Origin of the sequence: Paenibacillus sp. Root444D2, from assembly GCF_001426375.1 — a bacterium.
Classification (GTDB): domain Bacteria; phylum Bacillota; class Bacilli; order Paenibacillales; family NBRC-103111; genus Paenibacillus_E.
Genome location: NZ_LMEO01000018.1, coordinates 1 through 57,671 on the forward strand (window position 1 = coordinate 1; position 57,671 = coordinate 57,671).

Sequence of the window (57,671 nt, forward strand, 5' to 3'; positions counted from 1 at the left end):
ACGCAAGCATCCTAGCTACAAGGGTGGCTTGGTCCCTCCCGTGGTTGGACTTGCACCAACTAGATAATGCGTGCCTCTGGGCACGCTAAACAAAAAAAGCCGCCCACAAATGTGGGAGGCGCCAAATCCAACCATTCACTTCATCCTTATGCAGTTCTACTCTCCGTGGACACTTGCCTAGCCGCTGACTTGCGCTTCATCCGCAACGCCTCAGGCATAGCCAGCAAAGCCGGCAGCAGCATCGGCAGCAAAATAAAGCAAAGCACGATGAGCCCAACGATCACAGCTACGGCTAGCTCAATTAGCAGAACTAGACCTGATGGAACCAACGTCGCGAAGGTACCACCGAGGATAACCATAGCCGAGATTACCACGCCGCCTATGTGCTTAGCGGCCTGAACAATCGCTTTTGACGGCGATAATTCGCCCAGCTCTTTATATCGCATCATCAAGAAGATGCTGTAGTCGACACCGACTGCGATGATAATGATGAAGGAGAAGAACGGTACAAAAGAGGAAACACCGTCTGCCCCGATGATTTTATCTGTAACGATATTGGTAGCGGTCATGGCTACATAGTAGGAAATCACTAAGGACACGATGATATAGACCGCTGGCCAGAAGGAGCGTATCACGAACAACAGGACAATAAATACGCCAATGATCACGATGATCGCCGTGCTGTTGAACGATTTCAGCTGTGCTTTGTTCGTGTCATAGGTCGTCGAGCTTGGTCCCGCGGCACCGACTTTCGCTTTCTCCAGCACTGTACCTTTCAAGCTAGACACTAACTCGGCGTTAATCCCCTCAATGGTGTCCATAGCCGCTGACGAGTACGGATCATCCTTCAGAATGACGATGAGTTTCGTACTCTTGCGATCTTTGGACATGAAGCTGTCCAGCGATTTACCGAAATCCGCGCTCACAAGCGCTTCTTTCGGAATGAAAAACGTCTTCGAGCTGTTCAGCTGCGTCAGGAACTGGCTCGTTTTGCCGAGCCCTTCGGACACATCGCCCAGTCCGTTGCCGCTTTGGCCGAGGCCGTCCTTCAGCTGGCTCATCCCACCAGCCAAGCCCGACAAGCCCTCGTTCAGCTTCTGCTGCCCGTCCTTGACGCTGCCCAGCGCATCATTCAGCTTCGCCATGTTCGCGACGATCTCTTGGCTGCCCGCGCTGCCTTGCTTCAGCCCTTTGGCAAGCGCCTCTGAGCCGCTCTGCAGGGAAGCCAATCCCGCAGCAAGCTGCGACTGCGCACCGTTAATCTGCGTAAGTCCCGCAGCAGCCTCAGCAAAAGAGCCATTCAACTTGGCTGCATTCGCGCCAAGCTCCTTCAGCCCGCCGTTCAGCTGGGCGAGACCGGATTCCAAGCCCTCACCCGTTTGCTTCAGCTTCGTGTAATCGGCATCTGCCTTCAACTGGCTGTACTTTTCACCCAGCCCGCCAATTAGCCCATTCATCCCAGTTAGCCCCTGCTGAATGCCAGGAAGCTTCCCTTCAATCTGACGATAGCCGTCAGATAAAGCACTATAACCCTGCTGCAGCTGCGTAAGTCCGCTGCTAATTTTCGACGTGTTAGCCTCGACTTGCGTCATGCCATCCTTTAAGCTCGCAATGCCCGCAGTTAGCTCACCGGCTCCGTCGGCCCCTTGCGTGATGCCCTTCGATACTTGTCCCAGCGCAACAGTAATCTGGCTGTAGCCATCTTGAACCTTGCCGGTTCCGTCAACTAACTGGTCGGTGCCGGACAAATCTGGACTAACCAGTTTGCTCTGCATCAAATTCAAACCATCTTTTATTTGATTAACGCCCTTCTGAGAAGCTGTAATTCCTTCTGCAACGGTCGACGTTTGGGTCGAAATATAGAAGTTATCAATCGGCTTCGACTGTGGCTGCGTCACACTGGACACCTTATCCACGCCCGGAACACCCTTCAATTTGTCCGTTAGCTTATCAATTGCGGCTAATCCGTCATTATTATCAAGTGCTTTATCATTCTCAATCACGACCATGGTCGGCAGCGCTTGACCTCGGCTAAAATGATCCGCTACGAGGCTGAATCCTTTGGTGGATTCATGGCTATTTCCTAACTCTTTCAACTGGTCAAAAGACAATTTCTGATGGTTAGAAAGGGCAATCGGAATCATCACAATCAGAATAAGCAGCGTTGTGATCACCGGTCTTTTTACCGCAACTGCCGTCAAGCTCGCCCAAAATTTACTTTCCTTATGCCCGGTTGCGCCCTTGGAAGGCCAATACAGCTTATTGCCTAGTACTTTCATGAGGAAAGGTGTCACGGTCATAATTTCAAGCAAGAGCACCGCGGTGCCAATAGCCACCACATTACCTGATTTATAAATACCAAAGTCCGAGAACGTCAAACTCGCGAAAGCGATAAATACCGTCAGAATACTATAAAAAATCGTTTTCCCAGCCGTTTTATACGTCACAATAATCGCTTCATCCACAGAAAGACCATGGGATAATTCTTCTTTAAACCGATTGAATAACAGGATGTTATAGTCAGTTCCAATGCCGAAAAGAATCAAAATCAACAGCATCTCCGTGACACTTGTCACTGGAAACTCAAACTTATCAATAAGCTGCGCGGCAATCCCCATGGAGCACAAATAGGAAATACCCACAGCAAGCAGCGAGACAATCGGAATAACAACGGAACGGAACATAATGACTAGCACCGCTAGGATGAAGATAACCGTTAACGCCGCACTTTTGGCCACACCCGATTCGGATGCTTTGATATAATCGTTCTGAATGAAGTCTTCACCTGAGAGGTAGTAGTCCACGTTCACGTCTTTCAAAACAGCCTCAAACTCCTGTTGAATCTCATCGACATGACGTCCTCTTTTATCCAAACTAAAGCTAGCCATTAATGTCGTCTGATCCTCCGAAATAAGTGAGGACTTCGCGTCAGGCAGTGAGAACGGATCAAGCAATTGATTGAACCCAAGCTCCGCTTGATGGTTCTTCATACTCGTAATACCTGACTCGATCTGCTTCATATCCGTATCAGACAGTTTATTCGGGTTGTGGAACACGATGATATCGCTAGTCCCCTCAACCCCATTCATTTTATTCAAAATCGATGTAGCAACTTTCGACGGACTATCCTTTGGCAGCGGATCTTGGCCTCTGAGCCCTAAAATGGCATTCACATCAGGTTGAAAAACCGTGAGAACCACGGTAGCTACCAGCCACAGGGCGACAATCGTCCAGCGCCATTTAATAATTTGTTTCATCTCTCTAATTCCTCCTCAGATTTACGTAATCGTTAGTAAACAAGCGTTCATTTTTGACTCAAAAAAATTTTATCACTGCCCTTGAAGCTTTATTTTTTCTGAAATACCCGCAGAATACAGGTACAACAGTTCATCAACCAGCACCTTAATGGTATCGCCATCTTCATAATCGCGCAGAATAAGGCTCATCCCCTCAATAAGCGTAACAGCTAGCATCCGTGCAGATTGCTGCTCATTCACTTCGAGCGGGCCGGGCGTTTGCTTCGTGGTGGCGAACACGTTCTCCAAAATTTGATATACCAAAGTAATGAGTTCCTGTTTCACGGTTTCGTAGCGTGAGCCTTCACTCAGATTTAATAGGATGGTCAGCTCAACACTCGATTGCTTGAAAAGTTGCAGAATCGTCGCATCAATTTTACGTAAAATAACGAGATGATCGGCAGTCTCCTTGCACAATTTGAAATCAACCTCATTCTTGATCTCTAGGGTGTAAGAAGCAAGCTGCTCATAGACGGGTTGAATCAGCTCATAGAATAGGTCTTCTTTGTTTTTAAAATACCGATAAATGTTGCCTGGTGTAATACCCGCAGCGTCTGCAATATGCCGTATGGAGGCTTTCATATACCCATGTTTCTTGAACTCGGACAATGCCGCTTGGCGGATACTCTTTTTTACGTCATCTTTTAAAACCTGCATATAATAAACACCCGTTCACTTTTTGTCGTAATGGAATGATTATAACGTGTGTACTTCCTTTTTTGCAAGCATGGAATCAAAGAAAAAAAGCCAACAACCTAAGCAGCGCTCTGCTTAAGGCCGTCGACTCTTCTTTAAGACTTACTCTGCCTTAGTTTTGAGTGTCTCGATCATTCTTTTCGACTTGAAAGGCTTGAGATCTTTGAACTGTATGAACTTCTTCGTTTCCTCGTTCCAAATACGGAACTTAAGGGATTCCAAGCTTGTCTTCAATGTAATTGTCTGCACTTTGCGAAGCTCAGCGTTCTTGTTATGAACCTTTTCCAAATAGTAATTAGGAACTCGCGGGCTCAGATGATGAATATGGTGAAAGCCAATATTACCTGTGATCCAGTGCAGAATTCTAGGCAATTTGTAGAAAGAGCTTCCATGCATAGCCGCTTTCATATAATCCCATTCTCCGTCATGCTCATAGTACGAGTCTTCATAGTTGTGCTGAACGTAGAAAAGCCAAATCCCAGCCATACCTGAAATTAAAAACATCGGACCCTGGACTAGGAGGAATGATTGCCAACCCATACCTGAGCAAAGCAGTGCAATGCTCCCAAAGATACCCAAGTTCGTGATGTACGTATTCATACGTTCTTTCATTCCTGCGCGTTTGCGGTTAAAACGGTAATCAATCAAAAAGATGAAAATGGGTCCGACAATAAACATCACAATCGGATTTCTGTAAACCCGATAATATAGTCTTCTAGCCGGAGAAGATGCCATATATTCGTCAACCGTTAGTGTCCATATATCGCCGACACCTCTACGATCCAAATTACCGCTGGATGCGTGATGGACGGAGTGGGTATGACGCCACTGATGATAAGGGACAAACGTCAAAATACCTGTTAATGTACCAACAATTTCATTCGCGATTTTATTTTTGAAAAAAGATTTGTGGCAGCAATCATGGAAAATAATAAAGATTCGAATTAGGAATCCTGCTGCAATAATATCTAACACGAACGTGAGCCAGATAGAAACCGATAGACTTAGGAAGGCGAAATACCAAAGTACAAAAAAGGGTCCTAATGTATTAATGATTTGCCACACACTGATCTTCATATGTGGTCTTTCGTAAGGCGCGATGTCAGACCGCCACCCACCTTTGTCTTGTTGAGTCATTCTAATTAAAGCTCCTTCTCTCCGTTTCGTACCGGACTGATTTGTGCCACCTGATGTAGTACGTTGGGAATTTAATTAAGTTCCCTTTATAAGAGAAGAAATGTTACATTGCCCTCTCATCATAAGTTCCATAAAGCTTTTTGTAAAATGCAATATAAGTCAAAGCTGCATTAGACCCTATTTTTTACTATTCTGCACAACCCAAAAATCATCCTGCGAATGGCAACCTAACCCTTATTTTCCCATAAAAAGAGGTTTCTCATACGGAATAAAATACAAACCGCCTTCCACACTTATGAGATCTTCGATTCATTCATCCATCTTTCTCTACATTGGGGTGGCTCAGATCGGGATCAATTATCATCATGCTCGCTTGAGGTTGCTAAATGAATGAATCCCTATTCGCGGTAGAATAATGTTGTAAAAAGCGCAACAATTGCTGCCTAGATCCAGCCTCTCACCCTTCGATGTTGCATCATGTACAACATTGGTAATCACTATAGCCCATCTGCCTCACGAAAGCTGAATGACTCTAAAATCGCATTATGGAGTTATGATGAATACCAGTTGTGAAATAATCGACAGTCTCCTTATTACAACATTAGGCGAACAAATCGTCGTTATACCCTTCAAATGTTGCAAAAAATAAAAAAATACAATTATCTCTCCCAAAATTAGCTCCACACCCTTTTCATATGCCTTTTACTCCTAGCTTGACCCATTTAAGCGTGCCTTACTTAATACTGGTATAGTAGTGTATATAAAAAAAATGGAGGTCTATTCAATGATACCTATATCTGTTTTGGACTTGGCTCCCGTTATTGCTGGCGGTACGCCAAGAGATTCATTTCTCCGTTCCGTTGATTTAGCCAAACACGTTGAAAAGTGGGGCTACCATAGATATTGGCTCGCCGAACATCATAATATGCCGGGTATTGCCAGCTCCGCCACATCACTCGTCATCGGGTATGTCGCTATGGCTACGGAAAAGATTCGCGTAGGCTCCGGCGGCATTATGCTGCCTAACCACGCACCGCTCGTCATCGCCGAGCAGTTTGGGACGCTGGAATCGATGTTTCCGGGACGCATCGATCTTGGTTTAGGGCGTGCGCCTGGCTCCGATCAGCCTGCGGCAAGAGCGCTTCGCCGCGGCTTAGGCAGCGACGGCCATAACTTCCCGGAGCAGCTGAGCGAGCTCCGCGGCTATCTCAACCCGGCGCTGGGTACGGGTGTACCGGGCGTGCGCGCCGTGCCGGGCGAAGGACTGGACATCCCGATCTGGCTGCTCGGATCGAGTGATTTCAGCGCCCAGCTGGCTGGTCAACTGGGGCTTCCTTTCGCTTTCGCCAGCCACTTTGCTCCGGATTATTTGCTGGCAGCTCTTGATCTGTACCGCCGTCAGTTCCACCCGTCGGGTGCGCTTGAGAAGCCGTACGCGATGGTCGGCGTTAACATTATTGCTGCCGAAACCGATGAGGAAGCTCAGCATTTGGCGACTTCGCAGCACCAGCAGTTTCTGAACATCGTGCGCGGCCGTCCTGGCATGTTGAGCCCTCCCGTGGACAGCATGGAGTCCCTATGGAGTCCTCAAGAGAAAGCTTACGTTCACAAAGCCCTAAGCTTCTCCATCGTAGGCAGTAAAAACACCGTTCGAGAGAAGCTTGCTAAGCTGCAGCAGCAAACTGCAGCCGATGAGTGGATCATCGCCGGCCAAATTTATGATCACAACGCTCGCTTGAGGTCCTATGAAATTGTGGCGGAGGTTGTCAAAGAGATCTAGAGAGGTTGGAGTTCATTATAATGAGTCAGCATCAAGCAACGATTGGGAGCCACGCCACAAGAGGGCGGTTCCCGATTTCTCCAAACCTTGGCAATGCTAGCGGTGCTTTTATTGGCGGGTGGGTCATCACCCATATAGCGCTTACCTTTTTGCCTTGGGCGGGAGCCCTGCTGCCGGTTCTTGGATTGATCCTTGGTTTAGTCAGCATAGACAGGACCTGCGATAGAAACTGGGTTCGGCTTAAAAAGTGAACATAGCAAAAAGAGGGCACCCCTGCATGGGAGTGTTCTCTTGATTATGACTGACTCACCTTATTTGACATGGTTTATTAATGAATGATTTCTATCTTCTACGTCTATATCATCATAGATTTTTATACTTAGAACAAAGCCAATAGATATCATGTTGATCAAAAGCGAGGTCCCTCCATAGCTGATAAACGGAAGGGTGATCCCTGTAATCGGCATGATACCGATCAGCATCCCAATGTTTTCGAAAACTTGAAACAGAAACATAGCTGTAATACCGCCAATAATGTATATGCCTGTTTGGCTGCGGATGTTCAGCGCGATAGTGATCATTCGATAAATGAGAAGAAAGTAAAGTATGAGTAAAACGGATGCTCCTATAAATCCAAATTCTTCTCCCACGACAACGAATATGGAATCTGAATATGTATATGGGACTTGACCGCTTTGGACTGAGGTTCCATGAAGGTAGCCATCTCCTTCTAAGGATCCTGATCCGATTGCTTTAACCGATTGTTTCATGTGATAGGTTGCTTTCTCAGAAGCTTGGTCTGGCAAAAGGACAGCATCAACTCTATCCAACCAATACGCTTTATGTTTAGATGCCATGAATTGCTTTACTTCCTCATGGTATTTTATATAGCTGTACAGGGAGCTTCCGCTTACGATTATGATAATGACTAGGCCGATCAGAGCATGCTTGTAGTTAATATGGCCGAACCAACAGACTACAATGAAAATGACCAGATATCCGATAGAATTACCGAGATCCGGCTGCATTAGAACCAAGAGAAAAGGAACTAACGTAATAACACCCATCGGCAGTATTTCCTTGAACAGACTAAGGGTCTCGACTTCTCTTCTGGACAGAAAATACGACAAAAACAAGATCAAAATGAGCTTACAAAGCTCTGCCGGCTGAAAGCTGATCCCGCCAGGAAGAGTGAACCAACCCTGAGCATTGTTGAGAGTATTCCCTTTAAAAAACAATAAGACCAACAGTCCCAGCCCAATGAAATAGTACAGCGGCGAGAACCGCAATAAGAGTTTATAGTTGACAAACAGCATCGAAAATAAGACTACAAACCCCAACCCGTAAAAATACATCATTTTAATATACGATTGTGAAAAGTCTGGAACTGTCCGCGTCGCACTGTAGATGCAGAATATACTAATGATCATAAAGATGAGCAGCAGCAACAAAATAATGGCATCCAACCCTTTTATTATCCGCTTCAACATGAAGGCTATTTGCGTTCCCCTGAAAATACTTACAATAACAAATCACCTATTTCTATATAAGGTTACGAAAGATACATAGAGTAGACGATTCGGTTTTACAAATAGTTACATTTTTGTAGATAAAAAATGGGAAAAAGCCCCCGTAGTCCATTTTTCTTTCGAAAGAAAGATAGTGGGCCACGAGGGCTTACCTATTTATTTCAAACGGGACGATCCATAGCAAATTGTTCTCCCAATTTCGCATACCAGTTACCGGCTAATCGACTGACTGGTTTAAGTCCATTCGGGTCAATATGACCATTCTCATATAAGGACTCAGCAATATGAAACTGTACGACTCTACCGATTAATAAATCGGCTGCAGGTGCTTCGTCTGTTCCGCCAAGCGTTATAACTTGCTCCAGAACACATTCCATGCGAATGCTCGCTTCGGCGATGCCCGGTACTGCAATCTTATCACTCGCGACGGGTGTAAGTCCGGCTAAAGCAACTTCGCTTTCACTTGGCGCTAGCACAGCAGCGGTTTGGTTAATCTGGTCGATGTACGATTCGTCTGAGATGTGAACAACGAATGCTCCAGTATCGATGGCATTTCGCGAAGTATCTTTGCGAACACCCTGTTTCCTCTGCACGGAGATAGCGACCATTGGAGGATTCGCCGTCACAATTGTAAAGTAACTATACGGTGCTGCGTTGAGTACACCCTCTGGAGATAGGGATGTAACAAATGCGATCGGCCTAGGAATTATGCTGCCTATCATTAGCTTATAGTTTTCCCGCTCACTTTGATTTGAGGGATCAATGGATCTCACAACGCATCTCCCACCTTTACCAGACTCGGTCTCATGCTAAATTCGTCTTGAACCAAGTCGCTGCCGCTTCTACCTCCGAACGAGTCAGTTGATGCCCTGCCTGTTCCCAGTGAACAGCGACAGTTGATCCCGCTTCACTTAACAGCTTCTGTAATTCCTCTGTCTCCTTCGGAGAACAGATCGGATCGTTCTGACCTGCTCCAATAAAGACTGGAATCCCAGATAGATCCGGCAGTTGAATACCTCGCAGCGGCACCATTGGATGATGGAGAATGGCTCCTCTCAGTGCATCTGGATAGTGGAATAACAGACTTCCGGCGATGTTTGCACCGTTGGAATAACCAATGGCTACGAGATTGTTACGATCAAAGCCGTGTTCCACGGCAGCTTGATCGAGGAAATCGTACAATTCCTTGGTACGGAAGATGAGATCCTCCTCATCAAAGATTCCCTCAGCCAGCCTGCGAAAAAACCGCGGCATCCCATTCTCAAGCACATTACCTCTAACGCTTAGCACCGACGATGTCGGTGAAATCGCCTGAGCTAGCGGCAGTAGATCACGTTCGGTGCCACCTGTGCCATGAAAGAGCACGAGTACCGGAGCCGTTATATCCGTTCCTTTTTGAAAGATATGCTTCATTGTTTTTTCGCCTCCAATACACGTACTTGAATCGGCGGAAGATTACGCTCGATTTGTTCACGGCTCTCCTCGAACCATTCTGGCAGCATCAGTTTCTCACCCAGCGCCTCTGGCTGTTCATCACGTGCAAACCCCGGAGGATCCGTTGCAATCTCAAAGAGTATGCCGCCTTCTTCACGGAAGTAGATCGCGTTAAAGTATTGACGATCCACGATCGGCGTAGGTTGGAATCCATTCGTCTGTACATGGCTTCTCCATAGTGCATGCTCAGCATCATCTTTGGCGCGCCATGCAATATGATGGACGGTACCCGCTCCACCAGCTCCGTAGGCCATCGGGGTTACGTTAATATCGACGATGTTACCCAAGTCTCCGAAGGATTTGAATCGAGCGTAAGCTCCCTCTTGCCCTACTTTTTGAAGCCCCATCACTTGCTCTAGCAGCTGCGAAGTTTTGTCAGGAGCCGTGCTGTAGAGAACAGCGCCGCCGAAGCCTTTGATCGCTTTATCCGTTGGAATACCGCCGAATGACCATTGGCTAAGCGCTCCTTGCTCGCGCTCTACGATTTCAAGTTTCAGACCATCCCGATCCTCGAATTGAAGGTATGTTTCTGTGAATCTTTGCGTTTTTTCGAAAGGAATATCAAATTGCGCTAGACGCTCTTCCCAGAATGACAGACTGCCTGTAGGCACAGCATACGTTGTGATACCGACTTGACCGCCGCCGATACGCCCTTTGCGAGAGTGCGCCCATGGGAAGAAAGTGATGATCGTTCCTGGACTTCCCATTTCATTACCAAAGTACAGATGGTAGACTTCCGGTGCGTCGAAGTTAATTGTTTTTTTGATCATCCGAAGTCCTAGAATCCCTGCATAAAAGTCTACTGTTTCCTGTGCATTTTGAACGAAAGCTGTGATATGGTGAATACCTGCTGTTTGTTGTTGTTGTTGTGTCATTGAATCCAACTCCTTTAGTTTAGTTTAATTATTCCAGACCTAATTTAAAAGTATCCAAGATTATTAATTGAATAAAGCGTCGACAGAGTAAGCTCCTGCACCAGTTAATGCCACGCCAACCGCAATAGCAATCAGCAGCAAGTTGTATTCATAGCCGCCCGCGGTAGCCCAATAGCCGCTCTTAGCGTGTACTTTGACAATCGCAACGACCATTGTCATGACGATGAGCAATGAAGCAATGACTGTACCAAATCCAGCGGCGAATAACGCACCGCCTACGAACTCCATGAGTCCTGCCATAACCGCCATAGCAACACCGGGTTTAATGCCGATGGATTCCATCCAGCCGCCCGTTCCTTTCGGACCATAGCCTCCGAACCAACCAAACAGCTTCTGTGCCCCATGCGCCATAAAGCTTAATCCAACAACCAAACGAATAATTAATAATCCTAATGCGATACTCATATTCATTCTCCTCCAATTTAAGAATCTTTATTTTAAGATATCAGATAAAAGGTTAAGTAGTTAACACCTCTCATGTGAGGCCAAACTACTTGAAACCATCCTGAGCAAACCTACCAAGCTTTTTCAACAATTGACTAGCTATCTTCTTCTCTTCTGCTGTAAGTCCAGCTACCGCTTTCTCAATGACTTCGGTATGCTTGGGAAATACTTCTTCAATAAACTGCTTCCCTTTTTCCGTAATTTCTGCAAAAATGAGCCTGCGGTCTTCGGTTGATGTTTTGCGCTTTACGAACTCTTTCTTCTCCAGCTTATCTACAACATAGGTGATATTCCCGCTACTCATCAGCACCTTGCCGCCAATCTGTTGAATCGGCTGCGCGCCTTTATGATAAAGCAACTCGAGGACACCGAATTCCGTTCGATTCAATCCATAATTACGAATATCGCGGTCCCCATGGGCGTTGACCCATTCGCTTGCTCTGGAGAGTGCAATATAGAGATCTAATGATTCGTTTCTCTGTTCACTCATTTGGTTCACCTCATTTCTTTTATCTTTTTGTTATGCTGTGATGATCTGTGGTGTGTTATGCTTTGCTGCGAAATCTTAATTTGTAATATCTTGATTTAAAGATACTCCATTTTGAGATAGATGTCAACAGGTAATTTGAAAAATAATGTGCTTTTCTTTATCATGCTGCTTATAATGCGTTAGTATCCTCTCTATCCAAAACCGAAACAAGTCGGAATGGCTAAAAAGAGTACTTTTTGCTGCACTTTTTGCATCTTCATCTTTAACCAAAATGACCGTGCTCAGGTAAAATGACAAAAGGATAAGCCACCCCCCTATCGGGAAAGGATTATCCTTTTGAAATATGTCCTAAGCTTCAGTTATAGGCAGGCTTCATATATTATGGTCAGCCCACTACAGCCGACTCGCCCTTCTGCAGTTGATACATCTTCGCGTATCGGCCGCCCAGCGTCATCAGCGTCTCATGGTTGCCACGCTCGGCGATCTCGCCGCGGTGCAGCACGAGAATCTGATCCGCATCGCGAATCGTAGACAGTCTGTGCGCGATGACCAAGGTCGTGCGCCCTTCGCTGACCACCTTCAGCGCGCGCTGGATCAGCCCTTCCGTCTCACTGTCGATGCTGGCTGTCGCTTCATCCAAGATGAGAATCGACGGGTCGAAGGCCAGCGCTCGCGCGAATGAAATGAGCTGTCTCTGGCCGGAAGACAGAGTGCTCCCCCGCTCCACAACCTGCTCATCATAGCCGTTAGGCAGCTGCTCAATGAAGGAGGCTGCGCCTACATCACTTAACGCATTTTTCACACGTTCAAGCGAAATCTCCTCATTATACAGGCTCACATTGAATTTGATATCTCCGGCAAACAAGAACGGGTCCTGCAAAACAATGCCCATATGCTTACGCAGCGCTTGCTTCGACATCCCCCGGATGTCGCGTCCATCAATCGTGATACTGCCTTCATCCGGTTCATAGAACCCGAGCAGCAAGTTCATGATGGAGCTTTTGCCTGAGCCTGTATGTCCGACCAAGGCTACGGTTTCCCCCTTGCGAGCTTCGAAGGAAATATGCTTCAGTACGTTTTCCCCTGCTTTATAAGCAAAGGTTACGTCCTCGAACTTCACAACGCCTTCCGGGCGGCTGACTTTATCCGTCTTCTCAACCTCTTGGCCTTCCATGTCTAGGATGGTGAACACCTTATCCGCGGATACAAAGGCTCTTTGCGCATTCGTCAATTGATCGAAAATCCCGATAATCGGTTGAAAGATCCGCCCCAGATAATCGATGAAAGCATAAAACACCCCGAAAGAAATCACGGCTGTCAGCGATTCCCGGCCAAAATACCATATGACCATAGCCGTCACCAAGCTGCCGATGGTCCCCACAATATTACGAGAGGATAAGGAAAAAATACGGAACTGCTTAAGTTGATTTACATAGCGATCCTTGTTCAGTACTTCGAATTCCTCAAGCGTCACTTTCTCCCGGCGAAAAGCTTGAATAATAGGCATAACGACGATCGATTCATTAATCATCGCGTTCATATCACTCAGCCGCGCACGCATAATGGTGATGAAGATTTTCGAATATTTTAAGTGAACAACCATAATTAACGCGAAGATAGGCGGCAGCACCAAGCAAAAAAGAGCGAGATGCCAATCCAGAATGAATAATGCTACGAAAATGCCCGTTAGCTGCATCATGCTCACGACGAACGTAGCCATGAAACTCATGAATAAGTCGCGGACAGCCTCGGTATCGTTCGCAATTCGGGACACAACCTGCCCGATCGGCGTGTTATCGAAATAGCGCAGTGAAATGCGCTGAATGTGCTGCATTAAATCCATGCGCATGTTTTTGATAATTTGCAAAGCCGTAGATTGGAGTAAATAGGCTTGCGAAAAATTACAGATGCTTGCTACGAGGAGCAAGCCCATGTAGAGACCAAGCAGCTTAAGTACAGGCGCCATCGTGTGTGTGCCTGTAGACAAATGCTGATCGATAATGGTTTTGGTTATATAAGGTCCGCCCAGCTCGGCAGCTACTGCACAGCAAAGAATGAGCAGTGCGCCGATAATCCTGAACTTATAGACGAGCGCATACGAAATCAGCCTTCTCGCCGTGGACGGTTTCTGCATCTTGTCGTCCTCCCTTCTTCTGTTTGTCATTCTTCCAAACTCGCTTCCATTTGTTGACGTTCCCACTGCTCTCGGTACCAGCCACCGAACAGCATCAGCTCTTCGTGGGTACCCTCTTCGACGATTCGCCCCTCATCTAGGACGAGGATCCAATTTGCATGGCTTACAGCCGAAAGCCGGTGCGTGCTGATCAATGTTGTTCTGCCCGCGCGTTCCTTACGGATATGCTGGAGGATGCGGCTTTCAGTCCGCGCATCGACAGCGGATAACGAGTCATCAAGCAGCAGGATTTCCGAATCGATCAGAAGGGCTCTAGCAATTGCCAAACGCTGCTTCTGTCCACCTGACAGCATGACGCCATTTTCGCCGACAATTGTCGCTAGGCCTTCCGGCATTTGCTCGATATCTTGGGTAAAAGAGGCCATCTCAATGGCCCTTGCAATCTCTTCCGGCGAAGCGTCATGCTTACCCAGCGCGACATTGTCGCGAATGGATTTCGATAGCAGCAGATGCTCCTGCGGAACGTAGGCCACCCAGCGCTTCACTTGATCCAAGGCGATTCTCTCAATCGGCACGCCTGCAAACAGCAGCTTACCTGGATCGATCGGGAATTGCCGCAGCAGCTGCTTCAGCAGCGTGCTTTTGCCGCTACCCGTCCGGCCTACAATCCCTAGCGTCTGCCCTCTTTCTAATTGGAAAGAAACGTTAACGAGACTTGGATGGTTTGCAGTCGGATACGTAAAGGTTAAATCCTTCATCTCGATACGCTCCGGCACACTCACCGCAATCGGTGCATCAACATCCACAATATCCGCTTTCTGCGTCAGGGCTGTTTCCAGACGGTCTGCCGAGGCACTGCCGCGCTGCAGGACATTAATAAACTCGCCGAAAGAAATCATCGGCCAGATCAGCATACCTAAGTAAATATTAAATGAAATCAGCTGACCCAGCGTGATCTCATTATGAAAGACCATATAAGAGCCATAGCCAATGCCTATCGAGTAACTTAGACCGACAATCAACGATGTAAGCGGCTGAAAAAGCGCATTCAGCATGGACACGCGTCTATTCTTATTCATCACTTCTGACGTTACTTTATCGAAGGCGACCAGATCATGATCTTCCTGAACATAAGAACGAATCACACGAATACCGGAGATGGACTCGAGTGCGTGATCATTCATTTGGCCGAAAGAAGCCTGTGCAGCAAGGAAGCGAACTCTCACTTTTTGACCCAGTTTACTAATCACAAAGGCTAGAAAAGGCAGAGGAATCAGAGCCGCAATCATTAATTTGAAGCTAATAAGGGAGATCATCGTAATAATGACGACGGATGCCCCGACCAACGTGTGCACGAGTGTCATAACGCCGTAACCAGCGGTCTGTCCAATAGCGAGTACGTCATTAGTGGCTAACGCCATCAACTGCCCCGTGCTGTTGCGTTGGAAGAAAGCCGGTGTCATTTTCGTCAGATGAGCCAGTAAACGCCCTCTGAGCACTTTCTCAACAAGTGCCGAATTGCCGAATAAGGTCGTGATCCAAACATAAGTAATTACATATAATAGGAGAGACAAGCCTACAAGCAGAAGAACAGTCTGACTTAAGCTAGATGCCGTTAAACTCCTGCTGCCAATCTGATCGATTGTATTCCCTATCATTTTAGGCGGAATCGTCGCCAATAAATTCACACAGATCATTAAGCTAATTGCAAGCACGTAGTATTTCCATCTTTCTTTGAAAAACCACCGCAATTTGATTACAAAAGACAAGATTTCCACCCCTTCCCATTTCCCACTAAGATTGATTTTATAGTTTAAGCCAATTGAAGTCTACTTATTAAGTTGTTTTTAACGAAACTTTCCGATCACCTGCAACATTCTGGAATATCCCTTTGTTTAGGAAGACAGACTATCCAACATAACTTACATACAGGAAGGAATTACAGCCATGAATCGTACAATGAAAAAGAGCTTAGCTATTCTATCCTTATCCGCCATGATGACGACGGGTGCCGCATATGCTGCAACGAATGAAACTGTCCACACGAATACCATTATGCCTGTAACCACACAAGCTGCTCCAACGGCTATTTCCGTTCAAGTCAATGAAGGAGTCCTTTCCGAGAAAGGTTATTTGAAAGCTGCTGCGACTGAACCTATGCTGCCGCTTCGAGCTGTAACGGAGAGCTTGGTCTTCAAACTCAATTGGAAACAAGAAACGCTTTCCGCTGAATTGGTCGATAACAAGCTTTACGTGCCTACTTCCTTTGTCAGCAAAGTACTGCACGGTTCTGTCACAACGGAAGGAGCTTCGGTTTCCATCGCGATGAAAAAGGATGTTAAGAAAGTTCAAACGACTGGCGTAATCACTTCGATTCGACCTGTTGATGATTATACAGCGATTCAGATTCAAGGAATTGGCACAGAGGGGATGATCCTCAATGTGAACAAAGATACGGAATATCAAATGCTGGATGGCACTAAACTTAGTCTTTCCGATCTTCATGTTGGTTTAACCGTTACTGCTGAGCATTCTATGGCTGCAACCCTCAGCTTGCCGCCACAAACGTCAACTTCCAAGATTACGGTTTTGGACACGAAAAGAGAGGCAAACAGCCTCGGTACAGCTGGCGTGGTTGAAGAAGTCAGGGGCGATGATAAAGGTAATATGAGTCTCCTTGTTAAAGGTACTGGTTTAACGGAAACATCTCCGAGCGAGGTTGTTCTACAAATCTCAGACAAGACGGCTATTGTCGATAAAAACGGCGATAAAGTGGAGAAAGCCGCTCTTGTTAAAGGCGCGAATGTCATCGGATTTTATGGACCAGCATTGACGAAAAGCCTTCCTCCTACCGGTCAAGCATGGAAAATCGTTGTAAGTGCTAAACAAGAATAGGTTATTACTTTTAAAATATCGAAGAAACCTTCCATCTTTGGAGGGTTTTTTTGCTCATTTGTAAAGTATCTACACTGTCCAAATGGTCTGATTTTTGATACAATAGCTGAAAATTCAATCGTAAGGGGACTCATATGGAATACATTAGCACTCGCGGAAAAGTAGAACCCATCGGCTTCATCGACGCCATCTTGATGGGATTGGCAGACGATGGCGGTTTACTTGTTCCTAAGCATATCCCACAATTATCAGCAGACATGTTACAGAAGTGGCAGCAGCTCTCCTACTCGGAGTTGGCTCTTGAAATCTTCTCGCTATATGTGAATAACGAAATCCCGCGCAATGAGCTGAAGCAGCTGGTTGACGATAGCTATGCAACCTTCCGGGACGAAGCAGTGACACCGGTCAAACGTCTGAACGACGGCACGTATGTGCTGGAATTATTCCACGGACCTACTTTTGCTTTCAAAGACATCGCTCTTCAATTCTTGGGCAATCTTTATTCGTACGTTTCTCGCAAAACGAATTCGATTATCCATATTCTTGGAGCCACTTCAGGGGATACAGGAGCTTCAGCGATTGAAGGTGTGCGCGGTAAAGAAGGCATCCGAATCTGTATCCTTCACCCACACGGGAAGGTCAGCAAGGTTCAAGAATTGCAAATGACCACCGTTGATGACGCGAATGTGCTGAATCTTTCCGTTGAAGGCACTTTCGACGACTGCCAGCGTATTATCAAGGAGCTGTTCGCCGACGTGGAATTCAAGCACCGTTACCATTTGCGTGCGATTAACTCAATCAACATTGCCCGCATTTTGGCACAAACGGTATATTACTTCTATGCTTACTTCCAATTAGCGAACAATAATCAGGCTGATAAGGTCAATTTCAGTGTGCCGACTGGTAACTTCGGTGATATCTTCGCTGGCTATTTGGCACAGAAAATGGGTCTTCCCATCCATAAACTCATTCTTGCAACGAACGAAAACAATATTCTTGAGCGTTTCGTACAAGACGGCGTCTACCAACCAGGAGCATTCCGTGGAACATACAGTCCTTCCATGGATATTCAAGTGGCTAGCAACTTCGAGCGCTACTTGTTCTACCTCTATGGCGAAGACGCGCAAGCTGTCTCGGCTATCATGGATCAATTCAAGGCTGAAGGCCGCGTTGTTATCCCTGCTGACAAGCTGCAAGCCGTGCAAGCTGACTTTGCTGCCTATGGCGTGCAGAATGAGGAGTGCTTGGATACAATTAGCGAGTATTATGAGAAATACGCGTATCTGCTCGACCCGCATACAGCTTGCGGAGTAGCTGCTGCTGACAAGCTCGCTGTAGACGGTGAAGTGACTGTTGCCCTTTCGACAGCTCATCCGGCTAAATTCGATGAGTCGATCCGTTTGCGCAGCATTGAGCAGACGTATCCGCAGCAGATTCAAGCGCTGTTCGACAAGCCGCAGTTCCAGACGGTCGTTGGCGGTACGAACGATGAGATCAAGGATCAGTTGGTGAAGTTTTTCTAATAATAGTATGTAAAAAAGCCTCGAAGACTAATGTCTTTGAGGCTTTTTGTGTCAAGTTTCACTACGTTTCGAACACGACTACTTAAACTTCTTAGGGAATTGTTTGATGATCCCGTCCGAAAGAAAATCGGCCACCATAAAAATATGGTCCTCGTATTGTTCGAACGTAGCTATGTCCGCTTCCCAATCCTTTTTGTGCCTAGCTAACACATTGTTTGTGAGCAATTGCAAGTGCCCATACATTAGATCTTGCGCAGTTTTCATGGGCCAATTCGGGTTCGCTTTGCTGAGAAATGCGGCGATATCATCGGCATTCCGATGCCACTCTTTGTTGTACTTCTCGAAATCAGCTGAATTACCGCTTTTGACTGCGGTTATCACTTTGCCTGCAAGAACGATATGTTCAGTTAACAGGTCACCTAGTTGATTACCAGCGGCCTCTCCGTAATACGGTTTTATCGCATTTCCGGTGTCCTTCTGATTCTTGAGCAGTCTAGCCAGCACCTTTTCTTGATCTTCTAAGCCAGCAAGGGCGCTTATAACGTAGCTTCTGGTCCAAAAAACATGATCAATCCACAGTTTTCTTAAGTCGCCTTTCAATTTGACCATCGATTGACTGTAGCACTGCATCTTTACAGCGGCGCGTTCGTCCACCTTTGCCTCTGCGCTTAGTGGGGCCACACTTAAGGCTATGGACATCGACAACAGCATTAACTTGAGAAATTTGCCACGCATCAACATCTTCTCCTTTTGATCATGATTAACAGTCCTTTTATTGTGTGCTTGTGGACTATTTTCATTCATGAGAAGGCATTCGCTAGCTCCTATTGTTGGCAAGCATGCATATGATGGAGGGGATGAAATCAGTCTTCCGACCGATACCCATTCTCCCCCCAGGTCGGAAGACACTGTCCCAAAGACATGATATCTTGGAAGTAATGAAATTTCATCGAATATAGATTAGGAGTGAGCATGTTGAATTTGAATCGCAGTGCCTTTTTGGGCCCCATATTGATCATCTTAGGTATTTTTATGTTTCTAAAAGGTGACAGTACGTTCAATACCGATACCATTTTTGAGTACTTCTGGCCAACTTTGTTTGTCATACCGGTGGGCATATTTTTCCACTGGTTATACTTCTTTATCCTGCAGCGGCGAGGTGTTGGCGTGCTTGTCCCAGGCGGGATTGTGTTAGCAACCGGCGTCATCTGCCAAATCTCCATGCTGTTTGATATCTGGCATCTTATGTGGCCTGGATTTATGCTGGCTGTTGCTGTCGGTTTATTCGAACTGTATTGGTTCGGAGGCCGAAATAAATGGCTGCTCATCCCGATTAACATTCTGACGGTCATGTCCCTTTTGTTCTTCACCATTTTCTCCATAGGCTCTATTTTCAACAAGTTCTTCCACAACCAACCGATCATTGCTATTATTCTTATTGTTGCAGGCGGCTTGATGATGATTACGCGCAATCGGAAATCAATCTAACTCTATGAAGAATACGGATTATGCCCTCCTTTTGGACGAGTGTGGTGTTTATTAGGTAAATACGGAACAAGTTTATAGTAGATGCAAGCTTTTATCATCATAAAGTCGCTTGCTCCAAGGTAATCGTAAAGTTGTACTACGTACAATTTTACGCAGGCTAGATCCACGTTATCCCTGCGATTGTTGCAGAAAATACATCAATTTCCCAATAAATTAGCTCAATTCCATGAAATATGGCTAAATTGTTGTACGACATACAACACTTACTGCTTAATGAGAAGAAACTAACGGAATTGTTGTACGTTGTACAACTTAAGCGGGGTATAGAGCGAGACAGAGGATAAAAGACTGAGACAAAAAGAAGAAGATAAAGATACAGCAAAATCAAGGGACAAGCTTCGCTTACCCTCAATTCTTACATATCTAAAACAAAAAGGAGCCTCATGAATTCATCATGGGCTGCTCTTTATTTATACCTTTACAACGAATTGATAGGCGCCCGACAGGCTGCCATCCGCGTTGCTTTTAATATCCATCAGTAGTGCCTTGTTGTAGATGCCATCCTTCACATTGCCCGCTTCATTCGGGAAAAAGAGCTGACTCGTCAGCACCTGACCATTCGGCGCCTGCACCTTCACGTGGATATGGCGCGTTCGCCCTGGGTACAAGCCCGGCACAATCGTTTCCAATGTAAATTTGCCTTTATCGTCTGTATATTGATGCCCCCGAAGGGTGAAGCTTTTGTTATCATATTGACCGTCTGCATCTGCTTGCCAGAAGTCTAATAACGCATGCGCAGCTGGTTTACACGCCGTGGATACAACGTAGCCTACAAGCGTAAGCTTCGTTCCCTTCATTCCTTGCTCTAACAAGGAACTTTTCTCCGGCGAGTTCGGTGTAAAATACGGACCTTCGGTGACAGCTGGCGTCATCTCCTCCGGGGAACCGCACGCAGGTGTTGGCTCCAGATTCGCAGCTTTCAGTGATTCGCTCGCCGTTTCCTTCGCTTGATTAACTTCAGGCTGAGTCGTTGGTCCTCCAGTCGTAGCTCCGCCGCCCAAATTAATTCCGCAGGCCGCTAACGTCGCACTGGTGACCATTAGAACACTCGATACCAAGAACCGGCGACGCGTTATTTTCATACTCGAAGATTTCGACTCCTTTTGCTTCTCTTCCATTGTCGTCCCCCCCAATTCAACCTCTTGTACGAATAGAATAGCATGGAACTGGGGGAAATTCCCTGAAATTTATCCGAAGATTGGCTTAAAGTTTACTGAAAATAGGCGACGAATGGGCGGAAATACAGTTCTGCAGCTATTTTGAAATAAAAGGATTTCCTTCGATCCAGAATCGCCACGGATATTCTCTGGCCTCCCCACTATTGTCGATACCGATTCTCGGTCCAGCCGCAACGGATTCTATTGTTTTTCCTTCAGCAATGAAAAGAGGACGCTCAAAGAAGGGCCTTCCATAGTCCTCTTTTACAATGCCAAGAGCTTTCGTTAGTTTGCCGGGACCGTTTGTGAGCTCCTTGAGTTTTTTATCGTGGCCGCGGCGATCATACATGAGATCAATTCCTATGCAGGGCTCCACAGCTCGAATTAAGACAGCTTCTGGGTGACCAGGCTCCCCGCTAACAATGTTCACTAGACAATGGGTATGCATCACGTAGGTATAGACATAGCCTGGAGGGCCAAACATGACTTCCGTTCTCTGTGTCCTGCGATTGCCAAAGCTATGAGCGGCGCGATCTCCCGGCCCTTTATAGGCCTCTGTTTCTACAATCCAGCCTGCGGTTATGCCTAATTCGGTTTCTTTCACAAGCAGTTTGCCGAGCAGTGAACGAGCCAAGAGCAGTGTGGGTTGCCTCAAAAATGCAGCAGCTACGGGTTGGAAAGATAGAACATTCATCTCCATTTACGTCATTTCCTTGATCCTTTGAGTAATAAGCTCAACATCCTGGACGAAATATTTCATAAGGACGGGTCTCCGGCGTACAGCGAGTGGATGATAAGAGAAAGCTATAGGTAACCCTTGGAATGTGTGCCATCTACCCCTGTAGCTTTTTACATCGGCACCAACATCCGGAAACATAGAATCCACAACAACATTTCCAAGTCCAAACAACAAACTGGGTTTCTTCTCTTCAAGTTGAAGCTTTAAATGGGAAGAGCACGCCTCTCTGGCTATGGGCTTGTTATAAGCCCGAATCGGGCGGCACTTCAATAAATAACTTACATAAACCAAGCCCAAATCCAGCCCTGCTTCCCTCATCCCCATCTGTAAAGTTTCCCTTGTACCGCATACGAATGCTTGTCCCTCCTTGTCTTCACGGGCACCCGGGTTATCCATAATAATAAAAATCGGAGCTTTGGGATTACCTTCCCCCCAAATCACTCGATGACGCTGCTTGGAAAGCTCGCATTGCTGGCATGCGATGGCATGAGAAGGTGCTGTTTCCTCATCTAGAATAACGGCTTTGAAATCTGACATTCTACGCCTCCTATTCCTATCTCAGTTGGATCTTAAGTCATTTTTCCCTTTATATCAAAGCTGCTATTCTTTACGAAAAAAAGACCCGATCAATATCTGATGGGGTCCCGCCTTCTTTATTATCCTACAACCAAACTATCCTGACCCAGGTTATCCCCTGTGGATTGTTTGATCTGTTTGCTTCTTAATTGTCCACAAGCGGCATCAATATCCGTCCCATGCTCAAGGCGAACACTGCAGCTAATGCCCTGCTTTTTCAAGGTATCATAGAAAGCCCGCACGGATTCTCGCTCGCTCCGTTGATACTGACTATGCTCATCCACAGGATTGTAAGGAATCAGGTTCACATTAGCAAGGTGGCGGATATGCTGGATGAGCTCTGCCAATTGCAGCGCATGCTCTCTACCGTCGTTTACATCCTTCAGCAGAATATACTCGAGTGTAATTCTCCGGTTCGTTTTCTCCAAATAGTACTCGATTGCCTGCATTAACTTCTCAATCGGAATCGCTTTGTTTATTTTCATGATCCGGGTACGAAGCTCGTTCGTCGGGGCATGCAGAGAAATTGCGAGATTTACCTTCAAATCCGAGTCCGCGAATTCGATTATTTTATTAGCAAGACCACTAGTTGATACCGTAATATGTCTAGCGGCAATGTCTAGGCCTTTCTGATCTTTCACAACGCGGATAAAATCAACCATATTTTCAAAATTATCAAATGGCTCGCCAATGCCCATCACAACAATGTGGCTGACACGTTCGTCTTTACCCACTTTGTCCAAATGAAACTGAACCTTCATAATTTGTTCCACGACTTCGGCGCTGGATAGATCACGACTTTTGGCCAAAAGCCCGCTCGCACAGAAGCTGCACCCAATGTTGCAGCCAACTTGCGTCGTTACACAAACGGACAACCCGAATTTATGTCTCATCAACACAGTCTCGATCAAATTACCATCCTGCAGCTTGAACAGGAACTTCATCGTACCATCCGCTGATTCTTGTCTCGTATGTTCAGTCAACGTCTGAATGACGAAATGCTCTTCCAGACTCTGAATACAATCCTGCTTCACATCCGTCATCTCTGAGAAGTCGGTCACCCGCTTCCGATATAGCCAATCCCAGACTTGTAATGCCCGCGATTTTTTGTGTCCTTTTTCCTCAAGCCATGCAATCAATTGATCCAACGTTAATCCAAAGATGGATTCTTTATTCATCGTTATCCTCTTTTCAAGACTTTCACATACAGTCCTATTCTACTAAGCAGCCGAAGCGTACCATCTGTTTATTATTGTGCCAAAAATCCTTCATGAACACAAGGGGAGTTAGAGGCCATACGCGTTCCTTTATCTGCCTCTTATTTTACCATCCTTTATGAAAAATACGCTATTCTACTAATCTATTAATCCATACAGTTCCCACCGCTTTTACATAGGATAGGATAAAAGGAAGTGAGAAAACATGGCATCCAAAACTCAAAAACTCCCTGTTTATTTCAAAAAACAAGCAGTTCTGCTTAAAAAACGTCGTGTGCGTCCTACTCAAATCCCCATTATTATTGCGACATGGTCTATTGAAGCAAATGGATTTAGAGGACTGCTAAACACTACAATCGCTCGTAATGGCTTTGTGACAGGAACGGTATTCGAGAATACCATTCGAGGATGGTATGACGTACCTTCGGGTAAAATTACTTTCCTAAGATTTGTGCCGGGCGGCAGCATCCCTGGAATAAACAACCAGCTTTATGAAGGTTATATTCAAAGGTCTACAATCAACCGTGGAATCACCTTTACGGGTTCATTTATTACAGTTGGTAACGGTTCAACAGCTCAGCTGAATAAATTTAGTTGGTTAGCTAGGGCTATCATCTTAGTATGAGAATCAAATAAAAATTAAGGCACCTCCAAATAGCTGGGGGTGCTTTTTTATGAATACATCCTTTCACATCCACAAATAATGTAACTAGTACGTCAAGGAGGCTAAAAAATGAACAATCAACGCGCTCAAGAGATTGCGGTTTCACCTGTCATGGTAGATGTCACTTATAATGGGACGCCAATCTACATTCAAAATGTCGACGAAAAGAATGAAACCGCCAGAATTTATCCTTTGGATCAACCGGAAAATGAGCAAAGTGTCCCTCTGAGCAGTCTAGTCGAGCGTTCTCAAATGCTGGAGATGGAAGATATCAAGATGATATGCCCATTGCCGCAGGATTGAAAAGAAGTAAGAAAAAAGAAAGAGGATACCCTCGGCGGTATCCTCTTTACTAATGATAGTTGGTATATGTCTATGAAAATTTAATTATACCTACCGAATGCAGGAATACACAGACAATGAGTATGGGAGCTACTACGCGCAGCAAGAACATCCAGGCTTTATACCAAAAACCTTTCAAACCCGCTTCTTCTCCAGCCTTTTTCCATGCGTAGCCAGTAAACAAGGTAACAACCAACCCACCAAATGGCATCAGAACATAAGAAGTAACGAAGTCCATCCAATCAAAAATGCTTTTACCTCCAGGATGGAAGTCCCCTAGCACGCCTCCAACAGAAAGCCCTGAAGGAACACCAACTAAGAAACAAAGGATGGATAAGATAACCGCTGATTTTTTGCGGCTCCACTGCCATTTGTGCATAGCATAAGCAACTGGAACTTCTAAGATGGAAATCGCTGAAGTTAACGCCGCAATGGCCAGCAGCAAGAAGAATAGACCACCAAAGAAGAAACCAAATGGCATTTGTGAGAACGCCGCAGGCAGCGCCATGAAAGCCAAACCTACGCCTTCGCCAGGCTGAAGCCCGTAGGAGAACACCGTAGGGAAAATGACTAGACCCGCGATGAAAGCATATACTAAATCACCGAAACCAATGGCGAGCGTCGCCGTGCCGAGTGATTGTCTTTTTTCCACATAAGATCCATAGGTTAGCATACAGCCCATCCCTAACGATAAGGAAAAGAACGCATGTCCCAAAGCAACTAGTGCAGACTCCGCGTCCAGCTTGGAGAAGTCAGGTTTTAAGAAGAAGGATACCCCCGCTGCTGCCCCTGGAAGCGTAAGCGAACGGAACATAAGAATGAGTAGGATGATGAGAAAACCAGGAATCAAAATTTTGTTGAATTTCTCAATACCGCCAGAAACCCCCTTGGCAATAACCCACCCTGTAACCAACATAACAACGGCCTGCCAGAAAATAGGCCAGTAGCCCGAAGCGAATGATAGGAACTTCTCTTTATAGTCGGAGCCCTCTTGGAACAAGAGGCCAGTAAACGACTCTACCGTATAATGGAGTGTCCATCCCGCGACTACCGCGTAATAGGACATGATCATGAAAGCGGTTAGAATTGATAATAACCCAAATGCTCCCCAGTATTTTTTGCCCGTCAGATTAAAGAAGGATACCGATGCATTCCCTCTACCGCCGCGGCCAATCGTCATCTCTGCAAGCAAAATAGGTAAGCCTACAACAATTAAACAAATAATGAACAACAGGAAAAAGGCAGCACCGCCATGTTTACCTGTAATGTAGGGAAACTTCCACATGTTGCCTAGCCCTACCGAGCTGCCGATCGCAGCCAAAATAAAACCAGTAGACGTAAATCGTTCAACCGTTCCTGTTTTTTTGCTTGCTGCTTGTCCTGATGTCTGATCGTTACTCATGATGAATGATTATCTCCTAACGTTATTTAGATGAAATAATGTTACTGGAAAATCCTTCTCAAGTCACCTTGTAAAATTTCACAAAGTTTACATCCGTTTATTCTTTATCAATGGTTTGATGGATTCCATCTTCATAAAAATCAAAGACAAGCTGTTGCTTCGTACCTCTAGCCGCATAGAACACATCCGATATCTGTTTTCCTTTGCGTTTTACCTCCAGTTCCAACCATTCCTTAGTCAGTCCGTTATTCTCTAGGTTTTTCTCCATCATTTTTCCATCCATAATTAATTCAATGGGAAAAGCTTGGGTGTTTGAATGAAGCTTCATATCCTTTTTAGTGACATATTGGTACTCGTCTTTTTTTAATACCGATACCACACCATTATCCTCAAGTACAGCGTAGTCCACTTCCTCTATATTAAAAATCCCCTTTTCCCTTAAAGCTTGATCTAATGAGTCCAGTGTATATCTCACTTTTCTCATATTATCTTCAAGAATTTTCCCGCTTTCCATAAGTACCGTCGGGGAACCTGATATCCAGTTTCTCATTTTGCGGCTTTTCAATGCAATGACGGATAACAAATAGGACATAATGGCAATGACAATCAGCGATAAAATCATATGCGAAAGACTTAATTTTTCATTGAATGCCAAATTAGCTGCAATAGCCCCTATAGTAATACCAGTCACAAAATCATGAAACGTCATATTGGAAATCGTCTGTTTACCAAGTACTTTGGCTATAAACAGAAGCAGTAAAATAGCTAGAACGGTCCGAATCAGAATTTCCACGTAGGCATACATACTTATGTCCCTCCTCCCTGTCATTATCTCCTAAATAGAAAAGAAAAAACCAAGCACGGATAGAGAGGAGGCTCTTGGTTTCCCCTGATCCGGATCTGATGATCAGCACAAGGTCATTTCTACCGAGTTCTTAAATCGTTGATTACCCATGGTAAACGACTCCTTTAGTATACTTTTTGATACTATAGTACTTAAAAGTAGGTACTTGCTTTTAATTCCAATACCATTAATAATAATGGCATGACTTTGCAAATAGGAACCCTTGTTAGGGTTGTCTTCATAAATAGCTTAAAGGAGAGATGACTATGACTCAGAAATTGTTTTCTTCGTATGATTTGAAAGGTTTGCACTTAAGCAATCGCATTGTCATGGCGCCAATGTGTCAATATTCGGTTACGGCCAAAGACGGAAAGCCAAATGAATGGCACTACGTTCACTATCTTAGCCGCGCTATTGGCGGTACTGGTCTCATTATCATGGAGATGACGGGTGTTGATCCCGATGGCCGCATTACTGATCTCGACTTAGGACTATGGTCAGATGATCATATTCCAGCATTCTCCAGAATTATCGACGGTGTACATTCGCATAATGGCAAAATCGGGATTCAGATCGCTCATGCTGGACGCAAAGCAGAAGACGCGGCAGTCCCCATTGCCCCATCTGCGATTAAGTTTCCTGGCTCGGCTTACAAGATGCCGCGCGCTCTTACAACCGAGGAGGTTCAAGACGTCGTCCAAAAATTCGGTGATGCCGCCCGCCGTGCTGTAACAGCAGGTGTAGATACGATCGAGCTTCATGGAGCTCACGGCTATTTGATCCATCAGTTCCAATCGCCTCTAACCAATAAACGAGATGATGTATACGGTCAAGACCTAGCCCGTTTTGGCGTAGAAGTCATTCAAGCCGTCAAAAAAGAAATGCCTGCTGACATGCCGCTCATCTTCCGCATCTCCGCAGTGGAGTATGCTGATGGCGGATATGATATGGATCATGCCATCGAGCTTTCCAAAGCCTACCAAGCTGCAGGTGTAGATGCTTTTCATGTGAGTTCCGGCGGGGAAGGACCCGCTGGAGAGAGAAAACCAGGCAACTACCCCGGCTATCAGGTTCCGTTCGCACGTAAAATCCGTGAGGCGCTGAATGTACCCGTGATTGCTGTAGGTATGCTCGAAGACCCAGCGCTTGCTGAGTCCGTTATCGGCAGTGAAGATGCAGATTTCATAGCGATTGCACGGGGCATGCTGCGTGATCCGTACTGGGCTACACATGCAGCCATTACACTTCGCAAAGAACCGAATCATATCCCGGAACAATATGCTCGAGCTTACTAAATATAAAAAATGGAGCCACCCTAGTTATTTATGGGTGGCTCCTTTCTTTCTAGTTGATTGCCAAGGTAACGGGAAAAGAATAAGATGTTAAATGGGCACAGATTCCTGTCAATTCACACATTACACGTATGTGCCCTTTATTTGGTTTGGACATCTGAGAGGGGATTCTCGTATGAAAAGTCTTGCGTCCTACTATTTCCTATACTATCTCGGACAGGCAGCATTAATGCCTTATCTTAGCCTATATCTTAGTGATAAGGGGATAAGCTCTACCCTAGTCGGACTGCTTCTATCTCTTTGGGCCTTTACGAGTGTCATTGCTCAGCCCATTATGGGCATACTGAATGACCGGCTGAACGATCGCCGACAAATATTGATGCTTTGTACCATCCTATCCCCTATTCTCGCATTTGGCTTCTACTTTTTTGACGCCTACTTTGCCTTATTGATCTTCTCGGTTCTCTTCCCATGGTTTCAATCTTCTTCTGCCTCGTTAAGCGATGCGTTGGCTGTTGAGATTGGCAGTAATGCGGGTATTTCTTTTGGCAGCATTCGTCTCTGGGGAGCCCTGAGTTTTTCCTTGGCTAGTTTTGCCACAGGTATTATTTATGAACGCAGCGGCTACGGAAGTAGTTTTTTCTATTTCCTTATCATCAATGCTGCTGTCCTCGGTGTATTGTTTCTATTTCCAAAAATCAAGCCGTCCGAACATAAGCTGTCGATGTTTGATCAGGCTAAAGAGGTAATTAGCCATAAACGGTTTCTAGGCTTTATTGGGATTTGCTTGCTGGTGAATTTATCGATTGCGATCAACTTTTCATTTCTTCCTATTTATTTCAAAGAAATGGGCTTTAATAAAGCCTGGATTGGCACCACGTATGCGATAGCAGCGATTATTGAAGTACCGATGTTCTGGGTATCAGCTAAGCTGAATAACAAAATCGGACGTTTGCCTGTCCTCTGCATGGCTGCAATTTGCTATGCGGCCAAGTGTTTGACATTGGCTTTCACGCACGATATTTATCTGGTGCTGGCTTCTCAGCTTTTAGACGGAATGGCCTATGCTTTTTTCGCAAGCGCATCTGTTGAAATGGTGAAAAGTTATTCCAAAGACGAGAATCAGGCTACCTTTCAAACGGTATTTGCAGCGATCACTACGGGGCTTGGCGGAATTATTGGCGGTGCCTTTGGAGGTATCTTCATTGACCATATGGGCGCACCTTTCCTTTATTTCATATTGTTTGCGTTGTGCTTGATGGCAGCCATTTTATTCCTTATTTCCAATAAAATATCCAATCGCTCGACAAAAAAACGCACCTTTTTACATATTTTTTAAAAGAATTGTCTTGATTATAAGCTTAGAAAACTAAATAATATGAAAAAGGTCTTATTGATCGGCACGATTTGATTATGATTTGAGCTTTAGTACACACAACAGAAAGGTTGCCATTGACATCATGGAGTTATCTCACCGTATTACCAAGGAACAGACAGCCAAAGAACCGTTCCCCATCTCTATACTTTCTCTTACCGTTGGCGCCTTTGCCATTGGAATGACTGAATTTGTCATCATGGGGCTTTTGCCTAATGTCGCGAATGATCTGCATGTCAGCATCTCATCCGCAGGACAACTCATTACGATGTATGCCCTCGGGGTAGCTATTGGCGCGCCTATACTGACGGTTCTCACCCACCGAATCCCGCAAAAAAAACTGTTATGTTTGCTAATGGTTTTATTTATTCTGGGTAACGGAATTTCTGTTTTCGCTCCAAGCTATGCCATTCTCATGGGAGCCCGTATGATAACCGCATTGACACACGGGACATTCTTTGGCGTCGGGGCTGTTATCGCCTCCAATCTGGTACGTCCGGACAAGCGTGCCGGTGCCGTATCCATTATGATGGCCGGTCTAACCATTGCCAATATTATCGGTGTTCCTCTGGGGACATTCATCGGTCAACACATGGGGTGGCGATCCTCATTTGGCGCGATTGCGATCATGGGAATCATTGCATTAATCGGCATTCTTATCTTTATACCGCAAATTCGACATGACCAACCAGCGAGTATCGTTAAGCAGATAAGCGCTCTCGTCAAGCCCAAGCTCCTTCTTTACCTGCTTATCGGAGCACTAGGCAACGCCGGCCTATTCGCCGTCTTTACTTATATTACGCCACTGCTTGTGCAAGTCACCGGTTTTGCTGAACATAGCGTAACTTGGATTCTAGTCCTCTTCGGCTGTGGAGTAACCATCGGAAATATCGTTGGCGGGAAGCTTGCGGACTGGAAGCTGATGCCTTCCATACTGGGACTTTATCTTTCGATATGTGTACTTCTCACCCTCTTCACCTTTACCATTCATAGTCCAATAGCTGCGGTATTGACTATTTTTCTGTGGGGAGCTGCTTCCTTTGCTGTGTTCCCTGGGCTGCAAGTACGAATAATGAGCCTTGCACAGGCGGCGCCAGCACTTGCTTCTACCTCCAGTCATTCTGCCGGTAATCTAGGAAATGCATCTGGCGCTTTCATAGGGGGATGGGTCATTACCCATCTATCCATCACAGCCCTCCCTTGGGTCGGCGCTATACTTGTAGGACTGGCGCTGATCTTAGGATTTGCTTGTTATCTTGCAGAACGCAAGCCTGCTAATGTGTAACTCTTTAATCATACAAACAAGGGGCTGTCTCTTTGGGACAGTCCCTTGTTTTGTCTTAAAGCCTATCTCACAGTCATCTTCGGCGACTTTTTGCACAGCCACTTTTGCTGCAATGATGTATTTCATCGTTAGATTCAAGTTGATGTAGCATTACGATTGCTGCATCGATGTTTTACATCGTTATAAGGGCGATTGGGCGAACAAATGTTCATAAAAGGTTGATGGAACGATGTTTTACATTGTTACAAGGGAGCTCAATCATCTTTTTAATGCTGTAGCGGTGCACAAAGTAGTCTTTCGGCAAAAGAAAATCGAATTCATTTAGCGTGCAAAAAAAGAAAGGTTCTATTCCGATTTTCTCTAAGAAAACCGAACTATGGCCTTTCTTTTTGCATAATCAACTTTAGCGATTCCCATAATGATAATTGTTTTGAGGGGGATACTGGTATTGAGGCGCTGCATGGGGATGACTTGTCGTGTTAGAATACGAGGGAGTGGCCTGCCGCTTATGCATTTCTGACACACATTCGTCCGTAGGTCCAATTATAATGGTTTGATTATCTAGAGGTTTAAGAGTTTTCCTCAATAGTTCTGGATCTAAACAATACGTATGGGCAAGGACTTCTATTGGTGTTTTTGTTAGAATATCAGACCCAAAAATATACTCTGGATACGGAGCATCAAAGATGGCGAGTAAATGGGTGCTATCTTCTAAAGCCACTTCCCAATGCCACCAGCCCTGCGGAATATTCGCCACTTGTCCTGGGACTATCGTCACATTTGTGATTACATTATTAAAAGGATTAATTAAGGAAACCCTAGCGGTTCCCGTAATACAATAAACAAGCTCAGATGCATTTTGATGATAATGTGGTTCAACAACACGTCCTTTACTTAAATAAATATCAAGCAAAGAAACGTTACCCAGCGTGTTTAAATTCTCTCGTCCCAATCGATTAATAAAATTTTCGGCATTCCTTGTTTTCAAACGGTTCTTATTGATATCAAAAAAATATTGAACATCTGGTTTCGTATAATCTATATCAGGTGTCGCCATTTAGGAACAACTCCATTTCACTTGTAATTCATATATCTGCATGATATGCGTTGGAAGTTAATTCGTGATAAATGCCTAGTTTTGGCTGAAGCAAGATTTCTTAAATAAAGAGCATACGCCAAAAGCATGCTGCGCCCAAGAAGCGAAATGCTAATGCTTGCTTATACGTGTAAAGTTGTATTTTATACAAAATTATGCAAGATAACCCTCGTTTTTAAGCGATTGTTGCATAAAATGCAACCATTTTAGCCTAAAGCTTTGATCGGCCCCGCAATTATGAAATCAAACATACAAAAGCATTTTTTGATATGACGCAGGAATTGCTCTCTTAATTCGGGAGGAAAGCTTTAAAGTATTATAGAACCGTAGTAACTGGCAGCAGACAACCGATGTGTAAAAAAAGAACCTCAAGCTCCTTTTTGTGGAGTTGAGGTTCTTTTCATATAATAGGAATGACTTGTTCCTAATTAGCCCGTTTAAACGGAACGAGGATTCGCTATTTCGCAGAGATCCGCTCAAATTTGGGTTCAAGAGGAATGACGATTCGCTATTTGGTCATTTTTGCGTCTGCAACGCGTTTTTCAAGTAAATAAGGTATCCTCGTTCGTGATATACCCGTCTAGCTCTCATTTGCTCAATATAACGAATCGTAGTTCCCTTTTATGTAAATGGGGCTCGACAACCGCTATATCTCGTCCACAACGAGCACTTAGGATTCGCGTGTATTAGGAAAAGTTCTATATGGGACTCCCTCTTCTTCTTTGCTTTTATTCGCAGTAGAAGCTTTTTTCGAAGACCACAAGGCTTCGATTTCCTCCAGCGATTTCCCCTTTGTCTCAGGCACTAGACGCCAAGTGAAAAAGAAAGTAAGCAAGGACATGAAACCGAATATCCAGAATGTCACTGCGGGCCCTGCAGAACCAAGCATCGGAGGAAAGGTCTGAGATACGATATAATCCGCTGCCCATAGCGCCATAGATGCAATTGCCGTAGCTTTTCCACGAATACGGTTCGGGAAAATTTCGGACATAATCACCCACACAACAGGCCCAAGCGATACAGCAAAGGAAGCTACATACAGTAAAATAAAGATTAGTACCAATGGCCCTGAAGGTTGTCCCGTGTGAAAGGCAGCGCCTATAACGACTAGGCACACTGTCATTGAGGCAGATCCGACGAGTAAAAGAGCCTTACGTCCCACCTTATCGATGAGCCATATAGCAAGAATGGTAAAGAGGAAATTAATCAAACCGACCAAAATGGTCTGAATCAGGGAAGCATTCGTGCCAGCACCCGTTTCCTTAAAAATTTCCGGAGCATAATACATAATCGCGTTAATTCCCGTAACTTGCTGGAGAACGGCCAGTCCCACACCTACAATTAAAGCAAGCCGCAAAGCGGGGCTGAACAGTTGGCGGATCGATCCACTTTCCTGTTCGAACGATTCCTTAATATCCAGTACTTCCTGTCTGGCCAATTCGTCGCCGTGAATCTTAAGTAAAATCGGAAGTGACTCTGCTGCCCTCCCCTGTTTGATCAACCATCTCGGGCTTTCAGGCACAAAGAAAAGCAGTACTAAGAACAGTAAACCTGGAAGAACTCCGAAGCCAAACATCCATCGCCAAGCTGTTGAAATATCCCACGCGTCGTCGCCATACCCCGCAATGCCCATATTAATGAAATATACGAGGAAGATACCGGTCACCGTCGCGAATTGATTGAGAGCTACAAGGCGGCCGCGATATTTGGCAGGCGCTATTTCCGCGTTATAAAGAGGACATAGCGTTGAGGTAATACCAATCCCCAGTCCGCCAATAATCCGCGCAATAATATAACCAGTGAACGTATCTGGAATGGCGGAACCGATGGATCCGATAATGAATAGGATCGCGGCCATAATCAGCACTTTTTTCCGACCGAACCTGTCCCCCAGCATACCGGATCCTGCTGCTCCAACGATACACCCGATGATTAAGCTGGAGACCGCCCACCCCACTTGCACCTCGCTGAGGTCAAAGCGTTCTTTCATAAAACCAATTGCGCCCGACACAACAGCTGTATCAAATCCAAATAATAAACCGCCCAAAGCGGCAACCATCGAAACTAGCGTGACAAACTTCATGCTTACTTGTTGGTCTTGATTGTTTATATGTGAGCTCATAAGCGATTATCCCTTCTGACTTATCCGCACCTGCGTGCGAGTCTTTTATCGTGAAAAAATAGTCAATCCTTATAATGCGAGACTCATTATACCATGCGTTTTGTTCAAGCTAGGGGCCTATTCCCTTCACTTATTTGCTGTTTACAAGCATAATATTGATGCCTGTAATTCTCCGCCTGATATAGGGCGGCAGACTAGCATATTTTTGTTGTGTAAAAGCAAAAAAGTCCATGCATCTCTACATGAACCTTTGTCTTTATTAAAGTTGGTTGCGGTATTCGGTGGGCGTTACCCCTGTTACCTTTTTAAATACTCGGCTGAAATAATTAGGATCTTTATAACCAACCATATAGCAGACTTCCTTTAAGCTGAATTGCCCTTCGTTTATGAATTCTTTGGCCCTTTCGATCCGCAGCCTTGTCACATAATCAATGAAGGTTTCTCCCGTTTGCTGTTTGAATACTTTACTGAAATAATACGGGTTCAAATGGACATGTTCCGCAACATCTTCGAGGGAAAGCTCCTCGTTGAATTTATCTTGAATGAACGTGATGGCGTTGTCTAGGACACTCCATGTTCGCTGCTCACGTTCCTCACGAATTCGTTTGATGGCCAATTCCACGTACGTGCGTTCGGTAGTCTTTTCTGCAATCAACTTATCAGCCGTTTCCCGCTCACCTTCTAGGGAAAGCATTTTCATATCCTCAAATGAGCAAAGGTTACCCCACCTTTTAGGATACGTAGATGCGAAGACGGCTTCAAAATACGATCTCCTTATTCCCTCAATATCCATTTGGACGGACCCAATGCCTACATTAGCGTCTAAATTACGCTGTTGGCGAAGTGTCTCAACCAGCTTAGCGCCTAGCAAATGAGCCTCTTCCCGCAATACCTCATCCTTGATGTCTGCCTTTTCGAGTAGAAAAATGACCATGTGCCAATGGACCATGGAACTGACCACACAGCCGACCCTATTCTTGATAAAGCCTTTGGCGAAGTTTTTTACCGTTTCGTAAACCTTTTTCTTCTCGATGCCTAATTCCTGCTCGGATGTATGCCCGAATTCCGGCAAAGCGAGCACAAGCGCACAGCCTTTATCTATGGAAAGCTCGAGGATATCAGCCAGATACCCCAACTCGGTTTCATTCACTTGATCGGACATAAAGACCAGAGCCATTTCCGTTTCCGCCAGCGGGAGCAGCTGGAAATACTTATCGCGCATTGCGAACTCCTCGTCGCGCTTTCTTTGGTCCTGGTCAATTTCAGCTACCAGCCGCTGGAGGAGTGCAACGATTTGATCGCGTTTAGCCGGTTTGATCAGGTACTCTTTTACTCCCAAGGAAAGGGCTTCTTTAGCGTATTCAAATTGTTCATAGGCTGTAACCAGTACCATCTTGATCTGCGGACTATGAGCCTTGATTTCCTTTAACGCTTCAAGGCCTTGAATGCCCGGCATTCGAATATCCATCAGAACGATATGCGGTCGAAATTCATCTGCCTTTTGGATCGCCACACGGCCATTCTCTGCATGAATAATTTCAAACGTATTCGGCATCATTCGGGTAACGATCCACTCAATACCTTCTCTCTCTAAAGCTTCATCATCTGCGATCAGTAGGCGATACATCCCCATCCTCCTTTCCTGCAGTAGGAATCCGGATGAGGACAGTCGTCCCTTGGCCCGGCTCACTGTGAATATCTACAAGATTCTTTTTTCCATAAAATAATTCGAGTCGTCTAAACACATTACGCGTGCCTAACCCCGTCGATTGTCCCTTTTCTTGATCAAGCAGCGGTTCGGATTCGAAGTGAAGCAGAGACTCACGGACCTCCTCGCTCATACCGATCCCATTATCTGATATGGAGACCCTTACCTCACCAGGCTCGCACGTAATGCCCAGCTTAATCTCAGCCCCTTCTTCCATTCCCTCAATACCGTGGACAAAGACGTTCTCAAGTATCGGTTGAAGGGTTAGCATGGGAACGTACACGTCCAGTCCGCTCTCGTCAATTTCCGTTACGAACTGAATCCGGTCGCGAAAGCGTGCCTGTTGGATGGTAAAATACTCTTTGGCATGCTCGACCTCATCCCTGAGCGTCACCGGACGATCCAATTTTCGAAGATTATATCGAAGAAGATTCGACATGGATACCGTGAGATCGCTTGTTTTCTCAGCACCCTCGAGCAGCGCAAGCTTGGATATGACATTCAAGGAATTAAAGAGAAAGTGCGGGTTGATCTGATTTTGCAAAACCTCCAGCTCTAATTCTTTGACCAGCTTGTCCTTTTCCAAGCTTTCTTTCTCTTTCATAATCAGTTCTTTCAAATTGTCTTGCATGCGCCCAAAAGCCCTAGATAACATTCCAAACTCATTATGCTCGCTAATCTGCGGAGGGGGAGCTTGCAAATTCCCGTCTGAGATTAGTTGCGCTGTTAAGGCCAACTGCTTGATCGGTCGGGTAATACCTAGGGAAATCCAATAAGCAAACAAGACGCTTATCAGCGTATTTAAAATAAAAATAGCGACGCCCCAATAATTCATAAATTCGGTTTGGATAAGAATTTGTCTGTAAAAAGGCTGATAATAACTGAGTTCCAAATCAATAAGTTGATGTCCTTCTGTTTGGATGTACGCGGCTGTCTGCTCAGCCTCTTCGTAGAAAGCCGCATAAGCCAAAGAGCCTTGGCTGTTTAAAGCCTCTATGACACCCGCTTCTTGCCCTATAAAAGTATCGATCATATTGCGATAACTGCGAAGTGCTAGATCAGTAGTTGGAATAATCGCCCCTTGTGCAAACATGCTTTCCCGCAGTTGATTAAGCTCATCCCTCTGACTTATATAGGCCTTGCGGCTGTTCTCTGTTCGATCCATTAAGTAAACATTCAAAGCACGAAGATTTCCCTGCGTCAGTCCGGCAATTTGCTTGTATAATAATACCCGATCCAGCATCACATTATAGCTCATCTGCACCGTTCTTCCGCTTTCAAAGATGAAATAAGCAACCGCGTTATTCAATATAAAAAGCACCGGGATAACAATAAATAGCATTCTACGTATATTCATGGGCTGCCCACACTTAACTTCAATTGGTTTCTATCCAGAATATCCGTAGCGGTGAACTGCTGGACCGGAATGGAGCCCCCTTTGAAAATTTCCGCTAGCAAATCAACGGATTTGGATCCAATCTCTTTAGGCTGCTGAACGATCGATGCTCGAATTGCTCCTTGGGCGATGCCCATCTTGGTTTCCTCCAGGTCATCAAATCCGTACACGCTTACATCTGCTCGATTTGTTACCTTAAGTCCTTCTACAATGCCAACCGCATCTAAGGAGCTAAATCCCACCATTGTCTGAATACTTGCGTATTGGTTCAACATAGTTTCTGTCTGCTTAGCAGCTTGAATCCTTGAAATATTTGATGAGCGGACAGCTACGATTTCAAAACCTGGCGTATTTCGAATAATTGAACGGAAACCCTCTAGACGAAGCTGTTGATTATCCGCCAGTTCACTTCCGATCATGATGCCGATACGGCCTTTCCCAGCAGCATCTTTCACCACAAGCTCCCCCATGCGTTTGCCCGCTTCCCAATTATCTGTTCCCACGTAGGCAAGGCGCCGGCTCTCCGGTTCATCTGCGTCTACTGTGATCACTGGAATACCTTGATCTAAAGCCTTGCTGATCAGAAGATCGTAGCGCTGCTCCTTTATTCCTTGGACCAAAATAGCATCCGGCTTGGCAGCAATCGATTTCTCCAGTAGATTCATTTGTTCAGCAGGATTTATGCGAATCGGCCCCATGTAATCAATCTTCATACCCAGCTGCGCCGCGGCTTCTTTGGCTCCCAGTTCCACCGTTCTCCAGAATGGATTGTCGATCTCTTGAGCTATCAGCACAACGTGCTTGATACGTTTATCCACTACCTTGCTCTGTTCCATTTGCCCGACCAGGTGATCGATCTTAAGTGTGGAAGATAAAAACTGGAATAAAAAATAACAGAAAACAATAATTATGCCTACCAGCCCCACCGTCCACTTTTTCTTTGACATGGAGCACCCCCGAGCTTTAGTAAAAATATAGATTTATTATACAGAGCCTGCAGATAAAACGGAAATCACGTTTAGTATTCGATGATGAATAAATTTCCTATACATGGCAAAAGGTACTACTGACATTTTAAGGAAGGATGAATAGGGATAATGGACAAAGAAAATCAAGAGATGACCCTAACGAATCGACAAGGTCATCCGATTTCAGATAATCAAAACATACGAACAATTGGAAATCGAGGACCCTCAACGCTCGAAAACTACCACTATATCGAGAAAATATCCCATTTTGACCGGGAGCGAATTCCTGAACGTGTTGTACATGCACGAGGTGCTGGTGCTCATGGATATTTTGAGGCTTATGGCAAAGTGGGGAATGATCCTATTTCCACCTATACACGGGCCAAGCTTTTTCAAGAGGCTGGTAAACAGACCCCAGTATTTGTCCGATTTTCTACGGTCGTTCACGGCAATTACTCTCCGGAAACCTTTCGTGATCCACGTGGATTCGCCACAAAGTTTTATACCGAGGACGGTAACTGGGACTTAGTCGGCAACAATTTGAAGATATTCTTTATTCGCGATCCGTTGAAGTTCCCGGACATGGTTCATGCCTTCAAACCGGACCCCGTTACCAACCTGCAAAACCCTGAGAAAATGTTCGATTTTGTATCGAACTCTCCTGAGGCCACCCACATGATCACATTCCTGTTCTCTCCGTGGGGGATTCCCGCCAATTATAGGCAAATGCAAGGGTCTGGTGTGAATACCTACAAGTGGGTCAACCAAGAAGGACAAGCCGTATTAGTCAAGTATCATTGGGAACCGCTGAAGCAAGGAATGAAGAACCTGACTCAGAAGGAAGCAGAAGGCATACAGGGTAAAAACGTAAGTCATGCCACCCAGGATTTGTATGAAGCTATCGAGCGCGGTGAGTACCCGGAGTGGGAGCTCTGCGTTCAAATCTTGAGTGATGACGAGCACCCTGAGCTCGATTTCGACCCGCTTGATCCGACTAAACTTTGGGATCATGAACAATTTCCTTTTTTACCCGTGGGCAAAATGGTGCTGAATAAAAACCCCGAAAATTACTTTGCCGAAGTCGAGCAGGCAGCTTTCGGTACGGGGGTTCTGGTCGATGGTCTTGATTTTTCCGATGACAAGCTGCTGCAGGGCCGAACCTTCTCCTACTCCGATACCCAGCGATACCGCGTGGGAACGAACTACCTTCAGCTGCCGATTAATGCCCCCAAAACACGTGTAGCTACGAACCAACGAGATGGGCAAATGGCCATCGTGGTGGATCGGGCCCCCGGGCAGAATCCGCATGTGAATTACGAGCCCTCCTCGCTTGGCGGGTTAAAAGAAGCGGTTCCTTCCGGCAAGGAACATCAACCTATGTATAATGACAAATTAGTCCGTGAAAAAATTAGCCGAACCAATGATTTTGGACAAGCCGGAGACACCTATCGTAAATTTGAAGATTGGGAACGCGATGAATTGATTGCGAATTTGGTAGATGCGCTGAAGATATGCAAACCAATTATCCAGAATAAAATGATTGAACATTTCACAAAAGCCGATTCGGATTACGGTCGACGCGTTTCTGAAGGTCTTGCTCAAGCTAACGTCGAATCGGCACATCTCGGCTCCGCTGCTGAAAGAGATGGTGCTGAAATTGCCGAGAACTCAGGAAAGCGAACAGACGGATATTAAAAATTGAAGACGAAACGCCTATTTACAGAAATGACCGGTAAGGCCCACAGCCTTCCGGTCTTTTTTCGTTTCCCTCGCTGTCCCAGCGGAATGTTTTTTGCTGCACTCGTGGTATTAGACCATACAGCCGTCCCCCTGGATGAATAGTCTATCTAATATCTACTCCTTTCCCCCATCTTATATAAAGCGAGGTTGCGTATGGCAAATCCCTATACGAAACACCGAATTCGCAAAATTACTCGCCGCTTCGGCCTTCGAGCGTTGAGATCAGGCACGGTTGCATCCTTTTACCGAGAAAACGCGATTATTCAAGTACAAACGAAAATGGGCACCTATGCCTTGAAGCCCTTTTTTCGAAATGCACTCCTCCGCACTAGTACCGTTCACCAAATGAAAACAACGGCAGCGTATCTAGAGCTCTTGATGAATAGCGGATTCACTTATATGCCCAAATGGCTCACTACCCGCTCTGGGAAGTTATGGACTTTACACCGCGAACGCCCCTTCTATATGACTGAATGGATACAAGGGAGGAATTTGGAAAAGAACGAAGATTTTGAAGAGCTTGGCCGGGCCCTTGCCACGTTACATACTACATCCAGTGGTATCCTTGACACTAAAGGGCCCTCCACGCATAGTCAAATCAGAATATGGAAAATCCAAGATCGCCTCTTTCGTAGACGGATGAATAAAGCTATTCAAAACCATGAACGGAACCGCAAATGGTACAAAATATACGGAAAGTACTGTAAGCGCCTTACCGATCGGGCATGGGCTAACTTAAACAGCCCCGAGGTCGTTGATCTTTTGAAGAAGGAAGCGAACCGTCCCGCATTGATACACAACGATATTACTTCCCCTAATGTCATTATTTCTGAAAATGGCCAGCTGTTCATCATCGATTGGGACCGTGTTAAAGTGGGTTCCATCTACGTGGATCTAGCGAAAGCCCTTATGAACACTACACAATTCAATCCCGATTTCATACTAGCGTTGTTAAAAGGGTATGAAGAACGGCGGCCATTAGACCAGACTGAGCGCAAATTGATTTCGTCCTTATATGGATTGCCTCGGGAAGCTTGGCACGCTACTCATTTCCCTCATGAATCAAGAAGCCGTGAAATGCTCGATATTTTGAAAAAAACCTGGGATCCCCGATTAAAAGCAATAAATTTAATAGATGAATGGACAAAATCAATCCCTAAGGGGATTGAGCATGAAGATGTCAATGAAGTCGTCAATGAAATCACAGATTGAACATTCTTCATCGAAATTGCCTTGGAACGGAGATGCTTCGTTGGATTGAATATTATCATCAGAGATACCGTCCATTGAGCTCATCTGATCTCAGCATTCTTCATGCTCTTTTATCTGCACCTTATCATGTGGTTCGGAACATTCGGGCTGGCGGTATTCGTTCGGACAAAGAGATTATCCGACAGTCTCCCATTTGAACAAGTATCAGCGTGAGCTTAGGGCTTTATTGTAATTGGAATAGTCATAGCAATTCCTAAATAGGAACTAAAAGGCACCCTTAGACAGGATGCCTTTTAGTTGACTCTTATGTCCGCCATACCTTAGTTAGCGATTTTGCTCCATACAGGGTACTCTTCCAAGTACCCATATTCGTACAATTCCTTAAGAGCCTTGCGTATGCTATGTTCATCCTCGCCCGATTCACTGGATAGTTCCACTAGATCGTCTAGGTTGATGTTCGGGTTCTCTTTGCAAAACGTAAGCAAGCCCTTAGCAGCCCAGGAAAGCCGATCGTCTTGGAAATCTCCCACCATACGGCGGAATATTTTGTGCGAGACAATTCTCAGCTCCACAAGTTGTTGCAATGCCTTTGTCGCCTGCTTGAGACTCATTCGACCGAGCTTAGCAATATCAGATAATCCTGGAATGTTCGATTCCGAAGAAAAACATTTCAAGACGATAAAGGTCATTTGTGCATAAATATCCATGCCAGGATGGTGAAAAACTTCATCTGAAAGATTAAAATGACGCGCTGCGTCCTTAGCTTGTCCGTTGTCCATCCGATGTCCTCCTTTTCATTATCGTGGAGTTCACCTACTCATTATTGTTGCCATGATCCGAGGGTTGCACCAGCTTACCCGAGTTGTGCCGAGACTGCTTGAATATTTGTGCCAAGCTGAATTTTTTCTGATCATTGGCACCCGGGATCTCTTTCTTTGGCTGGTTGAAATCATCATTCGCTTCATGAGCAGGTTCAATAGGCTCTGCCGACTCCATGCCACTATAGCTGTCTGCGAGAGAAACGGTCTCATCCAAGTCCGAGACCATTTCTTTCCCGGGAAATAATTCCGTAATCGGTCTTCTGCCCGATTGCTCTTCTCGGACATATCTTGTCAAAATATCCATGATCCCTTGACTGAATATGCCTTCCATTTTCAGTTGGTTTAAATAATCGATAACCTCCGGCGGAGTATCAGACGGAATATAGAGTGTAACATCCTTACCGGAGCGAACGTAAACGGTGGATCTACGCTTTTTCAATCCGAACCGCTCCCGCGCTCGGATAATCCTTCAGAATCCGCACTGGCTGCCGCGGCGGATTCGTCCGCATGTTTCAGCGCGTGGTCAAGCATAAGAAAGGTGCCTCGCACATTTCGGAATTGGCTGTGCTCCACGCTATCAAACTTAATGGGCAAGCCCAGCTCAGCGTTTAATTTCTCAATCCATGGCTGCAAAACGACCGCTCCACCGCCGATAAACCAAAACTCATTGGCGTAGCGAACATGCTTCCAAGAGTTGCGGGCGTATTTCAGCACTTTCTCCGCTAATATACGCATATGTCGGTTAATCAGGCTTGTCATGTCAAAAACAACCTTACCCTCCGCATAAATCTCATACTCTTTGTTAACCAGCATGAGGGTCAATTCCGCCGTGCTTGCGATCAATTCCTCGCCTTGCGAATTAACCTCGTTGCGAATGCTCTCTAATGCATCATTGAGGTAGATCTTAGCGCCAGTAGAGTGCCGCTGATCCAGATCGAGGCCGGGCTTGAAGAACGCAATGTCCATGTCAACACCACCTACATCCGCAATGCCGAAGCCCTTATGGGATAGATGCGATTTGGAAGTAGCCTCAAGGTCGTAAACACCGGATACATCGTCTATGCTGATATCAGTAGGAAGCGAAAATTCCATTTCCACCGTTATCCCTTTAAATACGGGGGTTGTCCCGAATGTAACGGAATGTACGCCTCCTGTAATCTTATGAGCAAATTCCTCTCGGAATTTCGTTATTTCACGAATCGGCAGACCTGTACCCAAGTTGACAGCGGCTTTAATCCGCTTTTTCCCCCGCCTGATGGCATCCTCATGTTTCTTGGCAATGGCGTACGCCGCAGCCGTAAGGAGAGTCACCATCGTTTCGGGTCTTTGGGCCTTTTTTTGCACCGCTTTATCCCCTACAATTTCGTGAATAATCCCTTCGTCACCGATCGCTAAGTTACCCACGTAAACATGTCGGTACTGATCGCTCTCTATCGAAGGCGATGTAATCTGTACGTCAAGAAAATCCAAGGGATCACCTTGTTCCATCAAAAGAAATCGTTCACCAAACGGTTGTGCCAGCACATTAGGGAAAATAAAGTTACAGTCCAAATGGTCGTAAATCACTTTAACGTGACTGCTGCCATTATCGATAGACAGCGTGATGGTAGTGGTTAAGACTTCGTTCTTTGTCAAGTCTATTCCCCTCTCCGGTGGCCTTATTTGAGTTTATATAAAGATTCGCGTAACTAGGGCCAATTGGGAGGGTATTTGGAGTAATTGGTATTTTTAGCAGCTAGTTGGAATGAACTTTAAAGTTTAAAGTTTAAGATGTAAACTTTACAATTTAAGCTCTAAACTTCACGATTCAAACGTTAAGATTTAAGCTTTAAAGTTTAAACTTTATTTGGCTTTTTGTAGAGGTTGATGCAACGCAATTTACACTATGATTATGTTAAGACATTTGCATGCTTGTCCGTGGAATGTTGTATTTTGTACAATTTTACGCAAGCAACTTAGACCATTTCCACGCGAATGTTGCAAATAAGCCAAAAGTAGCTCTAAAGCATATAAAGAGGCTACATTGTGGTTCAAAAGAGACCGATCGATTCATTCATCTCTGCATTGAGGTGTATGTAGATCAGGTTCAATCGTCAACTATGGTCAATTGAGATTGCTATGAATGAATCCATGCTCGCGGCTGGATGATGTTGTAGAAAGTGCAACAATTACTACATAAATCTCACCATTTCCATTAGTTGTTGCATCATGTACAACAATTTGGTCCCATACAGGTCATTTCGCAACAAATGGGCTAAAAATGTTGTACAAACTGCAACTTCAAGTTGCAAAATAGCCTTTGAGCTTGCAATTTGTTGTATAACATACAACATTGGTAACCGCTATAGCCCATTTGCCCTAACGAAAGCCGAATGACAATCAGCGGAAGTGGCACGTCCGTACTCCGAGAAATTCAAGGAAGTGGTTGCAAGCATTGCAGCTGGCACCAAAGGCGTAAAGTATCCGATGCATCAAAAATCGGATTTTGGAGTTTTGAATACCAGTTGTGAGAGACATAATGAATCAATCGACGGTCACCAACATACAACATCCTTAGCTTGCCAGGAAGAAATCAAGGAAATTGTTGCACGATGTACAACATGCTATTATTTCCGGTGCGGCTTACCGTTGAATCATGCACATGCAGCCTTTCTGCGATTGCTTCATGATCGTAGGCCGAATATGAAGCAACCTATCTTCTCTGCCTGCAGCACAAAAACCCCTGCTTCCTTCGTCAAGGAAGCAGGGGTTTTGATCCTACCCGATAAAAAACTTAGAGACCCAGCACACGCCGTTCCTCATCCGAGAACATCCTCGAGCGAGTCAGAAAACGTCGCCCTTCTGGTCCCTCAAGCGAGAACATCCCGCCTCTGCCAGGCACCACATCGATGATGAGCATCGTATTCTTCCAATAGTCGTATTGCGGCTTGCTCATATAGAAGGGTGCGCCGCCTATATCCCCTAGCCATACGTCGCTGTCGCCGATAAGGAACTCCCCTTGCGCGTAGCACATCGGAGAGCTGCCATCGCAGCAACCGCCGGATTGATGGAACATAACTGGGCCATGCTTGGCCTTTACGAGTTCGATTAGCTCTAGAGCGGCATCGGTAGCAACAACCTTGCTCACTTCTATCGTCATCGTGCGGCTCTCTTAGAAGAAGCCCAGTGCGTCAGGGCTGTAGCTAACGAGTAGATTTTTGGTTTGCTGGTAATGGGAGAGCATCATTTTGTGATTCTCACGGCCAATGCCCGAGCTCTTATAGCCGCCGAAGGCCGCATGGGCAGGATACGCATGGTAGCAATTCGTCCATACACGGCCTGCTTGAATGCTGCGCCCCATCCGGTAGGCTGTGTTCATGTCGCGCGTCCAAACGCCGGAGCCAAGGCCATAGAGCGTGTCATTCGCGATCGCCAGCGCCTCTTCCTGATTCTTGAACGTCGTAACGGAAAGAACCGGTCCGAAAATCTCCTCTTGGAAGATTCTCATTTTGTTATGCCCCTTCAAAACGGTCGGCTGAATGTAGTAGCCCTCGGAAATATCTCCATCCACCTTTGCCCGACCGCCGCCGATCAAGCATTCAGCACCTTCCTCTGCACCGATATGGATATAGCTCATGATTTTCTCAACCTGCTCGGTTGAGGCTTGTGCGCCAATCATCGTTTCCGTATCCAGTGGGTTGCCCTGTTTGATGGCAGCGACTCGCTTCAAGGCTCTTTCCATAAATTGATCATAAATCGATTCCTGAATTAATGCGCGTGACGGGCTGGTACAGACTTCCCCTTGATTCAGGGCGAACATCGCAAAGCCTTCGATTGCTTTATTGAAGAAAGCATCATCACGTGCGACCACATCCTCAAAGAAAATGTTCGGCGACTTGCCGCCCAGCTCCAAGGTGACCGGTATCAGGTTTTGCGAAGCATACTGCATAATTAAGCGGCCTGTCGTCGTCTCGCCGGTAAAGGCGATTTTCGCGATCCGGCTGCTCGAGGCAAGCGGTTTACCGGCTTCAAGTCCGAAGCCGTTGACGATGTTGAGTACGCCCGGCGGCAGCAAATCTTGGATGAGCTCGATCAGTACCAGTATGGATGCCGGCGTTTGCTCAGCTGGCTTCAGAACGACCGCATTTCCGGCCGCAAGTGCCGGAGCAAGCTTCCACGTCGCCATAAGCAGTGGAAAGTTCCACGGTATAATCTGACCCACGACGCCAAGGGGTTCATTAAAATGGTAAGCCACCATATTATCATCCAATTGGCTGAGCGAACCCTCCTGAGCGCGAATACATCCTGCAAAATAGCGAAAATGATCGATCGCCAGCGGCAGATCAGCCGCAAGCGTTTCCCGAACTGGCTTTCCGTTATCCCAGGTCTCGGCAACCGCGAGCATTTCCAAATTCGCTTCCATGCGATCGGCAATTTTATTTAAAATGACGGCACGTTCCGCAACGGAGGTGCGCCCCCATGCGTCCTTTGCAGCATGCGCGGCATTTAAAGCCAGCTCGATATCTTCTGAGGATGAGCGTGGAACCTCGCAGAAAACGCGGTTATTTACTGGTGATGGATTGTCAAAGTATTGGCCCTTAATAGGCGCAATCCACTGTCCTCCGATGAAATTTTCGTACCGTTTTTTAAATGTAACCTTTGAACCGTTTTGTCCAGGTTGTGCATAAATCATTTAGCTCAGCCTCCTTAAAATGGAATACGTTAAATAAATAAGCAAGGATCGTGCCAACCTATTGAATGCCGTCCAATAAGGCTCTGCGGTGAGCGCTTACTCGTTTTGTTCCGCTCTGAAACAACGGAAGTGTTTCACTTTGGGACATTCTTTCTTTCAGTACTCCATTAATAAAAGCAACTATGATATGATCGGGTTAGGAAACCGATTGCAATGGAGGTGTTTTATTTTTGCTATCCGTGGAAAATAACTTTTTATCAGAAGCGGCGGCGTCATCTTGGAAGCGCTGTCACGAACTTGGTTTAATGCCCACCGACCCCATTGACGATAACATTCTAACCGGAAGCCACATGCAATCTCTATTAAGGCAAAACGAGCAAACCATTCATTACACGGAGCAAATATTCGAGCAAATGCACACAGGCATCAAGCAATCCGGCCAGATGGCGCTGCTAATCGATTCGGAGGGAACCATTATTCACACGGTCGGAGACATCGATTTCTCCCGCCGAGCGTTAGCGGTTCAGCTGCAAGTAGGAGCAAATTGGGCCGAGAGAAGAAAAGGAACAAATGCCATTGGTGTCGCCCTCGCAGAGAAAAAACCCGTCCGTGTGCATGCCGAAGAGCATTATTTCAACTCCAATCACTTTTTGACCTGCGCCTCGGCCCCCGTCTTCAATTCCATCGGCGAGCTGATCGGTATCATCAATATTAGCGGCAAACAAGAGAATTACCACGCCTATACGTTTACACTTGCCTGTATGGCAGCCCTTTCCTTGCAGAACAAAATTCTGCTGGAAGAGTCGAAGAAGGAGCATCTCATTACCCTCAGAGAACTCGAGCATTCCTCACTCAATCATCCTTTGCCGCTGCTCTCTCTAAGCCGGGATAACCGCATCCTTCGAGCTAATCATGCCGCCATCCGCATGGTTGGAAGTGATGCAATCGGCAAAGTGTTTACGAAGCTGGAAGGCTTTGCGGTCGAAACCATTCATAATGAGCATCAGAAGCTGTGGCAGTCCGTCTCCATTCAGAAGCAGGCAGCAAACGAGCAGCATTTGTATGCGTTTAGAGATATTATCGGCACGTGTCCGACCATCATACAGAAGAAAGAACTGGCCAAGAAGGCGGCTGCGACTGATTATCCAGTCTTATTACTAGGTGAAAGCGGCGTCGGAAAAGAATTGTTCGCGCAATCCATTCATACCGCTAGCCCCCGGTCGGCAGAGCCGTTCATTGCACTGAATTGCAGTGCCATCCCGGACAGCCTGATCGAGAGTGAATTGTTCGGATACGCTCGCGGCGCCTTCACGGGAGCGAACAAAGACGGCAATGCCGGGAAATTCGAGGCCGCGCATAAGGGTACTATTTTTCTCGATGAAATAGGCGACATGCCGCTTCGTGCGCAGGCTGCTTTATTAAGAGTACTCCAGGAAGGCACGATTACTCCGGTAGGCAGCGCGAAGAGCAAAGCAATTAACATTAGAGTCATTGCAGCAACGAATAAGGACTTGGCCACGGAGATAAAGGCAGGCCGATTTCGGGCCGATCTGTATTACAGGTTGAAGGGGATACATATTACGCTGCCGCCCTTACGGGAAAGAAGCGATATTTTGACATTAGCCGGGCATTTACTCCAAAAGCATGCTTCGCCCTGTCCATTCATAACGGAAACCGCGCAGCAGAAGCTATCAACCTACTGTTGGCCGGGCAATATAAGAGAGCTTAGCGGCATTCTTATGCAGGCGGTCTTCCTAGCTGGAGGACAGGCGATTGACGCTGAGCATCTATCGTTCGAAGAATCCGATGAGGCTGTGCAAGCAGGATCAGGCAAAGATCACCCACTTACACTGAAGGATGCAGAAATCACGGCGATCAAAAAGGCGCTGAAGGCCTCGGAATGGAACCTTAGCAAGGCCGCCGGTCATTTGAAAATCGGAAGAACGACGCTTTATCGCAAGATTGAGGAGTACGGCATAACGTTATTTTAATGAAATATTAGCTAGACCTAGCGCCCTATCTCTTGGAGATTGGGTGTTTTTTTCATCGGTCTATCAATGGTATGATGGAGCCATATGGAAAGCATTTCCTAGGAAAGGAATATGGGTTATGTCAAAAGCTGATCATATGCTTTCTATCCTGTGGTTGCTCAAATCTCAGAAGCGAATAACAGGTAAGCAGCTTGCTGAGAAGTTGGAGATAAACATCAGAACCGTCTATCGATACATCGATGCTTTATGTGCCAGCGGAGTCCCGATTATTTCTGATTCCGGGCACAATGGCGGTTATAGCTTGCTCGGTCATTTCAATGAAGCTCCGCTTGTATTTGATCTAGATGAACAAAAAGCGTTAATTCACGCGGCCGCTTTTGCCCAGGAGGCGGGGTATCCGTTTGGAGAGAAATTAAGTCAGGCCGTCGCTAAGCTGAAAATGTATACCAATGAAACACAACGCCATCAAATCCATCTACATGAGCAAGGTCTTGACGTCATTCTTCCCCAAGCTGATGCTTCGCAAGTATCCCTGCTTCAAGAAGTAGAAATGGCGGTGGCTCAGAGCGTTACGCTATTTATGCATTATCAAAAAGGCTACGGATCTGTCACAGAAGCTCGTGATTTGGATCCTTACGGACTTGTTTGCTGGAAAAGCAAATGGTATGTGGTAGGTCATTGTCATCTTCGCAAAGAAATTCGAAGCTTTCGCATCGATCGTATTCGAAATTTGGAAACGACGGCGAAGACGTTTGAACGGCCTGCTGATTTCTCGGCGCGCCAATTTATCCTTTCAGGTGTGCTGCCTGATTCGGATAAGCCAGATGAGCTCATTTCTGTCAAAATTACAGGAAGAGAGCAAGCACTAGATGATCTTTGTGGTCATTGGTTTCTGGCCCATGCCTTGGTAGATCGTTCGCAGCTTGAAGTACATTTTAAACTGGAAGAGCGATACATCTTGTTTAATCTTCCCTACTTTCTTCTGACTTATGGGGGGACCCTTCGCATTAAAGAGCCGCAGCTGCTCCAAAACCAAATGATTGAGGTAACGAAAAATTTACACAATTATTATGCGGCTGCGCAGCTTGACTGACCGTTTCTGTCAGTGAAGATGGGCTACAATGGGTCTTAGGTGAAACCTAAGAGGAACGATCATGAATTTATTACAAGTTCGTATTTTGGTAGATGATTTTCACAAAAGCGCAGCTTTTTATAGGGATCTATTAGAATTGAAAGCAGACTGGTATGAAGAGTCGATGGAGTACGCGTTGTTTAACACGGGCGCTGCTCGTATCGAGCTGCTGTCCCGCAAAGCCATGGGTGAAGCATTGGGCGAAGATTTGGGGCAAAACGGCAGCTATGCAACGAATTTTGTACTCAATATTGAAGTTGAAAATATAGATGATACCTACCATCGTTTATCAGATAAAGGCATCAAATTCGTCAAAGAACCATTTCATCATCCGACATGGAATGGACGACTTGCCCATTTTCGGGATGCAGATGGCACATTAATAGAACTCTATCAAGCAAATAAGAAGGAGGATTGATCTGATGTCTACTCAAATTCTCAAAAATTACGAGTATCATGTATGGGCTAATAAGCGGGTTTTCACTCGTTTAAAGGAACTGCCGGAGGAAATTTTGCTGCAGGAGTTGAGCGATGTATTTCCAACCATACATGCCGGCCTTGTGCACATCTACAGAGTGGATACTGTCTGGTTATCCGGCATGAAGGGAAACAGCTATGACCAAATCAGAGAGCTGCTCGTCAATGTTGAAGAAAAGACCAAAGGAAAAAGCTTGAAACAACTGGAGGCCGCTTTCTCAGAGCTTGCCGAGGCTTACAAAACCTTTCTGAATAGCGATGTCGATTGGCAAGCTATGAAAGACTTTCCGCATCCAACCTATGGCGTCCTGCATGCCAGCATTGAAGAGCTTATCCAGCACGTTGTTAATCACGGCACTTACCACCGCGGCAACATCACTTCTATGCTCCGTCAGCTCGGACATGCAGGTGTATCTAGTGATTATGTGTTTTACTTATATGATGTAAATAAGTGAAATAAGATCCGCTATCGAACTAACTAACTCTCTTTTTATAAAGTGGTATCATCAGCGATCGACGTTTCCATCAATTCCTTTACCTCTTTGAGGTCATTGGATTTGCCTAATGCCCACATCAATTTCGGAACGATCGCTTCTTTATTCATATCCTTCGACGAAATAATCTGTTCTCTGCCTACTCTTCGCCCAACTTCATAAAGCGTCAAATCGCCGCCTTCTTCCAGACATTGTGTTGTAATGACAACAGCGACTCCAGCTTCTATAAGCTCAATGATTTTCGGAAGAAGGTTGCGACCTTGGGTAGGAACCCCTCCTAAACCAAAGCCTTCAATAATCACACCTCTATAGTGTTGTTTCAAATAGTCAAAAAGCTCAGGCTTCGTACCTGGATGCAGCTTTAGCAAAAAAACATCGGGACATAGCGCTATGTCCAGCTCTATCTCTTTATTGTGTACAGGTATACCAGACGAAGTGTACTTGATTTCATCGCCTTCAAAGTACGCCACATACGGATGATTAATGCTTTCAAAGGCATCGTAACTGCGGGTTCTCACTTTCACGGCTCTTGTCCCGTTAATCACCTTGCCATCAAAAACTATAAATACACCGCCAATGTCTTCACAGGCAAACTGGGCAGCGTTACGCATGTTTTGGATGGCATCAGTGTGGTTGTTGTGGATAGGAACCTGAGAACCTGTAATAACAACCGGCTTACTCATATTTTGCAGCATATAGGAAAGCGCGGCTGATGTATAACTCATCGTATCCGTTCCATGCGTGATCACAAATCCGTCATAATCCTCATAATTCTTATATACGGCTTCCGCGATGCGGACCCAAAATTCAGGCTGCATGTTCGTGCTGTCAATTTCCATCAGAACGCTACTGTCTACCTGATACAGGTGATTATGTGCCGGCAGATAGCTTATCAGTTCGTCGGCCGTCATCCCCGGGGTCAATCCATCTTCACCAACTACAGATGCAATGGTCCCACCCGTAGCTAACAAAAGTATCTTTTTCATAGAAATGTTCCTTTCGCATGGTATCCAGTTTCAAATATAGAAAACCTCTATCAAGGTCGTTCAAAAAAGAGCGACCTGCTAGAGGTGAGTTTATATAACCTTATTATAGATCCAATTATAGGATTTTGCTAAGAAATGCTTGGGTACGTTCGTGTTTGGGGGAATCGAATAGTTCGGAAGGTGATCCTTCTTCTACGATATACCCTCCATCCATGAAGATGACACGATCTGCCACCTCGCGCGCGAAGCCCATTTCATGCGTTACGACGATCATGGTGATTCCTTCATGGGCTAAATCCTTCATCACTTGCAGCACCTCACCGACCATCTCGGGGTCTAAGGCCGAAGTCGGTTCATCGAATAACATCACACGCGGATTCATAGCCAGCGCACGGGCAATAGCTACACGCTGCTGTTGTCCGCCAGACAACTGATCAGGGTACGCATCCCGCTTCCCGGCTAAGCCGACTTTGTTCAGCAGTTGCATGGCTTTTTGTTCATTTTGCTGCTTATCTGCCTTTTTGATGTGCTTAGGGGCCAGCATGATATTTTCCAATACGGTCAGATGCGGAAATAAGTTAAAGAGCTGAAAAACCATACCTACATTTTGGCGTAAATGATCGATATTCGTGTTAGGTGAAGTCACTTCGACATCACCGATCACAACTTTTCCAGACGTCACATCCTCAAGAAGATTCAGACAACGCAGGAATGTACTCTTTCCTGATCCAGAGGGTCCAATCACGCAAACCACTTCTTTCTCTTGGATCGTAGTTGAAATATCTTTCAGCACTTCGTTCGTACCGAATTTCTTTTTCAAGTTTTGTACGACGATCATTTGGAAGCATACCTCCTCTCAAATACGCGAGCTAAGCGGGATAAAGCATAGATGATAATAAAGTAAATGACACCTACAACTCCCCAGATCTCAAAAGCACGATAGTTGGCAGAGATAATAATCTCCCCGCTCTGTGTCAACTCACTAATTCCGATGACGGACAAAAGGGAAGTATCCTTAATACTTACAATGAATTGATTGACGAAAGCAGGTATCATCCGGCGAATGGCTTGTGGTAAAATGACCAATCGCATCGTTAGCCATTTACTAAGCCCCAACGAGCGTGCCGCTTCCATCTGTCCCTTGTTAATTGAGTTAATGCCCCCACGGAAAATCTCAGCTATATAAGCACCAGCATTTAAGCTAATGGCAATAATACCTGCAGTCTCTGCCGGTATCCGAATATCAAAGAAAGCGGGTATACCAAAATACTCAAAGAAGACCTGAACTAACAGTGGTGTTCCCCGAATGATATCAACATAAGAAGAAGCAATACCCCGAAGAATTTTACTAGAAGAAACATTCATCAAACCCGTAATTAAACCAATAAGAAAAGCGATCGGTAAAGAGATGATAACAATTTTAAAGGTAATTAAAGCGCCTTTCAGCAGCATGGGTAGTGCATCTAAAATAACCTGCAACGAGGAAGTCACCGGATCCCAACCCTTCCTTTTTAATGGAATTCATAATGACGCTAACCTTCTGAGGCCCATCGAACATTGGGTGACAAAAGGTTAGCGCTTGTGTTATCTATTTAGTGGATTTTCCCATATAAGTGCTGATAATTTCATCGTATTTTCCGTTAGCTTTTACCTTTTTGATTCCATCATTAATTTTTTTCATCAATTCTTCGTTTTCCTTACTCACCGCAATACCATAGTTATCGCCGTTCAAACGATCCCCAACAATTTTCAGCTTGGAATTCGGATCAACTGCAATCTTATACGAGATCACCGGAAAGTCTTCAATCGTTACATCGGCGTTTTTATTGGCGACTTCTTGATACATGGCCGGACTATCATCGAAATACTTCACTGTAGCGCCATATTTTTTACCATATTCATCTGCTTGTTTTGCTCCGGAAGTACCTTTTTTAATGGCAATGACTTTCCCCTTCAAGTCTTCAGGCGTTTTGATTGTTGTATTATCTTCTCGGACGATTAGCGAAAGTCCGGCTGTGTAATACGGATCCGAAAGGGCAACAACCTGTTTACGTTCGTCCGTAATACTGATGCCGGCAATAGCGCCATCCAATTGTTTGGATGTAATAGCAGGTATAATTCCTTTAAAATTCATAGGTTTTAATTCAACTTCAAATCCCTCTTCTTTGGCAATTGCGTTGATTAAATCAATATCTATTCCAATGTACTTGCCATCTTTTTGAAACTCGAAAGGGGGATACGTCGCATCCGTACCGAACGTGTATTTCTTAACTGCTGCTGCTGTTTGTGCAGGTTGTGTAGTCTGCGTAGACTTATTATCCGTAGTTGCACCATTTCCACAAGCACTAAGTGTTAAAGCTATAACCGTTCCAAGTACTACTGATAAACCTTTTTTCATGTAAGAACCCCTTTTCTTCTATTAAATTTGAGATCGATTAATTTGATCACTTTGTAATTACATACTACTTCCCGCTCTACAGCAACATACAGAATCCTACAAAAACAATTACATGACATGAAAATATAGTTTACATCCGCGACTAGTAATTTCATTAGAAAATTTTGTATCCGATTACATTTCGTATGGGTATCTATTTCATGTGATGATATATCACAACGAAATAAAAAAAGGAATCCAAACCTCCAGTCCTTACTATCTCCAGACTTGAGAGGTTGAATTCCTTACTCAACTATTTAATTTTTCTAGGGTCTCCATATAAAAAACCTGTAAAAACTTTTTGATGTTTACTTTTCCTTTATCGGGCTGCAGATCTTCGTCCATGACTTTCATCCTCATGCGAATATCCTGAAAATCAAAGTACAGCGGCGCATAATACTCGAACTTAGGATTACTATAATCGGTTAAACCAATGGAAGCCATATTATTCAAAGCAGCCATGATCGTCCGTCGAATGCGTTGTTCAATCGCCTTACTTTCCTTCTCAATATCTTTCTGGCCTTGTTTATAGGTGTGGGCGACAGACTCGTACAATTCTTTTAAAGGAGGGAAACTCGTTGCTTCTCTATGTTCGATGGCATTCTCCATTAAGGCTATAATGTCTTTACTGCCAATTTCACCGATGATTCCCAAATCCATTAGAATCGTCTTCACCACATCACGAACTTTTCGCTCTTTGCGGGGAGAGGATGGTCCAGCGATATCTAATTTGGCTAAAGATTGCTTGATCTCAGAAACATACCGCTCATATTTCCACTGCTCATTAACTTTGCTCAGTACGTGCTCTACTTCCACGCGATTAATCGGCTTATGAATAAAGAACTCGATTCCTTTTTGATAAGCTTCCCCTACCATGTCCTTATTTTCAATTTGTGAAATCATAATAAATTTTCCGTCATACCCGCTGTTTTTTAATTGCGTGATTGTCTCAATACCATCCTGATCAGGCATCAACAGATCAATCAACACGACATCCGGTTTCGATTTAAGGATCATTCGAGCCCCCTCAATTCCACCTTCCGCCGTCCCCATCACCTCGCCAATGCCGCATTCATCAATAATATCTTGCAGCATACTTCTGCAAACGACATCATCATCAACGATCATAATTGAAAGTGCCATCGACTCTACCCTCTTTAATTAGACTTGTTAGTGGGAGACGAACAACAAACTGAGTACCGCTTGCTTTCTCCGATGATGTTACTGCGATACTCCCCCCAAAGGAATGAACAATATCGCGTACATGAGAAAGACCGATTCCGGTTGCTGCTATCCCTTCTTCATTGTACTTGGTCGTGTAACCAGGTTCGAAAATAAGTTCCTTCTTATGATCAGGAATTCCTTTTCCGGAATCTATGACGATAAAATAGACGTCGTCTTCTTTTTCAAAGACCCGAATATGTATACTTCCATTTTTCACTATAGCTTCTACCGCATTGGCAACTAAGTTATTCAAGATCGTAAGCAAAGGTACATAGTGCGTTGTGTTCTGATTAAACTCCAGCTCTTTTTCAATGATAATCTTTTTCTTTAGCATTTCACTATATTCTTGGTTTCCCTTTACGACAAAGTGCATGATCTCCGAAAGACTCATGTGAACGACAACTTCACTATCGAATAATTTCAGTAAACCTGCCAGAATACGTTGGGAATCCTTCTTTACTTCATGGATTTGTTGGGCAATGCCTAACGTACGCTGACTATAGCCTTTGAGATTATCTTCATTTAATTTCCGATAGAGGTCATAGCTATCCGCGGTAATCCCCTCTATGGTATCCATGGCTTTTTTCAAATAAAAAGCTTCTCCATACAAACCAGAGTTGATGTTCAGCATCTGCTCCATCCGTTTTTCCTGCTCCGCGTGTAGAAACCGCATCTGACTGATAACAATGCTGTTGTACAGACCGATTACAAAATAACTGCGTACGACTGCTATGACCATTATAAGGAACCATTCTTTAAAATAAAAGGTATTCGTACCGAGGAATACCCCACGCAATAATAACTCCGTTTCATTAGAAACGAAGTCAATTAATGCGATATATCCACCTAACATGAGAGGGTGAAGTTCTTTCAATCTTTGTCGAAGCTTACTCATGCCAAACGCAAATATGACATAGTAACAACCGGCTGCCACATTATTCTGCAAGATCTCCATGATCGTATAGGAATGCACGTGAGTGATCCATTCTCCAGACTGAACGGTCATGCTAAGGATACCCGTTAGGATACCCGTTTTCACATAGGGTAAATGCGGCATGAGCAATAACAGAAACAAAAAGATACTAACACCGAGACCAATGCGAAAATAATCGTTGCTAAAGGGATTGATCTTGAATTGTTCGCCGGTGGCCGTAGCTACAGCGATTACGATCATTTGCAATCTTTCGTTTTTGACTAAATTCTGCATCTTTCGATTCGCACCTACTTGAGGGAAGTCTGAATTTATCTGCCCATGAACTTAAATTCTAATGCTTTATACTAGCATACATGACCCCTCTTTTGAAAAAAAGTTTAGCCGTCATTCATACTGCGGTTTACCTCGCACGCAAATGACGGCTAAATTTTAAATGGCCAGTTTAATTTGTTTCGTGTAGAAAAAGCGAACGATGAAAAAGTAGACAACTTGTATAGCGGCAAAGATGCATAGTACAATGGCGGACTCTTTAAACAAATTATAACTAAACATATGAGATAATGCCGTAAGTGCCACAGCCCCGTGGACAAGCGCTACTACAATCGGTGCGAAGAAAAGAATCGCTGTTTGCCTGTTAAGCACTTTTTTCAATTCGGTTTCAGTCAAACCCATTTTAGCTATGGCTTTAAATTTTTGTTTATCTTCGTCTAAATCCGTATAGAGGCGGAAATATAGAAAGCTTCCGGCCGAAACGAAAAAGACAATTCCGATAAACAATCCAATGAACAGCACCGGTCCATAGGTTCTATTTAAATCATATATTTCGTAATCAACAGCAGACAGCGCATGCCTTCCGACCTGTTTCGTTAAAATTTCGCCTGCTTGAATAACGGCCTGCCCCTGGTTCCCTTTGGCCTGCCATACATGAAACCTTCTTTTTTCAATAGATTTTGGAAGCTGCTCATAGGCATCATCTTTGACGATATAATAATCATACATTTCCGTAAATACTCTTGAACTGATGATGACATTAGGCTGCAGGGTTATGCCTGATTGAAGCTTAATAGGTTGCTTCAGCTGTTTATCATCTCGGTTATTCCCCATTCTTTCAAAATGAACGACTGCCGACTGTCCGTCTTGCAGGTTGATTTTATTGACCCCAATTAAGCTGGCAAAGCGATTATAATCTGACTGCTTGGTGATCAAAGTAGGAGTTTTTTGATCATTTACGCGATAGTAACTGAGTATGGCTTGATCCTTCACGGTCTCGATTTGCTTGCTGCCTAATTGTTCATCAATGAAAGCGATATCCTTCTCTTCCTTATCCTTACTGTCGACCTTGTCTGACGTATAGGTTAACGTGTAGGGGTTTTGTTCTTTCGTTGAACCTGTGGTTAGTGATTGAAATCCATAAAGTGATCCAATAGCACTAAAAGCTACGGTCGAAATGATGGCAACCATGAAAAA

49 protein-coding genes and 3 pseudogenes (1 of these 52 running past the window's edge) are annotated in these 57,671 nt (G+C 45.1%); 17 read left to right on the plus strand and 35 right to left on the minus strand.

The window, feature by feature from the left end; genetic code table 11:
- Positions 1-146: 146 nt before the first annotated feature.
- From ASD40_RS12335 to ASD40_RS12345, 3 genes are all read right to left on the minus strand, one after another.
- Positions 147-3,257 carry an MMPL family transporter gene (locus ASD40_RS12335; RefSeq protein ID WP_057303578.1) on the minus strand — a complete coding sequence of 1,037 codons (3,111 nt, stop codon included), beginning with the start codon at positions 3,255-3,257 and terminating at the stop codon, positions 147-149.
- Positions 3,258-3,329: 72 nt separating this feature from the next.
- Positions 3,330-3,953, minus strand: coding sequence for a TetR/AcrR family transcriptional regulator (locus ASD40_RS12340; RefSeq protein ID WP_057303579.1), 624 nt, complete (start codon positions 3,951-3,953; stop codon positions 3,330-3,332).
- A gap of 141 nt (positions 3,954-4,094) precedes the next feature.
- Entirely contained in the window at positions 4,095-5,129 is a 1,035-nt protein-coding gene (locus ASD40_RS12345) for a fatty acid desaturase (RefSeq protein ID WP_057303580.1), read from the minus strand.
- A 784-nt stretch (positions 5,130-5,913) separates the two neighbouring features.
- Between ASD40_RS12345 and ASD40_RS12350 the strand changes: the two genes are divergently transcribed.
- Together ASD40_RS12350 and ASD40_RS12355 are read left to right on the plus strand one after the other, a co-directional pair.
- Complete coding sequence (locus ASD40_RS12350; RefSeq protein ID WP_235549237.1) at positions 5,914-6,909, plus strand: LLM class flavin-dependent oxidoreductase; 996 nt, start codon at positions 5,914-5,916, stop codon at positions 6,907-6,909.
- A 20-nt stretch (positions 6,910-6,929) separates the two neighbouring features.
- Positions 6,930-7,160, plus strand: a complete 231-nt coding sequence (locus ASD40_RS12355) for an MFS transporter (protein ID WP_057303582.1) — start codon at positions 6,930-6,932, stop codon at positions 7,158-7,160.
- 60 nt (positions 7,161-7,220) lie between these two features.
- On the opposite strand, the gene ASD40_RS12360 is transcribed toward ASD40_RS12355, so the two are convergent.
- The 8 genes from ASD40_RS12360 to ASD40_RS12395 all read right to left on the minus strand — a co-directional run bounded on the left by ASD40_RS12360 (position 7,221) and on the right by ASD40_RS12395 (position 15,707).
- Complete coding sequence (locus tag ASD40_RS12360; RefSeq protein ID WP_057303583.1) at positions 7,221-8,399, minus strand: FtsW/RodA/SpoVE family cell cycle protein; 1,179 nt, start codon at positions 8,397-8,399, stop codon at positions 7,221-7,223.
- Positions 8,400-8,599: 200 nt separating this feature from the next.
- Positions 8,600-9,211, minus strand: a complete 612-nt coding sequence (locus ASD40_RS12365; RefSeq protein WP_057303584.1) for a flavin reductase family protein — start codon at positions 9,209-9,211, stop codon at positions 8,600-8,602.
- A 31-nt stretch (positions 9,212-9,242) separates the two neighbouring features.
- The gene (locus tag ASD40_RS12370; RefSeq protein WP_057303585.1) at positions 9,243-9,851 is read right to left on the minus strand and encodes an alpha/beta hydrolase; all 609 of its coding nucleotides are present in this window, start codon (positions 9,849-9,851) and stop codon (positions 9,243-9,245) included.
- Positions 9,848-10,807 carry a ring-cleaving dioxygenase gene (locus tag ASD40_RS12375; RefSeq protein ID WP_057303586.1) on the minus strand — a complete coding sequence of 320 codons (960 nt, stop codon included), beginning with the start codon at positions 10,805-10,807 and terminating at the stop codon, positions 9,848-9,850. Before ASD40_RS12375 ends, ASD40_RS12370 begins: the two co-directional genes overlap by 4 nt.
- 63 nt (positions 10,808-10,870) lie before the next feature.
- Positions 10,871-11,272, minus strand: coding sequence for a DoxX family protein (locus ASD40_RS12380; protein WP_057303587.1), 402 nt, complete (start codon positions 11,270-11,272; stop codon positions 10,871-10,873).
- An 85-nt stretch (positions 11,273-11,357) separates the two neighbouring features.
- On the minus strand, positions 11,358-11,801 hold the full coding sequence (locus ASD40_RS12385) for a MarR family winged helix-turn-helix transcriptional regulator (RefSeq protein ID WP_057303588.1): 444 nt from the start codon (positions 11,799-11,801) through the stop codon (positions 11,358-11,360).
- A gap of 385 nt (positions 11,802-12,186) precedes the next feature.
- Positions 12,187-13,935 carry an ABC transporter ATP-binding protein gene (locus ASD40_RS12390; protein WP_057303589.1) on the minus strand — a complete coding sequence of 583 codons (1,749 nt, stop codon included), beginning with the start codon at positions 13,933-13,935 and terminating at the stop codon, positions 12,187-12,189.
- Positions 13,936-13,961: 26 nt separating this feature from the next.
- Complete coding sequence (locus ASD40_RS12395; protein ID WP_057303695.1) at positions 13,962-15,707, minus strand: ABC transporter ATP-binding protein; 1,746 nt, start codon at positions 15,705-15,707, stop codon at positions 13,962-13,964.
- Positions 15,708-15,882: 175 nt separating this feature from the next.
- Here ASD40_RS12395 and ASD40_RS12400 point away from each other — a divergent pair, with 175 nt between their 5' ends.
- Entirely contained in the window at positions 15,883-16,830 is a 948-nt protein-coding gene (locus tag ASD40_RS12400) for a hypothetical protein (RefSeq protein WP_057303590.1), read from the plus strand.
- 134 nt (positions 16,831-16,964) lie between these two features.
- Positions 16,965-18,353, plus strand: coding sequence for a threonine synthase (gene thrC, locus ASD40_RS12405; protein WP_057303591.1), 1,389 nt, complete (start codon positions 16,965-16,967; stop codon positions 18,351-18,353).
- A 78-nt stretch (positions 18,354-18,431) separates the two neighbouring features.
- Here thrC and ASD40_RS12410 read toward each other — a convergent pair whose 3' ends face one another.
- A complete protein-coding gene (locus tag ASD40_RS12410; protein ID WP_057303696.1) occupies positions 18,432-19,088 on the minus strand; it encodes a hypothetical protein in 657 nt (218 codons plus the stop codon).
- A 237-nt stretch (positions 19,089-19,325) separates the two neighbouring features.
- Between ASD40_RS12410 and ASD40_RS12415 the strand changes: the two genes are divergently transcribed.
- The gene (locus tag ASD40_RS12415) at positions 19,326-19,841 is read left to right on the plus strand and encodes a hypothetical protein (RefSeq protein WP_057303592.1); all 516 of its coding nucleotides are present in this window, start codon (positions 19,326-19,328) and stop codon (positions 19,839-19,841) included.
- Between the two features lie 470 nt (positions 19,842-20,311).
- Here the strand turns inward: ASD40_RS12415 and ASD40_RS12420 are convergent, their stop codons facing one another.
- The 4 genes from ASD40_RS12420 to rlmN form a co-directional block, all read right to left on the minus strand.
- Positions 20,312-21,019 carry a dioxygenase family protein gene (locus ASD40_RS12420; RefSeq protein WP_057303593.1) on the minus strand — a complete coding sequence of 236 codons (708 nt, stop codon included), beginning with the start codon at positions 21,017-21,019 and terminating at the stop codon, positions 20,312-20,314.
- Positions 21,020-21,155: 136 nt separating this feature from the next.
- Positions 21,156-21,758: a DNA-3-methyladenine glycosylase gene (locus tag ASD40_RS12425; protein WP_082562200.1), complete on the minus strand. Its 603-nt coding sequence runs from the start codon at positions 21,756-21,758 to the stop codon at positions 21,156-21,158.
- Positions 21,759-22,334, minus strand: a complete 576-nt coding sequence (locus ASD40_RS12430; RefSeq protein WP_057303594.1) for a uracil-DNA glycosylase — start codon at positions 22,332-22,334, stop codon at positions 21,759-21,761.
- Positions 22,335-22,453: 119 nt separating this feature from the next.
- On the minus strand, positions 22,454-23,551 hold the full coding sequence (gene rlmN, locus ASD40_RS12435; protein ID WP_057303595.1) for a 23S rRNA (adenine(2503)-C(2))-methyltransferase RlmN: 1,098 nt from the start codon (positions 23,549-23,551) through the stop codon (positions 22,454-22,456).
- A 244-nt stretch (positions 23,552-23,795) separates the two neighbouring features.
- Between rlmN and ASD40_RS12440 the strand changes: the two genes are divergently transcribed.
- Together ASD40_RS12440 and ASD40_RS12445 are read left to right on the plus strand one after the other, a co-directional pair.
- Positions 23,796-24,215, plus strand: coding sequence for a hypothetical protein (locus ASD40_RS12440; protein ID WP_057303596.1), 420 nt, complete (start codon positions 23,796-23,798; stop codon positions 24,213-24,215).
- 108 nt (positions 24,216-24,323) lie between these two features.
- A pseudogene (locus tag ASD40_RS12445) lies at positions 24,324-24,497 on the plus strand (small acid-soluble spore protein H); the annotation flags it as partial.
- Between the two features lie 130 nt (positions 24,498-24,627).
- Here the strand turns inward: ASD40_RS12445 and ASD40_RS12450 are convergent.
- Positions 24,628-25,998, minus strand: coding sequence for a sodium-dependent transporter (locus tag ASD40_RS12450; protein ID WP_057303598.1), 1,371 nt, complete (start codon positions 25,996-25,998; stop codon positions 24,628-24,630).
- A 97-nt stretch (positions 25,999-26,095) separates the two neighbouring features.
- Positions 26,096-26,803 (minus strand): DUF421 domain-containing protein, encoded by a 708-nt coding sequence (locus tag ASD40_RS12455; protein ID WP_057303599.1) that lies wholly within the window; start codon positions 26,801-26,803, stop codon positions 26,096-26,098.
- Positions 26,804-27,108: 305 nt separating this feature from the next.
- On the opposite strand from ASD40_RS12455, the gene ASD40_RS12460 reads away from it, so the two are divergent.
- The 3 genes from ASD40_RS12460 (at position 27,109) to ASD40_RS12470 (ending at position 30,794) form a co-directional block, all read left to right on the plus strand.
- A complete protein-coding gene (locus ASD40_RS12460; protein WP_057303600.1) occupies positions 27,109-28,137 on the plus strand; it encodes an NADH:flavin oxidoreductase/NADH oxidase in 1,029 nt (342 codons plus the stop codon).
- Between the two features lie 172 nt (positions 28,138-28,309).
- On the plus strand, positions 28,310-29,473 hold the full coding sequence (locus tag ASD40_RS12465; RefSeq protein ID WP_057303601.1) for an MFS transporter: 1,164 nt from the start codon (positions 28,310-28,312) through the stop codon (positions 29,471-29,473).
- Positions 29,474-29,594: 121 nt separating this feature from the next.
- Positions 29,595-30,794, plus strand: a complete 1,200-nt coding sequence (locus ASD40_RS12470) for an MFS transporter (RefSeq protein WP_057303602.1) — start codon at positions 29,595-29,597, stop codon at positions 30,792-30,794.
- A 403-nt stretch (positions 30,795-31,197) separates the two neighbouring features.
- Here the strand turns inward: ASD40_RS12470 and ASD40_RS12475 are convergent, their stop codons facing one another.
- The 5 genes from ASD40_RS12475 to ASD40_RS12495 form a co-directional block, all read right to left on the minus strand.
- Positions 31,198-31,851 (minus strand): cupin domain-containing protein, encoded by a 654-nt coding sequence (locus ASD40_RS12475; RefSeq protein ID WP_057303603.1) that lies wholly within the window; start codon positions 31,849-31,851, stop codon positions 31,198-31,200.
- A 709-nt stretch (positions 31,852-32,560) separates the two neighbouring features.
- A complete protein-coding gene (locus ASD40_RS12480) occupies positions 32,561-34,012 on the minus strand; it encodes a sugar porter family MFS transporter (protein WP_057303604.1) in 1,452 nt (483 codons plus the stop codon).
- Positions 34,013-34,271: 259 nt separating this feature from the next.
- On the minus strand, positions 34,272-35,639 hold the full coding sequence (locus ASD40_RS12485; RefSeq protein ID WP_200957403.1) for an AraC family transcriptional regulator: 1,368 nt from the start codon (positions 35,637-35,639) through the stop codon (positions 34,272-34,274).
- Positions 35,614-37,077 carry a sensor histidine kinase gene (locus tag ASD40_RS12490; protein ID WP_057303606.1) on the minus strand — a complete coding sequence of 488 codons (1,464 nt, stop codon included), beginning with the start codon at positions 37,075-37,077 and terminating at the stop codon, positions 35,614-35,616. The genes ASD40_RS12485 and ASD40_RS12490 overlap by 26 nt, the downstream gene beginning before the upstream one ends.
- On the minus strand, positions 37,074-38,063 hold the full coding sequence (locus ASD40_RS12495) for a substrate-binding domain-containing protein (RefSeq protein ID WP_057303607.1): 990 nt from the start codon (positions 38,061-38,063) through the stop codon (positions 37,074-37,076). Before ASD40_RS12495 ends, ASD40_RS12490 begins: the two co-directional genes overlap by 4 nt.
- A gap of 156 nt (positions 38,064-38,219) precedes the next feature.
- Between ASD40_RS12495 and ASD40_RS12500 the strand changes: the two are divergent.
- Positions 38,220-39,779: pseudogene (locus ASD40_RS12500) on the plus strand (catalase); the annotation flags it as partial.
- A gap of 198 nt (positions 39,780-39,977) precedes the next feature.
- Entirely contained in the window at positions 39,978-41,036 is a 1,059-nt protein-coding gene (locus ASD40_RS12505; protein WP_063870773.1) for a phosphotransferase, read from the plus strand.
- A gap of 320 nt (positions 41,037-41,356) precedes the next feature.
- Here the strand turns inward: ASD40_RS12505 and ASD40_RS12510 are convergent, their stop codons facing one another.
- Genes ASD40_RS12510 through ASD40_RS12520 form a run of 3 tightly spaced genes read right to left on the minus strand, consistent with a single transcriptional unit; the run spans position 41,357 to position 43,492 of the window.
- Complete coding sequence (locus tag ASD40_RS12510) at positions 41,357-41,815, minus strand: hypothetical protein (RefSeq protein WP_057303609.1); 459 nt, start codon at positions 41,813-41,815, stop codon at positions 41,357-41,359.
- A 34-nt stretch (positions 41,816-41,849) separates the two neighbouring features.
- Positions 41,850-42,296, minus strand: a complete 447-nt coding sequence (locus ASD40_RS12515; protein ID WP_057303610.1) for a hypothetical protein — start codon at positions 42,294-42,296, stop codon at positions 41,850-41,852.
- Positions 42,293-43,492, minus strand: a complete 1,200-nt coding sequence (locus tag ASD40_RS12520) for a ParM/StbA family protein (RefSeq protein ID WP_057303611.1) — start codon at positions 43,490-43,492, stop codon at positions 42,293-42,295. Before ASD40_RS12520 ends, ASD40_RS12515 begins: the two co-directional genes overlap by 4 nt.
- A gap of 744 nt (positions 43,493-44,236) precedes the next feature.
- Here ASD40_RS12520 and ASD40_RS39375 point away from each other — a divergent pair.
- Positions 44,237-44,327: pseudogene (locus ASD40_RS39375) on the plus strand (F0F1 ATP synthase subunit gamma); the annotation flags it as partial.
- 303 nt (positions 44,328-44,630) lie between these two features.
- On the opposite strand, the gene ASD40_RS12525 reads toward ASD40_RS39375, so the two are convergent.
- The gene (locus ASD40_RS12525; protein ID WP_057303612.1) at positions 44,631-44,996 is read right to left on the minus strand and encodes a DUF779 domain-containing protein; all 366 of its coding nucleotides are present in this window, start codon (positions 44,994-44,996) and stop codon (positions 44,631-44,633) included.
- Positions 44,997-45,008: 12 nt separating this feature from the next.
- Positions 45,009-46,529 carry an aldehyde dehydrogenase gene (adh, locus tag ASD40_RS12530; protein WP_057303613.1) on the minus strand — a complete coding sequence of 507 codons (1,521 nt, stop codon included), beginning with the start codon at positions 46,527-46,529 and terminating at the stop codon, positions 45,009-45,011.
- 239 nt (positions 46,530-46,768) lie between these two features.
- Between adh and ASD40_RS12535 the strand changes: the two genes are divergently transcribed.
- The 4 genes from ASD40_RS12535 (at position 46,769) to ASD40_RS12550 (ending at position 50,584) form a co-directional block, all read left to right on the plus strand.
- The gene (locus ASD40_RS12535; protein WP_235549240.1) at positions 46,769-48,520 is read left to right on the plus strand and encodes a sigma-54-dependent Fis family transcriptional regulator; all 1,752 of its coding nucleotides are present in this window, start codon (positions 46,769-46,771) and stop codon (positions 48,518-48,520) included.
- A gap of 118 nt (positions 48,521-48,638) precedes the next feature.
- Positions 48,639-49,613 (plus strand): helix-turn-helix transcriptional regulator, encoded by a 975-nt coding sequence (locus ASD40_RS12540; RefSeq protein ID WP_057303614.1) that lies wholly within the window; start codon positions 48,639-48,641, stop codon positions 49,611-49,613.
- Positions 49,614-49,674: 61 nt separating this feature from the next.
- Entirely contained in the window at positions 49,675-50,070 is a 396-nt protein-coding gene (locus tag ASD40_RS12545) for a VOC family protein (protein WP_057303615.1), read from the plus strand.
- A gap of 4 nt (positions 50,071-50,074) precedes the next feature.
- Positions 50,075-50,584 (plus strand): DinB family protein, encoded by a 510-nt coding sequence (locus tag ASD40_RS12550; protein ID WP_057303616.1) that lies wholly within the window; start codon positions 50,075-50,077, stop codon positions 50,582-50,584.
- A gap of 35 nt (positions 50,585-50,619) precedes the next feature.
- Here the strand turns inward: ASD40_RS12550 and ASD40_RS12555 are convergent, their stop codons facing one another.
- The 7 genes from ASD40_RS12555 to ASD40_RS12585 form a co-directional block, all read right to left on the minus strand.
- Complete coding sequence (locus ASD40_RS12555; protein ID WP_057303617.1) at positions 50,620-51,609, minus strand: asparaginase; 990 nt, start codon at positions 51,607-51,609, stop codon at positions 50,620-50,622.
- 115 nt (positions 51,610-51,724) lie between these two features.
- Positions 51,725-52,447, minus strand: a complete 723-nt coding sequence (locus ASD40_RS12560) for an amino acid ABC transporter ATP-binding protein (protein ID WP_057303618.1) — start codon at positions 52,445-52,447, stop codon at positions 51,725-51,727.
- Complete coding sequence (locus ASD40_RS12565) at positions 52,444-53,100, minus strand: amino acid ABC transporter permease (protein ID WP_057303619.1); 657 nt, start codon at positions 53,098-53,100, stop codon at positions 52,444-52,446. The genes ASD40_RS12560 and ASD40_RS12565 overlap by 4 nt, the downstream gene beginning before the upstream one ends.
- Before the next feature lie 97 nt (positions 53,101-53,197).
- Positions 53,198-54,007, minus strand: a complete 810-nt coding sequence (locus tag ASD40_RS12570) for a transporter substrate-binding domain-containing protein (RefSeq protein WP_057303620.1) — start codon at positions 54,005-54,007, stop codon at positions 53,198-53,200.
- A 288-nt stretch (positions 54,008-54,295) separates the two neighbouring features.
- Positions 54,296-55,189 (minus strand): response regulator, encoded by an 894-nt coding sequence (locus ASD40_RS12575; RefSeq protein WP_057303621.1) that lies wholly within the window; start codon positions 55,187-55,189, stop codon positions 54,296-54,298.
- Entirely contained in the window at positions 55,164-56,477 is a 1,314-nt protein-coding gene (locus ASD40_RS12580; RefSeq protein WP_057303622.1) for an ATP-binding protein, read from the minus strand. The genes ASD40_RS12575 and ASD40_RS12580 overlap by 26 nt, the downstream gene beginning before the upstream one ends.
- A gap of 156 nt (positions 56,478-56,633) precedes the next feature.
- Positions 56,634-57,671, minus strand: partial view of an ABC transporter permease gene (locus ASD40_RS12585; protein WP_057303623.1) — the 3' portion only. It continues 846 nt past the right edge of the window; the window shows 1,038 of its 1,884 coding nt (coding positions 847-1,884); its start codon lies off the right edge, out of view; the stop codon is at positions 56,634-56,636.

Coding starts and splice junctions, on each gene's coding strand:
- ASD40_RS12575 (WP_057303621.1), bottom strand. CDS start 55,189: ATGGCACTTTCAATTATGATCGTTGATGATGATGTCGTTTGCAGAAGT.
- ASD40_RS12475 (WP_057303603.1), bottom strand. CDS start 31,851: ATGGCGACACCTGATATAGATTATACGAAACCAGATGTTCAATATTTT.
- thrC (WP_057303591.1), top strand. CDS start 16,965: ATGGAATACATTAGCACTCGCGGAAAAGTAGAACCCATCGGCTTCATC.
- ASD40_RS12440 (WP_057303596.1), top strand. CDS start 23,796: ATGGCATCCAAAACTCAAAAACTCCCTGTTTATTTCAAAAAACAAGCA.
- ASD40_RS12525 (WP_057303612.1), bottom strand. CDS start 44,996: ATGACGATAGAAGTGAGCAAGGTTGTTGCTACCGATGCCGCTCTAGAG.
- ASD40_RS12580 (WP_057303622.1), bottom strand. CDS start 56,477: ATGCAGAATTTAGTCAAAAACGAAAGATTGCAAATGATCGTAATCGCT.
- ASD40_RS12375 (WP_057303586.1), bottom strand. CDS start 10,807: ATGACACAACAACAACAACAAACAGCAGGTATTCACCATATCACAGCT.
- ASD40_RS12420 (WP_057303593.1), bottom strand. CDS start 21,019: ATGGAAGAGAAGCAAAAGGAGTCGAAATCTTCGAGTATGAAAATAACG.
- ASD40_RS12345 (WP_057303580.1), bottom strand. CDS start 5,129: ATGACTCAACAAGACAAAGGTGGGTGGCGGTCTGACATCGCGCCTTAC.
- ASD40_RS12505 (WP_063870773.1), top strand. CDS start 39,978: ATGGCAAATCCCTATACGAAACACCGAATTCGCAAAATTACTCGCCGC.
- ASD40_RS12550 (WP_057303616.1), top strand. CDS start 50,075: ATGTCTACTCAAATTCTCAAAAATTACGAGTATCATGTATGGGCTAAT.
- ASD40_RS12540 (WP_057303614.1), top strand. CDS start 48,639: ATGTCAAAAGCTGATCATATGCTTTCTATCCTGTGGTTGCTCAAATCT.
- ASD40_RS12335 (WP_057303578.1), bottom strand. CDS start 3,257: ATGAAACAAATTATTAAATGGCGCTGGACGATTGTCGCCCTGTGGCTG.
- ASD40_RS12560 (WP_057303618.1), bottom strand. CDS start 52,447: ATGATCGTCGTACAAAACTTGAAAAAGAAATTCGGTACGAACGAAGTG.
- ASD40_RS12410 (WP_057303696.1), bottom strand. CDS start 19,088: ATGCGTGGCAAATTTCTCAAGTTAATGCTGTTGTCGATGTCCATAGCC.
- ASD40_RS12480 (WP_057303604.1), bottom strand. CDS start 34,012: ATGAGCTCACATATAAACAATCAAGACCAACAAGTAAGCATGAAGTTT.
- ASD40_RS12390 (WP_057303589.1), bottom strand. CDS start 13,935: ATGCAGAAACCGTCCACGGCGAGAAGGCTGATTTCGTATGCGCTCGTC.
- ASD40_RS12350 (WP_235549237.1), top strand. CDS start 5,914: ATGATACCTATATCTGTTTTGGACTTGGCTCCCGTTATTGCTGGCGGT.
- ASD40_RS12360 (WP_057303583.1), bottom strand. CDS start 8,399: ATGTTGAAGCGGATAATAAAAGGGTTGGATGCCATTATTTTGTTGCTG.
- ASD40_RS12545 (WP_057303615.1), top strand. CDS start 49,675: ATGAATTTATTACAAGTTCGTATTTTGGTAGATGATTTTCACAAAAGC.
- ASD40_RS12430 (WP_057303594.1), bottom strand. CDS start 22,334: ATGTCAGATTTCAAAGCCGTTATTCTAGATGAGGAAACAGCACCTTCT.
- ASD40_RS12470 (WP_057303602.1), top strand. CDS start 29,595: ATGGAGTTATCTCACCGTATTACCAAGGAACAGACAGCCAAAGAACCG.
- ASD40_RS12450 (WP_057303598.1), bottom strand. CDS start 25,998: ATGAGTAACGATCAGACATCAGGACAAGCAGCAAGCAAAAAAACAGGA.
- ASD40_RS12485 (WP_200957403.1), bottom strand. CDS start 35,639: ATGTATCGCCTACTGATCGCAGATGATGAAGCTTTAGAGAGAGAAGGT.
- ASD40_RS12370 (WP_057303585.1), bottom strand. CDS start 9,851: ATGAAGCATATCTTTCAAAAAGGAACGGATATAACGGCTCCGGTACTC.
- ASD40_RS12495 (WP_057303607.1), bottom strand. CDS start 38,063: ATGTCAAAGAAAAAGTGGACGGTGGGGCTGGTAGGCATAATTATTGTT.
- ASD40_RS12400 (WP_057303590.1), top strand. CDS start 15,883: ATGAATCGTACAATGAAAAAGAGCTTAGCTATTCTATCCTTATCCGCC.
- ASD40_RS12510 (WP_057303609.1), bottom strand. CDS start 41,815: ATGGACAACGGACAAGCTAAGGACGCAGCGCGTCATTTTAATCTTTCA.
- ASD40_RS12385 (WP_057303588.1), bottom strand. CDS start 11,801: ATGAGTGAACAGAGAAACGAATCATTAGATCTCTATATTGCACTCTCC.
- ASD40_RS12380 (WP_057303587.1), bottom strand. CDS start 11,272: ATGAGTATCGCATTAGGATTATTAATTATTCGTTTGGTTGTTGGATTA.
- ASD40_RS12455 (WP_057303599.1), bottom strand. CDS start 26,803: ATGTATGCCTACGTGGAAATTCTGATTCGGACCGTTCTAGCTATTTTA.
- ASD40_RS12340 (WP_057303579.1), bottom strand. CDS start 3,953: ATGCAGGTTTTAAAAGATGACGTAAAAAAGAGTATCCGCCAAGCGGCA.
- ASD40_RS12415 (WP_057303592.1), top strand. CDS start 19,326: ATGTTGAATTTGAATCGCAGTGCCTTTTTGGGCCCCATATTGATCATC.
- ASD40_RS12465 (WP_057303601.1), top strand. CDS start 28,310: ATGAAAAGTCTTGCGTCCTACTATTTCCTATACTATCTCGGACAGGCA.
- ASD40_RS12425 (WP_082562200.1), bottom strand. CDS start 21,758: ATGGAGATGAATGTTCTATCTTTCCAACCCGTAGCTGCTGCATTTTTG.
- rlmN (WP_057303595.1), bottom strand. CDS start 23,551: ATGAATAAAGAATCCATCTTTGGATTAACGTTGGATCAATTGATTGCA.
- ASD40_RS12490 (WP_057303606.1), bottom strand. CDS start 37,077: ATGAATATACGTAGAATGCTATTTATTGTTATCCCGGTGCTTTTTATA.
- ASD40_RS12355 (WP_057303582.1), top strand. CDS start 6,930: ATGAGTCAGCATCAAGCAACGATTGGGAGCCACGCCACAAGAGGGCGG.
- ASD40_RS12570 (WP_057303620.1), bottom strand. CDS start 54,007: ATGAAAAAAGGTTTATCAGTAGTACTTGGAACGGTTATAGCTTTAACA.
- adh (WP_057303613.1), bottom strand. CDS start 46,529: ATGATTTATGCACAACCTGGACAAAACGGTTCAAAGGTTACATTTAAA.
- ASD40_RS12555 (WP_057303617.1), bottom strand. CDS start 51,609: ATGAAAAAGATACTTTTGTTAGCTACGGGTGGGACCATTGCATCTGTA.
- ASD40_RS12460 (WP_057303600.1), top strand. CDS start 27,109: ATGACTCAGAAATTGTTTTCTTCGTATGATTTGAAAGGTTTGCACTTA.